Below are 57,671 nucleotides of genomic sequence, written 5' to 3' on the forward strand. Positions count from 1 at the left end.
GTCGTCCTCGTACTGGGTCGTACTTGGGCGATCCGGGCGTGCGTCCAGGCGGGATGCCCGGCGTCGCGGACCCGGCGGGACTTTGAAGACGCGCCCTGGCCGCGACACACGCACCGGACCCCCCAGACCACCGTGTTGTTCTTTGACGGCCTCTCTTGAGTGGTACTCAACAAGGGTGGTCGGTCCGTGCGGGGTGTGTCAGCTCCGCTCTGCTGGTCATCCCCAGTTTGCGGCTGATTTGCTTGGCCATGCTGGTTGCCTCCTGGGGGGTCAGGAGCAGGGCTTGGGCGACCTGGCGGTCGGTGTGGCCGGCGTGGATGAGCTCCAGCAGCCGGTGCTCGGTCAGGGAGAGTCTCGGAATTGGGGCCGGTGCCGGTTTCGGGTGTTCGCCGAGTGCGGTCAGTGCGCTGCGTGCCTGTCCGGCCAGCAGGGTGCTGCCGCAGGTGTCCGCGAGGTCGAGTGCCTGGCTGAGGATCTGGCGGGCCTGGTCGGTTTCACCGGTGTGGGTCAGGGCGGTCGCCAGGTCGTACTGGGCGCGGGCGAGTTCGAGGCGTGCGGGGGAGCGCTTGAGCAGGTCCACGGCGTCGCGCAGGAGCGCCTGTCCTTCCCGGCCGCCCTGGACGGCGCCGAGGCTTCGTGAGGCCACGCCGATCGCTCGTTCGGTGCCCCACCGGTGTGCCAGTTCCAGCTCTTCGGTGGCCAGTTGGAGTGCGTCGGTGCGCTGTCCGAGGGCCAGATGCAGCGCTGCTGCCCGGGACCGCCAGGGCGTCATGGCCAGGTTCGCCACCTGTGCGCGCTTCTCCTGCGCGCCGTATTCGAGCAGGACCGCGAGGGCGGCGGCAAGGTTGCCGCGCGCCTCGTGCAGGCGGGCGCGGGCCAGGTGCGCCAGGCCCTGCCAGGCCCAGCCCGCCTTGTCGTGGCCGGCGTCCGGCGCGAGCACGGCCGTCGCCGAGGGCAGGTCACTGCGCTCCAGCAGTGACTCGCCCAGTAGGGCAGTCATCGCCAGCTGAACCGACTCCATGCCCTCTACGCTCGTTGTGCCGGGGTGCCCGAAATCGGCGGTGAGGGGAAGCTGTTGACCTCGGCGGGTGTGGACAAGCAGGTGCCAGGTCATGGCGGCCGAGACCATCAGGAAGGAGCCGAACCGACCGCCCACGTCGGCAATCTGGCCGAATTGCGCGGCCGCGTCGTCGAGGCGGTCGGTGGCCACGAAGGCCAGCCCGGCCAGGCTCACGAGGATCTGCGAGGCGTCGATTCCCGCCAGCCCGCCCCGCAAGGCCCGGTCCAAGAGGTCGTTGGTGACCTGGGCGCTGGCGTACCCGGTGACGGCCGAGGCGGACAGGGCAGCCAGGACCGCGCACTCACCGGGGGTGTCGCCGGCCAGCTTGTACTCCCACAGCCGTTGGGCGTGCTGTCGGGCGGCGGGGAGGGTGGACAGCTGGTCGTAGCCGATCAGCACCATCTGCGCCTGCAGGAACCATGACACCTCGCGCGCAAGGCCGGTGCCGTCGTCCGTGTGCCGCAGGTCCTCCACCGCCCGGGCCAGGACGTCGACGGCGCTGTGGTGCTGATGCCCCAGGAACAGGGAGGTACCGAGCCGGTAGGCTGCCTCGGCCCGGGAGTAGGGGTCGGCCAGCGCGGCCGCGGCCTGGGCCAGGTGGTGCCTGGCCGCTGCGGCATCGACTTGCAGCTCGTCCTTGCCCAGCTCCAGCAGCAGCGGACCGCGCTCTTGGGCGCAGACGGGCTCGCGCAGGGCCCGGCGCAGGTAGGTCACGGTGGTTTCCGGGGCCCCTCGGTCGCGTGTTGTCCGCGCTGCCTGCCTCAAGGCGGCCACGCGCCAGGCTTCACCGGCCGGTTCGGTCAGCAGGAGGTGGGCTGCCACCAGATCGTCGGCGGCGCCGTCGCACCGGAGCAGTTCGGCTGCCCGAGCATGTTCTGCGGCCAGTTCCGCCGGTTCCAGGACGGCTTCGGCGACCGCCGCGCGGACCAGAGGGTGGTCGAACCGTGCCGCCTGACCGGGCGCCAGCACACCGGTGCGCTGCAGTCGGCGCCCGAGTTGGCGGGCCTGCGCCTCCCCCAGTCCCGCCAGCTGGGCCACGACGGGCCAGGCGGCCCCGTCTCCGAGCACTGCCAGGGCGCGGACCAGGCGCAGGACGGGCTCCGGCTGGCCGGTCAGGCGCTGGACGACGGTGCCGGCCAGGATCCGGCCGCGGAACTCCTCCACCAGGTGTGCCTGATCGTCGGAGGGCCTGACTTCGCTGTCCGCCAGGGTCCGCAGCAACTCGCGCAGGAGCAGCGGATTGCCCTGGGCCGCATCCGCACAGGCAGTGGTGAACCCGGGTTCGGCGGGCCCCAGGCTCGCCCGCACCAGATGGGCCACGCTGTCAGCCCCCAGTCCCGGCAGCTCGACCGGCAGGCAGTACGGCTGCCGGGCGATCTGCTCCAGCAGCGCTCCGGCCTGGGGCCCCGAGTCGGGCCGGCCCGCCAGCACCAGCAGCAGCGGCAGACCGTGCAGACGCCGCGCCAGGTACTCCAGCCACCGCAGCGAGGGGAGGTCCGCCCAGTGCGCGTCGTCGACCACCAAGGCGAGCGGCCCGTCATCAGTGACATGCACCATCAGCCAGTGCAGACTGTGCAGAAGCCCCAGCGACGCCTCGGGTAACAAACCCCCGGCCCCGCCGGCCCCCTGCGCGCCGAGAGCGTGCGACGCCAACTGCGCCGGCCCCGACAGCAGCCGCTCCCGCCCGGCATGACCGGCCCGGGCCAGCAAGGGCTCGACCAGCTGCCGCAGCACCGAGAAGGCAAAGTCCTGCTCCAGTTCCGCCCCGCTCGCGGACGCCACCCGCATCTCCCGCGGGTGCTGGACAGCCGCCCAAGCATGCAGCAGCGCGGTCTTCCCCATCCCCGCGCCCGCCCGGACCAGTACCACGGCGCCCCGGCCCGCCCGGGCCTCAGCGGCCGCACGCTCCAGCACCGCCAACTGGCCCTGGCGATCGAGCAGCCCGGAACCCCTCGCAATGTCATCGGTGCTCCGGCCCGCCCGCTTGCCCGAGCGGCCGGCCCCCAGCAGCGCGGCCGCGTCGGCGTCCGTGAGCCCCAGCGCCGACACCAGCCGCTGCACCGTGCGGTGCTGCGGGCGCTCCCGCCGCCCGCGCTCCAGATCCTGGATCGACCGGGCGGCCAGCCCGGCGGCCTCGGCGAGCTCCTCCTGCGTCAGCCCCGCGACCCGGCGCAACTCCAGCAACATCTCGCCGAACGTCGTCACCCGCCCACCCCCCACTTCCCAAGCCTCCAAGGCGTCCGGACGGAGGACCCCGCCAGGAACCCCCGCAATGCGCCGCACACCGAATCCTACTCACCGGTAATCGAATGGGAGCTTACCGGCCTGGCTCTTCACGAGTTGTGGTTCTGGCTCAACTCCTGGGCTCTGTCGCTGTTTGAGGGGTGCCTCCTTGTTGATCACGGTGACAGGAGGATGCGGCGTCGCAGGAGGTCGAAGTTGGCCCGGCCGTACGTCTGTCTCTTCAGCAGCTTGACCCTGGTCACGTTGCCCTCCACCGCTCCTGAGGTGAGGGTGGTGGTCAGGGCGGCGAGGACGGCTGCGCGGTCGCGTCGGATCCCGCCAGCCAGCGAGCGGAGTTCTTGTTGTCCGTCGAGGCGGACATCGGCGAGCCAGACGTCGAGGGCCAGATGCTCGCTGCGGCGCTCGCGCACCATGGTGGCCAGGCGCCGGGCGTACTCGGTGGTCGTGGCCAGCGCGGGGCTGCGCTCGCACAGCTCCTCAAGGCACTTGCGTTCGGTGTCGCCGAGCCGGTCGGGTCGGCGCATGATCCAGTCCGTGACGCGGCGCACGGTCGAGCGAGGAAGCGGGGCCAGGGTGTCCCTGCAGGTGGTCATGGCCAGGCGTCCCGAGAGCCAGGCTCCGGCCCGTCCTCCTAGGAACAGTGCGATATCGGTGAGTTGAGCGGTGAGGCCGGTCGTTCGGCGAGCGTGTCGGGACGTCAGATTCGATCTCCACCCCGACACCCGGGAAGAGCAGGTCAGCGACCCGAACTCCATCAGCCACGCCCGGGTGATGCCCGCCCACCTGTGGCTCAGCGCGAACCGGCCCCGCCGGTGTCAGGACCAGGCGATCTCGCCATGGCGGTCGATGAAGCGTCCGGTGCCGGCGACGGGCTCCTCGGTGGCGAGGGCGACGATCGCGTCCGTGCCCTCGGTGAGGGTCTGGGAGCCGCTGTGACCGTTTATGTCGGTCGCGGTGTAGCCGGGGTCGGCGGCGTTGACGCGAATGCCCCTGAGCCCCTTGGCGTACTGCGTGGTCAACATCGTCAGCGCCGCCTTCGAGGAGGCGTACAGCGGCGCGACGACGTGCGACTCGGACCGGCCGGGGTCGTGGGTGAAGGCGAGGGAGCCCATGCCGCTGCTGACGTTGATGATCACGGGGTCGTCCGAGCGGCGCAGCAGTGGCAGGAACGCGGTGGTGGTGCGGACGACGCCGATGACGTTGACGTCGAGGACGGCGCGGGCGTCGGCGGCGGTGAGGTCGCCGGGATCACCGAAGGGTCCCTGTACCCCCGCGTTGTTGATCAGGACGTCGATCCTGCCCTCGTGCTCGGCGACGTCCGCGGCGGCGGCGGCCACGGACGCGTCGTCGGTCACGTCGATGGGGACGAAGCGTGCGCCCAGCGCGGCGGCGGCCTCCTCACCCCGCTCACGGTCGCGGGCTCCCAGGAGAACGGTGTGACCGCACGCGATGAGGCGGCGAGCGGTCTCGCGGCCGATGCCCTTGTTGGCTCCGGTGATGAAAGTGATCGTCATGCCTTCGATGGTTGCCTGGACGAGGGAGCCGAACCAGAGACGCTTCGACGGTGGGAAGACCAGTACCACCCTCGCGCCCCCGCATGTGATCGGGGATGCAGGAGGATGAAGAGCATGACGACGACACCCCCTGGGGCCGGACTGGGCGCGGCGATCCGCACGTGGCGGAACCGGCTGCCCCCGTCGGCCGGCGGGCTGCCGGTCGTCCGCAAGCGCCGGGCTGTCGGGCTGCGGCGCGAGGAACTGGCCGACCTGGCCGGAGTGTCGGTCGACTACGTCGTGCGTCTGGAGCAGGGGCGGGCCACGACACCCTCGGCGTCGGTGGTGGCGTCCCTGGCGCGCGCCCTCCAGCTGTCCACCGCCGAGCGGGACCACCTCTACCGCCTGGCCCAGATCGTGCCGCCGACGGACGGCACGATCTGCGACCATCTCCCGCCCGGTATGCAACGAGTGCTCGTCCGCCTCGGAGACGTACCGGTTGCCGTGTTCGCGGCGGACTGGCAACTGGTCTGGTGGAACCACGGGTGGGCCGCCCTGCTGGGCGACCCCTTGGCCTCGCCGCCGCGGATCCGCAACTTCGCCCGCGACAGGTTCCCGGTGGGCGCCGATCACACCCCCCTCGTGCGGTGGCCGGTCACCGATACGGACCCCGACACCACCGACGCCGCCCTCGTCTCCGACCTGCGCCGCGCGACCGGCCGCTTCCCTCGGGACAGTCGCCTGGCCGCGCTGGTCCGCGACCTGAACGCAGGCAGCGAGAGGTTTGCCGAGTTGTGGGCGAAGGGAGAGGTGACCGCGAACCGCGAGGTCCGCAAGACGGTCGACCACCCGTCGGTGGGCCCGGTCACGGTGGACTGCGATGTCCTGACCGACGGCGACACCGAGCTCAAGATCGTCATCATGACCGCCGCGCCGGGCAGCGAGGACGAGACCAAACTCCAGCTCACCACCGTCGTCGGCCCACCGGCCGGCACGCGCAACTGATCCGCGCCGCGCGTCGGCCGACCGGCGGCTCACGGTCCCCTGTCCATCGCTTCGCGTCGTGGGGAACCTTTCAAGCGGCCAACTCCACGGCGGGGGGCGGCAGTGGGGCACGGCGCGACGAGACGCCCTTGGCCGATCGCCGGACCCGTCGAACACGGCCTGAACCTCGTCAGGTCGCCTTCCTCCTCCGTCTGCCGGGTGCACTGGGCGATGATCGACGTGATGTCCCGGAGGCTGACCCGCCGCCAGTCTCCGCCGCCCTGGCGTGACCCGCAGGTGGTGGGCACGTGAACCTGGAACCCCTGCTCGCCCGCTTGGCCACCCACGAAGAGCAGGTCATCGCCGATGCCGAGCGGCTGCGCGAGCAGATCGCCGAGCTCTCCGCCCGGCTGGGCGAGGTCGAGCAGGAACTGGAGCACCTGCGCATCACCCGCAAGACCATCCTCGCCCTACCCGACGAGGACACCCCGCAGCCTCCGGTCCCCGAGCCGCCCGCACGGCCCGAGCACGAGGTCCTGGCGAAGGAATCCGGCGAAGCTGCGGGTCGTCGGGTGACGTCATTTCTGGTGAACATCCGCAGCACCCAAGATCGCCAACTGCCGCCCGAACCACTGACCAATCGCTGCTGCTTCACGTGAACGAAGCCACCGGCCGGACGGCATCACCGCGCGGTTCTTCCGGCCGAACTTCCGGAAGTTCGTCGTGTGCTTCTTCGTGGCGCTCATACCGGGGCCGATGTTCTGCTGTACGTGCTCAAGCGCCCTGGATCACCCGCCGGGACCCAACCCCGCCGGGCTGTTCCATGCCCATGCCTATTGAGTGGCCACTGATGGACCGTCAGGGGCCGTGTCAGCACGCATTCGCTCCCAGGAACTAAGGAGAAGATCATGTACTCTGCCACCAAGACCGCGCTTCGCGCCCTGGCCGCCCTGGCCTTCACAGCCTCGGCCGTCGCTGTGGCGCCGACCGCGATGGCAGCGCCCGCGGACTCCAACGGAACCAACCAGATCCGCACCTTCGCGGGCAAGTGCCTGGACGTCTGGGACGCGGGCGTCAACGACGGGGCCGGCATCGATCAGTGGACCTGCACAGGCTTCCCTAACCAGCAGTTCACGATCGTGCCGGCCAACAACGGCCAGGTCCAGATCCACACCTTCGCGGGCAAGTGCCTGGACGTCTGGGGCGCCGGCGTCAACGACGGGGCCGGCATCGACCAGTACACCTGCACAGGCGCCCCCAACCAGCAGTTCACGAAGGTGCTGGTTGGCAACGGCCAATTCCAGATCCACACCTTCGCGGGTAAGTGCCTGGACGTCTGGGGCGCCGGCGTCAACGACGGGGCCGGCATCGACCAGTGGACCTGCACGGGCGCCGTCAACCAGCTGTTCACGATCGCCTGACGCCTGTCCCACGCTCCTCACGCGGCTCGCTCGCCCCATCTAGCGCCCCGGGTCGCTGCCCACCTGCTGGGCAGCGACCCGGGGCGCCTCGCGCGCTGGTTCGGGCGTTCGGCGGTATTCGTTGACGTCACCCCGAGGACTGGCCACCGCTGAGCGGGCGAGCCCACGGTACGCGTCCCGGGGCCGGTCGCTGCTGCAGCCCGGCCCCGGGACGCGGGATGTGCCGGCTACTCCCGAGTTCGGTGAGCCGTGCGGCGCGCTCGGTGGGGATGTCGGCGCGCCTGCTGCGGCTGTTGGCGATGAACAGCCCCGGGCTGACCTCCACCGTGGTTTCAGCGGCCAGCACCAGCAGTTCCTTGTGCTTGCGGGGCACGTGTGAGTTCTCGGTGTGACGGCGTGGGTGCTGAGTGCTTTGGCGTGCTGCCCCGTTGATTGAACGGGGAATCGGACGGCGTGCTGAGGCAGCTTCTGGACTGCTGACTGAAGGGGTCGTAGGAGACATGGCGGAGGCCGGCGGCGATGTTGCGGTGCCCGTGCCGGCGGAGCGTGTTGATCGCCAGGTTGCGCAGGGTTGCCATGTTCTCGGGGCCGTGGCCGGTGCGGATCTTCGAGGCGTCCTCGCCGAAGGTGGTATCGCGAACGAGGTGAAGCCGGTTCTCGATGGTCCACTGAGCCGTGTGCAGCGTGAACGTTGCAGGTCACGGGGCCTGGTGTGCGTCGATGTCGGCCTGCTCACGCTGGCCAGCGGCCGGTGTGTCCACGGTGAAGATCGTCTGACTGGCCGGTCGTGGGAGCTCTCGGGTTCTGCTGCGCTGGCCGCGGGAGGCCGCCTACGATCCGTCACCATGCGGACCGCTGCCGGGTGGCGGGGAGGGTGCGGGATGTCTGAACTGGAACGGATCACGGCTCGCCGGAGCGAGCTGGACGCCCTCGCCGAGGAGTTGGGCAAGCAGTTACGGGAAGTCCAGGCGGAGCGCGATGAGTTGGTGATCGCCGAACGGGTCTTGCGGCGGTTGGCCGAGCAGGATCGGGCCGAGGCGGAGGCGGCTGTAGCGGAAGCTCCGGTGAAGGCTCAGGTGGCGGGGCGTGCGGCGCTGCTGGTTCCGCACCGCGGCGAGTGCCCGGACGAGAGCGCGCTGCCTAGTGATTACCGGCGGATCTTGTCGATCGTGCGGGCCGCTGGCGGCGCGGTGCAGGTGAGGGCGGTGGGCGAGGAACTGGGCCTGGAGGTGGAGGTGCGCGGGAAACTGGAGCCGCTGCGCGCAAGGTTGACCAAGCTCGCGGAGCCCGGCTGGCTGCACAAACGCCCTGACGGGAAGTTCGCCGCACGCCTGTAGCTGTGCTGGTGGAGGACGCTCCGACGCGGTAGCCGAGCTTGAGCAGTTCGCCCTGGATGCGCTTGTACCCCCAAGCGGCGTTCTCCGTGGCCAGTCGTTCGATGAGCGCGGCGATCGTCTCGTCGACCGGTGGGCGGCCGGCCCGGCTCGGATAGGTCCACTTCTTCCTGACCAGCCGACGATGCCAGCGCAGGATGGTTCCGGGAGTGACCAGACGGTGTCGACGCAGATTCGTGGGCAGCAGTCGGACCAGTGCGGCAAGGACCGCACGGTCCGCCCAGTCCAGGCGCGGCTTCGGAGTCCTTCTGCGAAGCACCGCCACCTCGTGGCGTAGAACGAGCAGCTCGACGTCCTTCGACGCCGAGGAACGACTGAGCAGCATGAACCAGCTCAGCAGCCGGGTGAAGATCAGATAGACGAGGCGCAGCGACACGATCCTGCCCCGATCGCCACGCGGTTCGCATCGTCGCCGGTCACATAGGCAAGCCGAGTTCTGGAACCCCACAGCCCGGATACACCGGCCTCGGAACCACATCCGAGTCCCACGTACTGCCCACCCGGCCCGAACATTCACCCCTGGCGGCCTGGCCTTTCGGCAACTGATCGACTACATCGGAGCCACCGAACTGGGTTACGGGACGATCTCGGGAGCCACACGTACCTTCGCCGATGACGCCGAGTTCTCCGGGGTCCTCCTGTTCCTCCATTCGTTTCAGGATCAGGCCGCCGCGCAGAACGCGGTCGACGATGTCAGGGCTCGCATCCAGGCCTGTCGCGCGTACACCCGCGCTCCGGACCAGGCTGGCGGTGCCGAGGGCGAGACGGTCCGGGACCTCACGCCCGTGCCCGTTCCCTCCGATGCCGGGGGCGGTTCCGCGGCGGTCGAGTTCACGGCCACGACGGAGACGTCCCGGAGCCACCCGATGTACAGCAAGATCCTGATCACTCGACTGAGCTCAACCGTCATGATCGTCGATTCGGAACGGGCCGGCGTGAACTCCGACGAAACCACCGAGCAGGCCTTCTTCACGGCGATCACCGCGCAATCCGTCAAGCTACGTGCCACGACCGAAGACTGAGTTAGCGTCATCTCAACTGGATAATTGACGCACAGTCACATCCCTTCGGCGAACGAACAGACTGCTATGTACCGTGCACTGAAGGCCGTGCATATCATCACCGCTCCCTCCAGTCGCTGCACGAACGGAGCCCCTTGTCAGCCGACGGAGCGCCGCAGCCCCAACTGCCCTACCGATTGCCGCGCGTCAAGCGTGAACATCAGGCGTTGCGGCGGGCGGACGGGTCGGTGCAGGTCGGTGGGGACATCTACGGCATCGCCTCGCCGTTCGACGATCCGGACGGTTCGCTCTGGCGGATCATCCGGCTGGTCGACGGGACCCGGTCCGCAGACCGAGCAGCTGCGCCTCAACTCCGGGCGCCCGCCGAGGACGTGGCGGCACTGCTGGAGGCGCTCTACGAGGGCAGGTTCCTGAAGGACGCGGCCGCCCAGGAGTCCGCAGTGCTCAGTGCGGTCGCGAACAAGGGGATGGTCCTGCTTCCATGGGCTGACAGTAGCCCGGCCTTCCGTTTCGACGAACGGCCCGCTGGGGTCCAGCAGCCAGTGGTACCCCCCCGTCCCAGAGCCATCCCCATGTCCCGTCGATCCGGCACAACGATGTGAGGTGCAGTGCCGGGCCCGGGCCACCGGCCCCGACCTCCGCCAGAAACGTGCGGTACTCGTCAGGGAGCGTGACGCCGAACCGTGCTTCGACCTCCGCGATCTCGGCGGGTGTCAGGACAGGTTCGAATGTCGGGCATCGAGACGGCTCACGACCACGGGCTCGACGTCCGGCTTCCTCCACCGCGATGACGCGTTCCCGGACTCCGGACCAGTCCACCTGCGTGTTCACGGCTCTCCTGTCGACGGCGAGCACGGACATGAGTGCCTGTCGCCGACATTCGATTTGGGTGTGGCTCCTCTGGAGGGAAGAGGGGTGGAGTTGGGGGACTGCCGACTTGGGCACGAAGGCCTGGCTCACTGCCCTGTGGGCGCCAACCGGGCATTGGCGTAAGAGCCGCTGGTCAGATGCGTGACTTACGCAGAGATGGGGAGTAAGGTCCCATACTGCATTGAGGTCATTACCATCAGTTGATGCGCCACTGGTTCGGGAGGACATGATGCTTGCGGACACGGTCAGGACATGGGCGGCGGGCTGGGCGATATCCCGGCGCACACCCCCGCCGATCGAGCAACCCTGGGGGCTATACATCGAGGTGGCCGACAACCCCGCCGAAGTAGGGCGCCATGTCCTGCCCGTGACCGATGAGTCGTTGGTCCGCAGTGCGGCCGTCTCGGTGGCGGCGCCACGAACCTGGCTGAAAATGCCCGCGGAGCCCGAGGACGTCGAGCCCTGGCTGTCGCCGGGATGGGTGGTGGCCTGGGAAGAGACCGGCCACCTGATGGCCATCGACCTGACAGCCACCAAGCTGGCCACACCCGAGGGATACACCGCCACCGTTCAGGCTGTCGACGACGTCGTGTACGTCCGCGTACTGGATGCAGCGGGCGAGCCCGCGGCCCAGGGGCAGATGGCGGTAGTCGGCGAGACCGCGGTGGTGGACCGGGTGATCACGGCAGAGAGCCATCGCCGTAAGGGACTGGGCGGCTTCGTGATGCGCTCTCTCGCCAACCGGGCTGTGGAACGCGGTGCGGACACGGGCGTTCTCGGCGCGACGGACGCCGGACGCGCGCTGTACGAGACCCTGGGCTGGAAGAAGCACTCAACGATCGCGGAGTGCATCTACCGCTCCTGACGCCAGAGGTACGGGCCGAACGGGAAGCCTGGCGTACCGATCAACGCCACCGCCCGGGCCCCGTCGGATGTCAGAGCCCCGTGCGACCCGAACCGGCAGGCACCCGGCTTCCACCTTCCCCCCAGAGGAGCCGCACCCATCGTTGATCGTTCCTGGGCGCTTGTGGGGCGCGGCGGCGTCGCAGCACACGGTCATGTGCGTCTCGAACGCTCCCCTGAATACGGCGGTCGCGGGAACTCGTCCCGGCGCGGTCGCCAATGCTCCATGGACTGATCATCTCAACTGCCCGAGCCGGCCCGAATCCGAGTTCTATCGCCATCGACTCCCCCCTGACCACGGTGCCTGCGGGTCTGCTCCCGGCAAGCGCGTTCAAGTGCCGTCCGCATAGGCGAGGTGCTCGCCGCAGGCGCGGCAACGGAACAGGTAGGCCGTCGGGTTGCCGTCCGCGTGGAGCGCCTCCAGGAACGACTGGAGGAAGTGCTCCTTCCGGCGTGGGTCCGCGAATTCACTGCGGATCATCTCCAGGGCCTCGGGGTGTGCGCGCAACTCCTCGATGCCCACCGGGCCCAGGAACGCGGCGGCATCCGCGCAGTGGGCCAGCCAGCGGCCCTGCTGCCAGGAGCTGAAGGCGGGGGTGCGGCTGCACACCTCCTCGACGACATCGTCGGGCAGGCCGGTGAGTTCGCTGGCATCCGTGAACTCCGCATCGAATCGGCGGGCCGCCGACCCGTCGGCGATGCACCACGGGCAGACCCGCCCCGGCGCCTCCTGCGCGGTGTACATCGGTCCAACGTAGAGGAGGCCGCGGGGTTGTCCGCAGCAGCAGCACGGCTCGGCGCTTGGACGCAGCGATCCGGTGGCGAGCGGATCGGGGTGGTAGGGGAAGGTGGGCAGCGCGGTCACGGCTCGATCCTGCCTTGGCGCAGGACCAGTTCGGCGATCTCGGCGACGCGGGCTGCGGTGATGCCCTCACGCTGTTCGACAGCCAGCGGGTGGTCGGTGGGTTCCAGCTCGATGAAGGGGCGCCTGCCCAGGGGACGCGTGTGCACCTGCGTCTTCAGGATCATCGTGGAGACACCGTAGAGGGGCAGTTCGGTGGAGAGCCAGCCGAAGTACGCCGGCTCCTGGTCACGGTCCTCGTCCTGCCAGCGCTCGACGGCGCGGGCGAAGTTCGGGGCACTGAGGGAGGACCAGACACCCCAGGAGAAGATCTCGCCGGTGTCGCGCACGGGTATCTCGCTCAGTCCGTGGATGAAGAGCGCCTGCCCCTTGATGCTGCACAGGTCTGCGGTGAGCATGCTGTCCGTGTCCTCGGCGTACTGCGGGTGCCACAGATCCGGGGCCTTCGCACTATGGGAGAGTGCTGGCCCAGCATGCTCGCCGTGGCAACAGGAGCAGGTGAAGGTATGCGCAGTGCTGGACATGGTTCGGGAGCCTAGCGCCCCGGACGGGCAGCCCCGAGTTCGCCCAGGCCCGGCGTAGCAGCAGCTCAGCTCCGGTGACATGGCGCCGAGAATCCGGGTGTCCGGGGGTAGGCCGTGATCGTAGACTCGCCGGCATGGCTGGACCGGTAGTGGGAATCGAGTTGCCAGGAGCGGTCCCAGACGAGGACCTCGTACGTCTGCGTGCGCTACTGAGCGAGATCTGCGAACGGGTCGAAGAGGAGCGCCCTGGGCATTTTGATCTCCAGGTGCTCGCGGATCGGTTGGCCATCGCGAACGGTGACGCACCGGCAGGAGGCCGGCCGTTCCTGGTGGCTCTGGCCGGTATTGGAGATGAGGAGACGTTCACAGCCGAGCACGCGGACAACCCCGATCTCGAACCGCTGATCGGCTTCACTCCGACCCACGGCGTCAACGTCATCGCGATGTGCAACCGGGAAGTAGACCATGCCGTCACGGCACATCTGACCGCATCGATCATGGATATCGTCGGGGGTGTCGCCCACGTCGAGTTCCACCAGAGCAACCTGCCGGTCATGGCCACCCTGCCAGGCCTGATTGCCACCCTCCCCGAGGCCTTCGGCGCCACTACGTTCGGCACCGCGCAACTCCTTCGGACCTGGGCCGCACACCCCGACTTCCGCCTGGTCAAGTAACGCACACGAGAAGGGATCGACGGCCGCCCGGCAGCACCCGGGTGTCGGTGCCTGATGCCAGACTGCTGGCCATGCCACTCGCTGACCTCACCTTCCACCGCTGGCGCGCCCTCGACCACCACGCCGCCAACCGTCACGCGCACGAGGCCGCACGGAAGGTGGGTGGACGGGTGGTCGAGGTCCGCACCGTCACGCACCTCGGCGCCGCATTCCACAGCGCGGTGATCGACCAGGGCGGCCGGCAGTTCGCGCTCGTCCCCGGCGGAGACGTCACGGTGGGCTTCGATCTGGACCGGTGGCAGCCGACACCCGAGCAGCTGGAGAGCTACCAGACGGAAACACTGGCTGGCGGGTTCGGCTTCGCAACGGACCTGCGCGACCACCTGGCCGAGGTGCTCAGCCCATTGCGGACCGTCACCGTCCCCACGGTGCTTGTGGCGTTGGAGCCCGAGGCGTTCACCACCGCCTTCGCCAACATGCCGGCGCTACTCGCCGAGCGGGGCTTGCGACTGTCGAGCCCGGACGAGTGGGAGCACGCCTGCGCCGCCGGAGCGGGCACGCTGTTCCGCTGGGGCGACCAGTGCCCGCTGGACCGCTCCCCCTACGAAGCCCCCGACGGACCGCAGCGCCAGCGCAACGTCCTCGGACTACGGATCGCCTACGACACCTACCAGGCGGAGCTGACCAGCGACCCATCCGCCGTCCACGGCGGCGACGGTGGGGAGGCAGAATGCGGCGGCTACGGCACCCTCGTGACATGGCTGGCCCTGGCCACAGCAAACCGCAACCCGGCTATGTCCGAGTTCCTGCACGGCGATGACGGCGAATCCATGTACGAGGACTTCTCCGCCCGTCCCGTCCTCGACCTGAACTGACCCCCTGACCCGCCATCTTCCCGGCACCTTGAAGGGCCCTGATGCCCCGCCACACCCCGCCACGTCCCGTGGACATCGAGCAGCTCTTCCCCGAGTTGGTCCCGCTGCGCCGCACGACCACCCGGCTGCATCCGCGTCCGGGGGCTCCCGAGGTGGACGAGAGTTCGGTGGGCGGCCCGCTGCGATGGCCATCCAACGAACCATGGCCGCACTGCACCGATCGTCATTACGGCCCGGCGAACGGGCCCAGGTCACCGGGCGGCAGTGCGCTGGTGCCCGTCATCCAGATCTACCGCCACGACGCACCCAAGCTCTCGTTCCCCGACGGGACGGACCTGCTGCAAGTGCTGTGGTGCCCCTTCGAGCACGACGAGTGCGAACCCACGCCGCAGGTCTTCTGGCGCGCCGCTGCGAGCGTCGAGACGGTCATCGACCCGCCACCCGCACCGACCGACGCCGAGCCCCGGTACGTCCCCCAGCCGTGTGTGGTCCATCCGGAGCCGTTCACGGAGTACCCCCGCAACGACCTGCCTCTCGGCCTGCTCCACGCGCTACGAGACCGCTTCGACCAGTTGGAGGCGGAGTCCGGCGTGACCTACTGGGGCGACCTTTCCACCGCCGAGGGCACCAAACTCGGCGGCTACCCCTGCTGGACGCAGGAGCCCGACTGGCCCGACTGCCCAACATGCGACGACCCCATGGAACACCTGCTCACCGTCGCCAGCTGGGAGTACTCCGGCGAGGCATGGCGAACCTGGCTCCCCATGGAGGACCGGACACTCGTGGACGGGCAGGAAACCCGCGGCGACGCCGGCAAGGCGGCCCTGGACGCAGCGGGGCTCATGCTCGGCGACGCCGGCGGGGTCTACATCTTCGAGTGTCGCACCTGCCCCGACCGCCCCACTGACCATCGCTTCGACTGCTCCTGACTCACCATCATGCGATGTGCCATCGCTCGAAGGAGTGAATCGGAGTCGTCTCCCTACCACCACCGGCACGGCACTGACACACTGACATTGAAGTCACCCGGACTTCGATCGCGATCGACAGTCCCGCGATCACCATGGAGCACCCAGATCCAGCTCCCCCAACACCCCGGATCGCCGTCGGCTCACGGTCTGTGTCCGGCCTCGGACACGACCCATTGGCCAACATGGTTGGCCAGGGAATGCAGGTCAGGAGCGATCCTGACCTGCATTTTGCGTTATGCGTGATTGTAGTCGCAGCGCAGGCCGAGGGCGGCGTAAGTCTGCCGCTTGGTCTCGGGGTTGGCGTCGCGCAGGACGTCGACCATGCTGCCGGCCTGGTGCACGAGGTCGGCGATCTGTTGTTCGGTCAATGCCTGTGAGGCTCGGAAAGTGATCGCCGCTGCTCAAGCTGCGTATCGGTACTCGTTGAAGACCGCCCGCCAGCACCCACTGGACCCGCCGTGCCGGACGCCGGCCACCGGGGCCCGCTTGCTCACTGCTCCCCGCTCTCCCCACGTCTTTGAAGATCCAGCGAAGTGGAGGGACGGATGCGTGGCCACCGGAGTGCGGCCGGTCAGTGTCAAGCCGTCAGCGGGCGCTGCGGGCTGAGGTTCGCTGCCGTGCCGGCAGTCCGGCCGAGGCGCCTGCGTCAGGCGAGCCGGGTGGTGAGGTCGGCGAGCAGCTCGGTCTCGGACAGGGTCAGGTAGAAGTGTCCGCCCGGGAACCAGCGGTGCTCGAAGCCGCCGGGGACGGTCAGTTCGGACCAGGCGCGGACACCGTCCGGCGAGCAGTCGGGGTCGCTCTCCCCCGCGTACGCGGTGATGGGCGCGCACAGGGGTTTCGGCTGCCGTGGGCGGTACGTCTCGATGAGCCGGTAGTCGGCGCGCAGCGCCGGGAGGGTCAGCTCACGCAGCTCCGGGTCGTCGTAGGCCTCCGCCCCGGGCCCGCCCAGCTGCCGGACGTCCGCGATCAGTGACTCGTCGTCACGGGTATGCAGGTCGGTGGGCGCGGCGCGGTGCGGGGCGACGCGGCCGGAGACCAGCAGGCGGGTGGGCGTGCGGCCGCGGCCGTCGAGCCGCAGGGCGACCTCGTAGGCCACCGCCGAGCCCATGCTGTGGCCGAACAGCGCCACCGGCCGGTCGAGGTACGGTTCCAGGGCGGCGTGGATCTCGTCCGCGAGGGTCGGCAGGTCGGGTGCGAAGGGCTCCAGGAGCCGGTTCTGCCGTCCCGGGTAGCGGACTGCCAGGAGCTCGACGTCGGCGGGCAGCAGTGCGGGCCAGCTGTCGAAGGAGTTGGCGGCGCCGCCGGCGTGCGGGAAGCAGACCAGTCGGAGCCTCGGCTGCTGTGCGCGCCGGTGCACCCGGAACCAGGCGGCGGCCTCGCTCCGGGCTGCTGACGGCCGGGTGGCCGGGTGGCCCACGGCTACCACCGGCCGCGTGACGGTGCGGAGTTGAGCTTGGCGCTGAGCGCCGCGAGGAAGGTCGGGAGCTTGTCCACCATGGACTTGGGGACCGGGGTGGTCTGGACGGTGTCCCGCACCACGTCCTGGAAGACGAGCTTGTAGGTGCCGTTCTCCTCGACGAGTTCGGCGGCGTAGAGCAGTGTTTCCATCGAGGTTTCCATCGGGAGTCCTAGCTAGGCTTGGTTGTCGTTGAGCCAGGCGGTCCACGCCTTGGTGGCCTGCTGCTCGTCGGCGTCCTCGGCGAACAGGTGGTGGGCCAGCCAGAGCGGCCAGTTCCAGGTGCTGCCGTTGAAGAAGCGGTACAGCGCGTCGGGGCCCCGCAGGCCGACGAAGTCGGGGCTGAGCCAGTCCACGACCACCTCTTCCGGACCGCCGTCCGGGCCGGGGACGTGGAGTGTGAGCCGGTCGCCGACGGCCGCGTCGTCGGCGAGGCCGAGGCGGCGACGCAGGGCGGCGAAGTCGGCCGGGTCGGCGGAGGGTTCGGGGCGCTGGGCCTTGACGTAGACGGCGGGGCGGCCGCCGAAGTGCCGCAGGTACTCGGCGAGACCGTGCTGGTAGAAGTGGACGTGCTTCTCGGCCGCGTCCGCCTTGGTGTCCCAGATCTCGTCCCAGACGCCTTCGTGCACCCAGTGGATTCCCATCCGCAGGTGGCTCGTTCCGCTGTCCACCGGCTCGATCCGGTAGCTGAGCGTGTTGGAGAACTCGTCGCCCAGGGTCGCCCGGACGGCGAAGTGGCTCGGCGGCTCCCACACCACGACGGTGCTGTCGGACCGGGTGGCCTTTCCGCCGACGCGCGGCTCGACCTCCATGGGGTACAGCCAGCCGAGGTTACCGGCACCGGTGGCGACCGCGGCCCATACCTGTTCGGGTGTCGCGGGCAGGTCCTGTTCCTTGCGGACCTCGAACTCTCTGGTCATGGTCGGTTCTCCTTCGTCATCGTTCAGGTGTCAGTAGGTGAGCGGGAGGGCGGTCAGCCGCCGTTGCAGCGGGTTGGGCCGCCATTCGAGGGCCTCCCCGCCGGCTGCTTCGTCGGCCAGCCGCAGCTCCGGCAGTCGGCGGACCAGCGTGCTGACGGCCACCTCCACCTGGAGCTTGGCCAGTGGGCCGCCGAGGCAGAAGTGCGGACCGTTGCCGAAGCTGAGGTGCCGGTTGCCGGGGCGGGACAGGTCGAGCCGGTCGGGGTCCTCGAAGCGCTCGGGGTCGCGGTTGGTCGCGGCGAGGAACAGGTACACCAGCTCGCCCGCACGCAGGGTCCGCCCGCCGATCTCGACATCCTCCGCGACGACCCGGACGATCGCCTGGGTCGGCGTGTCGTAGCGGGCCAGTTCGTCCACGGCGCTACCGATCAACGCCGGGTCGTCGCGGAGCCGGGCCAACTGGTCGGGGTGGCGCAGCAGAGCGAGCATGCCGTTGCCGACCAGGTGGGTGGTGGTCTCGTCGCCCGCGGTGATCAGGACGAAGCAGGTGGACAGCAGTTCGGAGTCGGTGAGCCGGTCGTCCTGCGCCTGCGTCGCGACCAGGGCGCTGATCAGGTCGTCGCCCGGGTCGGCCCGGCGTTGGCTGACGAGTCGGGCGAGGTACTCCTCGTACTGCTCGATCGCCGCCTCGGACTTGTCGATGTCCTCGCTCATCCGGCCGAAGCGGCGGAACCAGGTCTTGACCTGCGGGCGGTCCTCGGGCGGGATGCCGAAGAGCTCGCAGACGACGGACAGCGGCAGCGGGGAGGCGACCGCCTCGATCAGGTCCATGGCCGGGCCCGCCGCGAGCGCCTCGTCGACGAGCCGGTCGACGATCCGCTGGATGCCCTCGCGCAGGGCTTCGACGCGCCGGGCGGTGAACGCGCGGTTGGCGAGCTTGCGCAGCCGGGCGTGGTCCGGCGGGTCGGTGTTGGTCATCACCCGGCCGAGCCGTTCGGTGAGCCGGCTGAATGCCTTCAGGTCACCGCCGAGCGCGCCGTAGGCGCGGGTCATCCGGTCACGGTCGTTGGACAGCCGCAGGTCGCCCAGGGCCGCCTCGACGTCGGTGTAGCGGGTGAGGTGCCAGATGCCCTCGGCGCTGCGGTGGACCGGGCTCTCGCGCCGCATGCGGGCGTAGAACGGGTACGGGTCCCGGCGGGCCTCGGGCGTACGCAGCGCCGCGGCGAGGTCGCCGGGCCGGGCGAGGCCCGCGCTGCCGCGGGCCTCGTCCAGGGTGTCGGTGGAGGTCACGTCGGCCGCGCTACCGCTGGGCTTCCATGGCGTCGGCGAGACTCTTGGGCCGCATGTCGGTCCAGGACTGCTCGACGTGCTCCAGGCAGGCGGCGTGGGTGTCGGGGCCGTGGGTGACGGTCCAGCCGGACGGGACGTCCGCGAACTGCGGCCACAGCGAGTGCTGGTTCTCCGGGTTGACGAGCACGAGGAAGGTGCCGTCCTGGTCGTCGAAGGGGTTGGTCATGGGAATCAGTCCTCCTGGTTGTGGGTTGGGGTGACACCAGTGGCCTCGGTGGCCTCGGCGAGCTTGGCGGCCAGGATCGGTCCGATCTGGGCCAGCGAGCCGGCTTGGGTCATCCGGTTGTGCCGGGTGGCGATCTCGTACGAGTCGATCCGGCCGGCGATGTAGGGGCGCCAGATCCCGGGCCCGGCGTTGTCCTCGGTCCGGTCGATCGTGGAGTTGAAGAGCAGCAGGTCTCCGTCGAACCTTCGGGGGACGAAGTCGACCGCCAGCTTCGCGTTGTTGATCATGATCTGGACGATGACCTCGATCTGCCGCTCCGTCAGGCCGGCCAGCGCGCTGCCCCGCCGGTTCAGGACCTCGGCGACCTCGCCGTAGGTCAGCGCCCGGTCGCCCAGCTCGTCCGGGTCGACGTCGAGCACACCGACCAGCACGTCCCGTTCGGTGGGCACCGGCACCTCCTCGAACTGCACGTCCTTCACCGGGTAGGCGTCGAGGATCGCCAGCAGTGCGGTGCGCTCACCGCGCGACTGGAGCTCGCAGGCGACCGCGTGGGCGATCAGCCCGCCGGCGGACCAGCCGAGCAGCAGGTACGGGCCCTCCGGCTGGATCTTGCGGATCTGGTCGACGTAGTCGGCCGCCATCTCCTCGTAGGACGCCGGCAGCGGTTCGGGCCGGCCGAGGCCGCGCGCCTGGATCGCGTAGAGCGGATGCTGGGGACCGACGTGGTTCAGCAGCCCGCTGTACGACCAGCTGATGCCGCCGCCGGGGTGGATGCAGAAGAGCGGTGTCCCGTTCCCGGTGGTGCGCAGCGGCAGCACCACGTCCAGCGCGTCGCCCGGGTCGTTCATGACCAGGCGTTCGGTGAGCCCGGCCACGGTCGGCGCTTCGAACAGCGTGCGCAGGCCCACCTCGATGCCGAGGGTCTCGCGGACCCGGGAGACCAGGCGGGCCGCCAGCAGCGAGTGCCCGCCCAGGTCGAAGAAGCTGTCGTCGATCCGCACCTGCTCCCGGCCGAGGGCCTCGGCGAACAGGTCGCACAGCAGCTGCTCCTGCGGCGTACGCGGGCCGCGTCCGCCGCCCGGCGCACCGTAGTCGGGGGCGGGCAGGGCGGCCCGGTCCAACTTGCCGTTGGCGGTCAGCGGCAGCACGTCCACGGTGACGAACGCCGACGGCACCATGTAGTCGGGCAGTTCGCGGCGCAGCCGGTCGGACAGCTCGCCCGCCTCGGGCACCCCCTCGGGGGCGGCCACCAGGTAGCCGACGAGCCGCTTGTCGCCCGGCTGGTCCTCGCGGGCCACCACGGCCGCCTGGGCGACGCCCGGGCAGCTCGCGAGCACGGCCTCGATCTCGCCGGGCTCGATCCTCAGGCCCCGCAGCTTGACCTGGTGGTCGGCCCGTCCGGCGAACTCGAGCCCACCGTCGGCCCGCCACCACGCCAGGTCGCCGGTGCGGTACATCCGGCTCCCGGCCGGCCCGTACGGGTCCGCGGTGAACCGCTCGGCCGTCAGACCCGGGCGGCCGAGGTAGCCGCGGGCCACGCCCACTCCCGCGAGGTACAGCTCGCCGACCATGCCCGTCGGCACCGGCCGCAGGTGCTCGTCGAGCACGTAGGCACGCATGTTGGCCATCGGAGCACCGATCGGCACGGTCGCGGCGTCCTCGCAGAGGGTGCGCACCGGGTGCCAGGTGGCCAGGGTCGTGGCCTCGGTCGGCCCGTAGCCGTTGACCACCTCGATGCCGGGGCAGGCCGCGCGCACCCGGGCGACGGCGGCCGGGGAGACCACGTCACCGCCGGTCCAGACCTCGCGAACCCCGGCGAGCAGGCTCGGCCGCTCCTCGGCGACCAGGCGGAACAGGCCGGCTGTCAGCCACAGCCCGGTCACCCGGTGCTCACTGACCGTCTGCTGCAGCAGGTCGAGGTCGAGCCGCTCGGGCGGTGCGACCACGACCCGGCCGCCGTTGAGCAGCGGCACCCACAGCTCGTACGTCGAGAGGTCGAAGGCGGTCGGGGAGTGCATCAGCACCCGCTCGTGTCCGCCGCCGCGCCATTCGGGGGTGAGCGCGAGGCCCACCACGTCGCGGTGGGTGACGGCCACGCCCTTCGGCCGCCCGGTGGATCCGGAGGTGTACATGATGTACGCCAGCTGCCGGGGGTCGCAGGGGACTTCGAGTTCGGACGGGTCGGGCTCGGCCCGGAGCAGCGCGGTCAGCACGTCCTCGGTGAGCACCAGCGCGGCCCCGGTCTCCCGCAGGATCAGGTCGATGCGGGACGACGGGAAGCGCGAGTCGAGCGGCACGTAGGCGCCGCCCGCCTTGATGATCGCCAGGATCGCCACGACCAGCTCCGCCGAGCGCTCCAGCATGACCGCGACCGGTGTCTCCGGTCGCACGCCCTGACGGATCAGCGCCCGAGCGAGGTGATCGGCCCGGATGTCGAGTTCCCGGTAGGTCAGCTCGGTGCCGCCGGCCACGACCGCCACGGCGTCCGGGGTGGCCCGGACCTGGCGGGCGAACAGTTCCGGTACCGCGGCCTCGGGCAGCTCGGCGGCGACGCCCGTGGACTCGGACAGCTGCCGGCGGCGTTCCTCGCCGGACATGACGTCGATCCGGCTGATCGGCCGGTCCGGGTCGGCGACCGCCGTGCGCAGCAGCCGCGCCCAGCGGTCGAACAGCAGCTCCACGGTGGGCGCGTCGAACAGGTCGGTGGCGTACTCCACCGCGCCGATCAGGCCGTCGAGGCCGCCGTCCGGGCGGAACTGCTCGGCCAGGCTGAAGGTCAGGTCGACCCGCGCGGTTCCGGTCGGCGCCTCCAGGTGGCCGGTCTCCAGCCCCGGCAGCGCGAACTCGCCCAGCGGCGCGTTCTGCAGGGCCAACATGATCTGGAACAGGGGGTGGTGGGCCAGCGACCGCACTGGGTTGACCACCTCGACCAGGTACTCGAACGGCACGTCCTGGTGGTCGTACGCGGTGAGCGCCTTCTGCCGCACCCGGCCGAGCAGTTCGGCGAAGCCCGGGTCGCCGCCGGTGTCGGTGCGCAGCACCAGGGTGTTGACGAAGAAGCCGACGAGCTCGTCCAGCGCCTGGTCGGTACGGCCGGCGATCGGGCTGCCGATCGCGATGTCCGTGCCGGCACCGAGCCGGGTGAGCAGCGCGGCGAGGCCGGCCTGGAGCACCATGAACAGGCTGGCGCCGCGCTCGGCGGCCAGGTCCCGCAGGGCCTGGTGCAGTTCGGCGTCCATCCTGACCACGACCCGGTCGCCCAGCTGGGAGGCCACCGGCGGGCGGGGCCGGTCGGCGGGCAACTGCACCTGCTGCGGCATACCGGTCAACTCATCTTTCCAGTATGCCAGTTGCCGCGCGAACAGGCTCTCCGGGTCGGCGGCGTCGCCGAGCAGATCGCGTTGCCAACGGGTGTAGTCGGCGTACTGCACCGGCAGCGGGGACCACTGCGGCTCATCGCCCCGGCAGCGCGCCGCGTAGGCCGCCGCGAGGTCGCCGGAGAGCGGGCCCATCGACCAGCCGTCGGCGGCGATGTGGTGCACCACGACCAGCAGCACGTGCCGGTCGTGGGCGAGCGCGTACAGCTCCGCCCGGACCGGCGGTTCTGCGGCGAGGTCGAAGCCGCGGCGGGCCGTGTCCGCCAGCCGTTCGGCCAGCCGGCTCTCGTCGAACTCGACCACCGGCAGCTCCGGGTATGCCTGCGAAGCGCTCAGCACGACCTGGTACGGCACGCCGTCCGTCTCCCGGAAGACCGTCCGAAGGCTCTCGTGCCGGGCGATCACGTCCGCCAGCGCGGCGTGCAGGGCCGACCGGTCGAGTCCGCCGGTCAGGCTCAGTGCGAGCGGCATGTTGTAGGTGGCGCTCGGCCCGTCCATCCGGTGCAGGAACCACAGGCGGCGCTGCGCGAAGGACAGCGGCAGCAGCTCGGGGCGCGGCTGGGCGGTCAGCGCGGGCCGCGCCGTTCCGGAGCCGTCGAGACGGGCCGCCAGCCCGGCCACGGTCGGGGTCTCGAACAGCGTCCGGACCTCCAGCTCCGCGCCGAGGGTCGCCCGGACCCGGGAGGCCAGGCGGGTCGCCAGCAGCGAGTGTCCGCCCAGGTCGAAGAAGCTGTCCTCGACACCGACCTGCGCCAGCCCGAGCACCTCGGCGAACAGCTCGGCGAGGAGCTGCTCCTGCGGGGTGCGCGGCGCCCGCCCGGCTCCGACCGAACCGAGGTCGGGAGCGGGCAGTGCGCGGCGGTCGAGCTTGCCGCTGGCCGTCAGCGGAAGCGTCTCCAGTGCCACGAACGCCGACGGGACCAGGTAGTCGGGCAGCCGCCCGCGCAGCCAGTCGCGGAGTTCGCCGATGAGGGCGGCGGTGTCGCGGCTGTCGGTCGGACGGTTGGTCAGCGACGAAAGGGTCCTGCCGGTGGCCCGGGCCGGCAGGTACGGCTCGACCGGGCAGCCGTGGTGCGCCCGCAGGTCGGCGAAGACGACGTCCACGGCGTCGGCCTGCGTCGGCGACCAGGTGACTCCCACCCGGAGGTCGAACTCCCGCCCGAGCTCGTGGAAGTCGTCCGGGTCGGGCAGGACGCCCTCCTCCGGGGCGTGCAGCTGTTCCAGCAGCTCGGCGAGCGAGCTGTCCCCGTTCTGCACCGCGCGGGCCAGGGCGGACTCCCGCGCCACCCGGAGGTTGGGCACCCCGGTGACCCGCAGCACGTCCGCGAGCGGCTGGCCGAGCAGCTCGCGCAGCCCGGCCAGGCCGGCGACCTGCCGCCCCCACTCCAGCTCGACCGGCCGGCTCGTGGCTGCCGGGGCGGCCGGCGACTTGTGCAGCGTCACGTCGTAGCGGTAGCGGCTCAGTTCGTTGTGGTGCCGGCCGCGCTTGACCTCCACGGCCACCGCACCGATGTTCGTTCCGTGCTCCCGCAGGGCGGTGAAGAAGTCCGGGTCGACGAGAAGTTCCTTCTCGACCCGGAGGGCCTGCTCCACGGCGCGGCGCACCGTCGCGAGGTCGGCGTCGGCAGCGGTCCGGTGCAGCTGGACGGCCGTGGCCAGCGGGCGCAGCAGCCGCAGGTTGCGGACGTCGCCGATGAAGAGCGCGCCGCCGGGGGCGAGCAGCCGCATCAGCTTCGCGATCACGTCCGCGAGGTACTCGGCGGACGGGAAGTACTGCACCACCGAGTTGATCACGATGGTGTCGAACGTCCCGGTGGGCAGTTCGTCGGTGTCGTGCGCCGGGCGGGTCTGCAGCACGACGCGCTCGGCCAGGTCCTCCTGTCGGGCCACCTGGGCGGCCAGCGCGTCGATCGCGGTCGCGGAGAAGTCCGTCGCCCAGTACGTCTCGCAGTGCGGCGCGATCTGCGAGAGCAGCAGACCGGTGCCGACGCCGACCTCCAGCACCCGGCGGGGGCGCAGGGCCAGGATGCGGGAGACGGTCGCGTCCCGCCACTGCCTCATCTGCTCGACCGGGATCGGGCTCGCGTCGTAACTGCTGTTCCAGCCCACGAAGTTCTGGCCGAAGACGGCTTCCTCGGGGGTGATGGGCAGGGCGTCGTAGATGCCCTGCCACTCGCTCACGTGGTCGGCTTCGTGGCCGCTGTCCCGGAGCGCCTCCAGACGCGGGACGACGTAGCCGATGAGCCGGTCGTCCTGGGCGAGGACGGCGGCCCGGGCGACGGCGGGGTGCTCGGCCAGGGCCGCCTCGACCTCGCCGGGCTCGACCCGGAAGCCGCGCACCTTCACCTGGTCGTCGGCGCGGCCGACGTACTCCAGCTGGCCGTCGGTGCGCCAGCGCACCACGTCGCCGGTGCGGTACATCCGCTCGCCGTCGTTGCCGAACGGACAGGCGACGAAACGCCCCGCCGTCAGACCGGGCCGGTTCAGGTACCCGCGCGCCAGCCCGGCGCCGGCCACGTACAGCTCCCCCGGCACGCCCGGCGGCACCGGCCGCAGCCGCTCGTCCAGCACGTACACGCGGGCGTTGGCGATCGGACGGCCGATCGGCGGCACACCCGTCGCCGGGGACAGCGGGTCGCTCATCGTCGCGCACACCGTCGTCTCCGTCGGACCGTACGCATTGACCATCCGCCGGCCGGGCGCCCAGCGGTCCACCAGTTCCGGCGGGCATGCCTCACCCGCCACCACCAGCGTGGACACGGACAGCGAGTCCTCCGGCAGGGCGGCCAGGACGGACGGCGGCACGGTCACGTGGGTGACCGCCAGGCCCGGATCGGTCAGCGCGGCCACCGGCTCGGCTGCGGGCAGCACCAGGGCCGCGCCGCGCAGCAGGGCGGTGAAGATCTCCGACACCGAGGCGTCGAAGCTGGGCGAGGCGAACTGGAGCACCCGGCTGCCGGGTTCGATCGCGAACCGCTCGATCTGGGCCGCCACCAGACTGGCCACGCCTCCGTGGCCGACCACGACGCCCTTGGGGCGGCCGGTCGAGCCCGAGGTGTAGATCACGTACGCCGGATGCCGGACATCCAGCGCGACCACCGGATCGGTCTCCGGCCAGTCGGAGACCTCGGACACCAGCGCCGGATCGTCGACCACCACCACCGGACGGGCGTCCTCCAGCATGAACGCGATCCGCGCCCGCGGGTACGCCGGATCCACCGGCAGATACGCCGCCCCGGCCTTCAACACACCCAGGACCGCCACCACCGACTCCACCGACCGCGGCAACGCCACCGCCACCAACTGCTCCGGCCCCACACCCCGAGCGATCAGGGAATGCGCGAACCGGTTAGCCCGAGCGTTCAACTCCCGATACGTCAACTCCAAACCGCCGCAGACCAACGCGACCGCATCCGGCACCGCCGCCACCCGCACCGCGAAGGCCTGCGGCACCGGGACGGCGCCCACCTCACGGGCTGTCGCGTTGCCCCGCTCCAGCAACTGGTGCCGCTCGTCCGTGTCGAGGAGGTCGATCCCTCCGATCGGCTGCTCCGGATCGGCGGTGACCGTCTCCAGCAGGAGCGTCCAGCGCCGGGCGAGGGCGGCGACCGTCGACCGGTCGAACAGGTCGGTGGCGTACTCCACCCCCCCGACGATCCCGGCCGGACCGCCGTCCGGACCGAACTGCTCGGCGAGGCTCAGACCGAGGTCGAACTTGGCGGTTCCGGTGGCCACCGCGTAGGTGGCGACGTCCAGGCCGGGCAGCGAGAACCGGCCCATCGGCGCGTTCTGCACGGCCAGGATGGTCTGGAACAGCGGGTGGTGCGACAGCGACCGGGACGGGTTCAACGCCTCCACCAGGTGCTCGAACGGCACGTCCTGGTGCGCGAACGCCTCCAGCGCCGTCTCCCGCACCCGACCCAACAACTCGACGAACGACGGATCACCACTCGTGTCCGTCCGCAGCACCAGCGTGTTGACGAAGAACCCGACCAACTCGTCCAGCGCCTCATCCGTACGCCCCGCGATCGGACTCCCGATCGGAACGTCCGTCCCCGCACCCAACCGCGTGAACAGCGCGGCGAGACCCGCCTGCAACACCATGAACAGACTGGTGCCGGTACGCCGCGCCAACTCTGTCAGCGCCGCGTGCAGTTCGGGGCTCAGCTGCAGGCCGACCTGGTCCCCGCGCCAGCCCGCGACGGCCAGCCGCGGCCGGTCGGTGGGCAGCGGGAGCAGCTCCGGCAGACCGGCCAACTGGTGCTTCCAGTAGTCGAGCTGTTCGGCGAACCGGCTTTCCGGGTCGGCTGCGTCACCGAGCAGGTCGCGCTGCCACAGCGTGTAGTCGGTGTACTGGACCGGCAGGAGCGACCAACCCGGCGAGCGGCCCTCGCACCGGGCCGCGTACGCCTCGGCCAGGTCGCGGGCCAGCGGCCCGGTGGACCAGCCGTCGCCGGCGATGTGGTGCATCACCAGCAGCAGCACGTGCTCGTCCGGCGCGACCGCGAACAGCTCCGCCCGCAGCGGGGGTTCCGCCGCCAGGTCGAAGGGCTGCCGGGCGAACTCGGTGAGCCGCTCCGTCAGCTCGGCCTCCGACACCTCGGTCAGCCGCGCCCTGGGCCGGGCCGCGCCGGGGTGCAGGACGAGCTGGCACGGTACGCCGTCGACCTCCGGGAAGACCGTCCGCAGGCTCTCGTGCCGGGCCACCACGTCGGCCAGTGCCTCGTCCAGTGCCGCCCGGTCGAGCGTCCCGGTCAGTCGGAGCGCCAGCGGAATGTGGTAGGTCGCGGTGGTGCCGTCCATCCGGTGCAGGAACCAGAGCCTGCGCTGGGCGAAGGAGAGCGGCACAGCCTCGGGCCGCTGATGCGCGGTCAGCGCCGGGCGGGCGCGGCCCGGCTCGCTCAGCGCTGCGGCCAGGCCCGCCACGGTGGGCGCCTGGAAGAGCGCGCGCAGCTCCAGTTCCACGCCGAGGACCGAGCGCACCCGCGCGGCCAGCCGGGTGGCGAGCAGGGAGTGCCCGCCCAGCTCGAAGAAGTCGTCGTCGACACCGACCTGCGCCAGCCCGAGCACCTCCGCGAACAGCCCGCACAGGATCTGCTCCTGCGGCGTGCGCGGCACGCGCCCGGCTCCGGCCGAGCCGAGGTCGGGAGCGGGCAGCGCCGCCCGGTCCAGCTTCCCGTTCGGCGTCAGCGGCAACGCGTCCAGCACCACGAAGACGGCCGGGACCAGGTAATCCGGCAGGCGGCCGCGCAGGTGCGCGGCCAGCTCGTCAGGGCGAACCGCCACGTCGGGACGCACGGCCACGTAGCCGATGAGCCGGTCGTCCTGGGCGAGGACGGCGGCCCGCGCGACGGCGGGGTGCTCGGCCAGGGCCGCCTCGACCTCGCCGGGCTCGACCCGGAAGCCGCGCACCTTCACCTGGTCGTCGGCCCGGCCGACGTACTCCAGCTGGCCGTCGGTGCGCCGGCGCACCACGTCGCCGGTGCGGTACATGCGCTCCCCGTCCGCGCCGAACGGGCAGGCGACGAACCGTCCCGCCGTCAGACCCGGCCGGTTCAGGTAGCCGCGCGCCAGACCCGGCCCCGCGACGTACAGCTCCCCCACCACCCCCGGCGGCACCGGCCGCAGCCGCTCGTCCAGCACGTACACCCGGAAGCCCGCGACAGGTCGGCCGATCGGCGGCACACCGGCCGACGGCGACAGCGGCTCGCTCATCGTCGCGCACACCGTCGTCTCCGTCGGACCGTACGCGTTGACCATCCGCCGCCCCGGCGCCCACCGGGCCACCAGTTCCGGCGAGCAGGCCTCACCCGCCACCACCAGCGTGGTGGCCGTGAGCTCGGCGCCGTCCAGCGCGGCCAGGGCCGAGGGCGGCAGCGTCACATGGGTGACGTCGAGCCGGCGGTCCGTCAGGGCCTCCAGCGGGGCCTCGGTCGGGGCCAGGACGAGGGCGGCACCGGTCAGCAGGGCGCTGCACAGGTCCCAGAAGGACGCGTCGAAACTGGGCGAGGCGAACTGGAGCACCCGGCTGCCGGGCACCACGCCGAGCCGCTCGACCTGCGCCGCCACCAGGCCCGACACGCCGGCGTGGCTCACCGACACGCCCTTGGGGCGGCCGGTCGAGCCCGAGGTGTAGATCACGTACGCCGGATGCCGGACATCCAGCGCGATCTCCGGATCGGTCTGCGGCCAGTCCCCTTCGGACACCAGCGCCGGATCGTCGACCACCACCACCGGCCGCGCGTCCTCCAGCATGAACGCGATCCGCGCCCGCGGGTACGCCGGATCCACCGGCAGGTACGCCGCCCCGGCCTTCAACACACCCAGGACCGCCACCACCGACTCCACCGACCGCGGCAACGCCACCGCCACCAACTGCTCCGGCCCCACACCCCGAGCGATCAGCGAATGCGCGAACCGGTTAGCCCGAGCGTTCAACTCCCGATACGTCAACTCCAAACCGCCGCACACCAACGCGACCGCATCCGGCACCGCCGCCACCCGCACCGCGAACAGCTCCGGCAGGCTCGCCGTGGCCTCCCCCTCCTCCACGGCGGGGAGCAGCTCACCGCTCTCCTCGGCGGACAGCAGGTCGATCCTGCCGATCCGCTGGTCCGGAGCGACCGCGACCGCGGCCAGCAGCCTGGTCCAGCGGGCGACCAACGTCTCGACCGTCGCGCGGTCGAACAGGTCGGTGCTGTACTCGACCGCGCCGCTGAGCCCGGCCGGCGCGCCGTCGGGCCCGTACTCCTCCGCGAGGCCGAAGGTCAGGTCGAGCCGCGAAGTCCCGGTGGGCACTGCCACCCCGGAGACCCGGAGGCCGGGGAGGTCGAAGTCGCCGCCCGGCGCGTTCTGCACGACCAGCCCGGTCTGGAACAGCGGGTGGTACGACAGCGACCGGGACGGGTTCAACACCTCCACCAGGTGCTCGAACGGCACGTCCTGGTGCGCGAACGCCTCCAGCGCCGTCTCCCGCACCCGACCCAACAACTCGACGAACGACGGATCACCACTCGTGTCCGTCCGCAGCACCAGCGTGTTGACGAAGAACCCGACCAACTCGTCCAGCGCCTCATCCGTACGCCCCGCGATCGGACTCCCGATCGGAACGTCCGTCCCCGCACCCAACCGCGTGAACAGCGCGGCGAGACCCGCCTGCAGCACCATGAACAGCGTCGCACCCGATCGCCGCGCCAACTCCGCCAGAGCAGCGTGCAGTTCGGCGTCGATCCGGATGTCCAGCAGGTCGCCGCCGTACGACATGGCGGCCGGACGCGGCCGGTCGACAGGCAGCTGCAGTTGCTCGGGCAGCCCCGCCAGCGCCTCGCTCCAGTAGCCGACCTGGCGGGCGAACACGCTGTCGGCGTCGTGCTCGTCGCCGAGGATCTCGTGCTGCCACAGGGTGTAGTCGCCGTACGTCACCGGCAGCGCCGGCCATGCGGGTGTCCCGCCGCCCTGCCGGGTGGCGTAGGCGGTGGCGAGGTCGTGGGCCAGCGGGCCCATGGACCAGCCGTCACCGGCGATGTGGTGCATCACCAGCAGCAGCACGTGCTCGTCCGGCGCGACCGCGAACAGCTCGGCCCGCAGCGGCACCTGCGAGGTCAGGTCGAAGCCGCGCACCGCCGCCTCGCGCAGCAGGGCCGGCACCTCAGCCTCGCCGGCCGCACGCACCGTCAGCGGGACGGCGACCTCGGCGGCGTCCAACACTCGCTGGTGCGGGATTCCGGCCGTCTGCGGGAAGACCGTACGCAGGGTCTCGTGCCGGGCCACCACGTCCGCGAGCGCGGCGCTCAAGGCGGCCCGGTCGAGGTCGCCGGACAGCCGCAGCGCCAGCGGCATGTGGTAGGTGGCGCTCGGTGCGCCGAACTGCTGGAGGAACCAGAGTCGGCGCTGGGCGAACGACAGCGGCATCGGCTCGCGACGGGGCCGCGGCACCAGGGCCTGCCGCGCGGTGCCCGCGCCGTGCAGCCCGGCCGCGAGCCCGGCGGGCGTCGGCGTCCGGAACAGGCCGCGCAACTCCAGCTCGACGCCGAGAGTCGCCCGGACCCGCGACATCAGGCGGGTGGCGAGCAGGGAGTGCCCGCCGAGGTCGAAGAAGTCGTCGTCGACCCCGACCCGCGGCAGGCCCAGGACCTCGGCGAACAGCTCGCACAGGATCTGCTCCTGTGGGGTGCGCGGCGCCCGCCCGGCTCCGGCCGAGCCGGGGTCGGGAGCGGGCAGCGCCGCCCGGTCCAGCTTCCCGTTCGGCGTCAGCGGCAGCGCGTCCAGCAGCACGAACGCCGACGGCACCAGGTAGTCCGGCACCCGCTCGCGCAGGTACGCCGCCAGTGCCTCCCCGGTGGCCGGTTGCTGCGTCGAGGCCACCGCGTACGCGACGATCCGGGTCTCGCCCGGCTTGTCCTCGCGGGCGAGCACCGCGACCTGGGCGACGCCCGGGTGCGCGGTCAGCTCCGCCTCGATCTCGCCCGGCTCGACCCGGAAACCACGCACCTTCACCTGGTGGTCCACCCGGCCGGCGAACTCCAGCTCGCCGTCGGCGCGCCAGCGGACCAGGTCCCCGGTGCGGTACATCAGCGAGCCTGCCGGACCGTACGGGTCGGCCACGAACCGCCCAGCCGTCAGCCCAGGCCGGTTCAGATAGCCGCGGGCCAGCCCCGCCCCGGCCAGGTACAGCTCGCCCGTCACCCCCGGGGCGACCGGCCGAAGGGCCGAATCCAGCACGTACGCGCGGCAGTTGGCGATCGGTCGGCCGATCGGCACCGGCAGCGGGCAGTCGGCGGGGTCGGCCGGCAGCAGGTAGGCGGTGATCACATGGGTCTCGGCGGGCCCGTAGTGGTTGTGCAGCGTCCGGCCCGGGCGACGGGCCTGGAACCGGCGCACCGCGCCGCCGAGGCGCATCGCCTCGCCAGCCTGTGCGACCAACCGCAGACTCGGCAGCTCCAGCCCGGCCTCCTCGGCGGCCTCGGCCAGCGCCTCGACCACCAGGTTGGGCGCGAACAGCTCGGCGACCTGGTGCCGGTCGAGCCAGTGCGCGAACAGCTCGGCGCTGCGGCGCTGCTCCTCGGTCGGCACGACCAGGGTCTTGCCGTACAGCAGCGCGGAGAGCAGCTCCTGCACCGAGACGTCGAAGCTGATCGCGGTGAACTGCGCGGTGCGCGTGCCGGGTTCGCCGCCGACAGCGTTGTGGTGCCACGCCAGCAGGTTCAGCAGGCCGGCGGCGGGCATCACCACGGCCTTGGGCCGGCCGGTGGAGCCGGAGGTGTAGATGACGTAGGCCGGGTGCCGCGGGTCCACGGAGACGGCCGGATCGTGCTCCGGCTGCTCCCCGTCCGGTGTGACGGCCGCGAGGTCGTCGAGGACGACGGCCGGCCGCGCGTCCTGAAGCATGTACGCGATGCGGGCGGCCGGGTAGTCCGGGTCGATCGGCAGGTACGCAGCCCCCGTCTTGAGCACCGCGAGGACGGCGACCACCAGCTCGGCCGAGCGCGGCAGCCGCAGGGCGACGACCTGCTCCGGCCCCACCCCCCGGGCGATCAGCGCGTGCGCCAGGCGGTTGGCCCGGCGGTTCAGCTCGCGGTACGTCAGCACGGTGTCCTCGAACACCACCGCCGGGGCCTGCGGGGTCGCCCGGACCTGTGCCTCGAACAAGGCCGGCAGGGCGTCGGCGGGAACCGGTCGGGCGGTGTCGTTGCGTGCCACCAGCAGCTCGTGCCGCTCCTCGGCGGTGAGGACGTCGATCCGGCTCAGCGGCCGGTCCGGCTCGGCGACCACCGCCGCCAGCAGGCGCAGCCACCGGGCGACCAGCGCCTCCACCGTGGTGTGGTCGAACAGGTCGGTGCTGTACTCGACCCGCCCGACGATGCCCTCGGCCGGCCCGCCGGCAGAGCCGCGCTCCAGCAGGTGGAAGCCGAGGTCGAACATCGCCGTGGGCGTCCGGACCAGAAGGATCTCGGCGCCCAGACCGCTCAGCTCGAACTCGGTGCGGGGCACGTTCTGCAGCGCGAGCAGCACCTGGAACAGCGGCTGGCGGGCGAGCGACCGGGACGGGTTGAGGGCCTCGACGACGTGCTCGAACGGCAGGTCCTGGTGCGCGTACGCGGCCAGCGCGCCCTCCCGGACCCGGGCCAGCAGCTCGGCGAACGACGGGTCGCCCGAGGTGTCGGTCCGCAGCACCAGGGTGTTGACGAAGAACCCGACCAGGTCGTCCAGCGCCTGGTCCGTCCGGCCGGCGATCAGGCTGCCGACCGGGATGTCGTCGCCGGCGCCGAGCTTGTCCAGCACCGCCGCCAGCGCGGCCTGCAGCACCATGTAGACGCTGGCCCCGTGCTTCCGGCCCAGGCGCACCAGTGCGCCGTGCAGTTCCGCGTCCAGGTCGATCGCCAGGTGCCCACCACGGTAGGAGGCCGTCGCCGGGCGGGGCCGGTCGGCGGGCAGCCGGATCTGCTCGGGCAGGCCGGCCAGCCGCTCCGTCCAGTAGGCCGACTCCCGGGCGAACAGGCTCGTGGGATCGTTGCGGTCCCCGAGCAGCCGCTCGTGCCACAGGGTGTAGTCGGCGTACTGTACCGGCAGCGGCGCCCACCGCGGTTCCTCGTGCCGGCGACGCGCCGCGTACGCGGTGGCCAGGTCGGCGGCCAGCGGGCCCAGCGACCAGCCGTCACCGGCGATGTGGTGCACCACCAGCAGCAGCACGTGCTCGTCGGCGGAGAGCTCGAACAGCTCGGCGCGCAGCGGCGGTTCGGCCGCGAGGTCGAAGCCGCGCACGGCAGCGCGGGCCAGCAGCTCCGTCAGGCTCGTCTCGTCGGCCGGGGTGACCGGCAGTTCCGGCCGCACCGTCCCGGCGGCCAGCACCTGCTGGTACGGGACGCCGTCCACCACGCGGAAGACCGTGCGCAGGGTCTCGTGGCGGTCGGCGACGTCGCCGAGGGCCGCCTCCAGGGCCACCCGGTCCAGCGGGCCGGAGAGCCGCCACGCCAGCGGCATGTGATAGCTCGACCCGGTGTTCTCCAGCTGGTGCAGGAACCACAGCCGCCGTTGGGCGGACGACAGCGGGACCCGGTCGGGCCGCGCCGCCCGCTCCATGGCGGGCCTGGCCCGCCCTGCGCCGCCCAGCCCGGCGGCCAGCCCGGCCACCGTCGGGGTCCGGAACAGGGCGTGCAGGGTCAGCTCCACGCCCAGGGTCGCGCGGACCCGGGCCAGCAGGCGGGTGGCGAGCAGGGAGTGCCCGCCCAGGTCGAAGAAGTCGTCGTCGAGGCCGACCTCCGGCAGGCCCAGCACTTCGGCGAACAGCCCGGCGAGGACCTGCTCCTGGGGGGTGTGCGGAGCCCCCCCGGTCCGCAACCCGGTGACGTCCGGCTCGGGCAGGGCCCGGCGGTCCAGCTTGCCGTGGGCGGTCAGCGGCAGGCCGTCCAGGGAGACGAACGCGGCGGGCACCATGTAGTCGGGAAGCCGCTCGCGCAGGTGGGCGCGCAGCTCGTCCGGCTGGAGCTCCGCCCCGATGGCGGGCACCAGGTAGGCAACCAGGCGGGTGTCCTCTGCACGATCCTTCCGGGCGATCACGGCGACCTGGCCGATCCGCGGGTGCTCGGCCAATGCCGTCTCGATCTCGCCGAGTTCGATCCGGAAGCCGCGCACCTTCACCTGGTCGTCGGTGCGGCCTACGTACTCCAGCTCGCCGTCGGCGCGCCGGCGGACCAGGTCGCCCGTGCGGTACATGCGTTGGCCCGCCGGGCCGAACGGGCAGGCCACGAACCGCCCGGCGGTGAGCCCGGGCCGGTTCAGGTACCCCCGCGCCACGCCCGGGCCCGCGACGTACAGCTCCCCGGCCATCCCCGGCGGTACCAGGCACAACCGCTCATCCAGCACGTACGCCCGGAAACCGGCGATCGGACGGCCGATCGGCGGCACACCCGCCCCTGGCGACAGCGGTGCGCTCATCGTCGAGGCCACCGTTGTCTCCGTCGGACCGTACGAGTTGATCATCTTCCGCCCCGGCGCCCACCGCGCCACCAGATCCGGCGTGCACGCCTCACCCCCCACCGTCAGCGTGGAGACGGTCACGTCCTCCGGCCGCAGCGCCGCCAGCACGGACGGCGGCACGAGCACATGGGTGAGCGCGAGACTTGCGTCGGTCAGCGCGGCCACCGGCTCAGTCGCGGGCGCCAGCACCAGGGCCGCGCCGCTCAGCAGGGCCGCGAAGATCTCCCATACCGAGGCGTCGAAGCTCGCTGACGCGAATTGGAGCACCCGGCTGCCGGCGTCGATGCCGAGCCGCTCGACCTTCGCGGCCACCACACCCGGCACGCCGAGGTGGCTCACCATCACGCCCTTGGGCCGACCGGTCGAACCCGAGGTGTAGATCACATACGCCACGTTGTCGGGCTCGACGTGGATCCCGGGGTCGGTGTCCGCCAGCCCGTCCGACTCGGCTCCGGCGTCGAGCAGCAGCCGGTCGAGCCCCGCCGCGCCCGGCAGGGTCGCGTCGAGGCCGACGGTGGTGACCAGCAGGGCCGGCCGGGCGTCGTCGAGCAGGTACGCGATCCGGGCCGCCGGGTATTTCGGGTCGATCGGCAGGTACGCGGCCCCGGCCTTGTGCACCGCGAGGATGGCGACCACCAGCTCCGCCGAGCGCGGCAGGGCCAGCGCCACCAGCTGCTCCGGACCCACCCCCCGGGAGATCAGGGCATGCGCGAGCCGGTTGGCCCGGGCGTCCAGCTGACCGTATGTCAGCGTGAGATCCGCGCTCACCACGGCCACCGCCTCGGGCCGTTCCTCGACCACGGCCCGGAACAGGGCGGGCAGGCTCGCGGCGGGCGACGGGTGTGCCAGGTCACCGGCGGCCGACAGCAGCTCGCGGCGCTCCTCGGCGGACAGCAGGTCGAACCGGCCGAGCCGCTGCTGCGGGTCGGCGACGGCCGCGGTCAGCAGCCGCACCCAGCGCGCGGCCATCGTTTCGACGGTGGCCGGGTCGTACAGGTCGCTCGCGAACTGGACGAACGCGTCGATCCCGGCCGGGGAGCCGTCCTCCGCGTGCCGCTCGGCGAGCGAGAAGAGCAGGTCGAACTTGGACGTGGTCGTGGTCAGTTCCACCTCGGCGGCCCGCAGGCCGGGCGGGGCGAACTCGGCGCGGACGTTGTTCTGCAGCACCAGCATGACCTGGAACAGCGGGTGGTGGGAGAGCGACCGGGACGGGTTGAGCGCCTCGACCAGGTACTCGAACGGCAGGTCCTGGTTGGCGTACCCGGCCAGCGCAGTGTCCCGGACCCGGGCGAGCAGCTCGGCGAAGGTCGGGTCGCCCGAGGTGTCCGTCCGGAGCACGAGGGTGTTGACGAAGTAGCCGACCAGCTCGTCCAGCGCCTGGTCCGTCCGGCCGGCCGTCAGACTGCCGACCGGGACGTCGTCGCCCGCGCCGAGCCGGTGCAGCAGCGCCGCCAGCCCGGCCTGGAGTACCATGAACAGGCTGGTACCGGTGGTGCGTGCGAGCTCGCGCAGGCCGCGGTGCAGCTCCGCGTCCAGCTCGGCCCGGACGAAACCGCCCCGATGCGAGGCGACCGCCGGCCGGGGCCGGTCGGCGGGCAGCTGCAGCTGCTCCGGCAGGTCGGCCAACTGCCTTGTCCAATAGGCCGATTGATGGGCGAACGGGCTGCCGCTGTCGGTGGCCTCGCCGAGCAGCTCGTGCTGCCACAGGGTGTAGTCGGCGTACTGGACGGCCAGCGGCGCGCGCCGCGGCTCCTCGCCCCGGCAGCGGGCCGCGTAGGCCTCTGCGAGGTCGGCGGCCAGCGGGCCGAGCGACCAGCCGTCGCCCGCGATGTGGTGGAGCACCAGCAGCAGCACGTGCTCGTCCGGCGCCAGCTCGAACAGCTCCGCGTGCAGCGGCAGTTCGGTTTCGAGGTCGAACGGGTGGGTCAGCGCCACAGTCAGCGCGCCGGACAGCCCGGCCTCCGTCGTCCGGCGCACGGCGAGACCCGGGCGGGCCGCCACGACGTCCAGCACCCGCTGGTACGGCACGCCGTCCACCACCGGGAAGACCGTCCGCAGGGCCTCGTGCCGGGCCACCAGGTCCGTCACGGCCGCCTGCAGCGCCTCCCGGTCGAGCCGGCCGGACAGCCGCCAGGCCAGGGGGATGTGGTAGTTCCCGCTGTCGCCCTCCAGCTGGTGCAGGAACCACAGCCGCCGCTGCGCGAACGACAGCGGGAGCTGCTCGGGCCGCGGGAACGGCGCCAGCGCCGCCTGCGCGGGACCGGCGGCCACCAGGGCGGCGGCCAGGCCGGCCGGGGTCGGCGCCTCGAACAGGGTGCGCAGCTCCATCTCGACACCGAGCGTCGCGCGGATCCGGGCGGCCAGCCGGGTGGCCAGCAGCGAGTGCCCGCCCAGCTCGAAGAAGCCGTCCTCGACACCCACCGGCGCCACCCCGAGGACCTCGGCGAACAGCTCGCAGAGGACCTGCTCCTGCGGGGTGCGCGGCGCGCGGCCGGTGCCCGCGGGGGCGAGGTCGGGAGCGGGCAGGGCCCGGTGGTCCAGCTTGCCGTTGGCGGTCAGCGGCAGCGCGTTCAGCACCACGAACGCCGACGGCACCATGTGCTCCGGCAGCCGCCCGGCCAGGTGCGCGCGCAGGTCGGCCGGGCGCGGTGCGGTGCCGGTGGCGGGCACCAGGTAGGCGACCAGCCGGGTGTCGTCCACCCGGTCCTGCCGGGCCAGCACGGCGACCTGGGCGACGCCGGGGTGCGCGGCGAGTGCCGCCTCGATCTCGCCGAGCTCGATCCGGAAGCCGCGCACCTTCACCTGCTGGTCGGCCCGGCCGACGTAGCGCAGGCTGCCGTCCGCCGCCCGGCGCACCACGTCGCCGCTGCGGTACATCCGGGAGCCGGCCGGCCCGAACAGGTCGGCCACGAACCGCCCGGACGTCAGACCGGGCCGGTTCAGGTAGCCGCGCGCCAGGCCCGGGCCCGCGACGTACAGCTCGCCCGCGACGCCCGGGGCGACCGGGCGCAGGCCGTCGTCGAGGACGTACGTCCGCAGGTCCGGGATCGCGGTGCCGATCTGGCCGGCCGGGATGCCGGACCGGTCGAGTGCCGCGTGGGTGACGTGCACCGTGGTCTCGGTGATGCCGTACATGTTGACCAGCCGCGGCCCGTCGTCCGGGTGCCGCTCGTACCAGCTCGCGAGCCGGGCGGGCTCCAGCGCCTCGCCGCCGAAGACCACCGTGCGCAGGGCGAGTTCACGGCCGGTCTCAGGCGCCTCGACGTCCGCCTGGATCAGCTGGTAGAAGGCGGACGGCGTCTGGTTGAGCACGGTCACCCGCTCGCGGGCGAGCAGTTCCAGGAACCGGCCGGGCGAGCGGCTGGTCTCGTGGTCCACGACCACCAGCCGGCCGCCGTGCAGCAGCGCGCCCCACAGCTCCCACACCGAGAAGTCGAAGGCGTAGGAGTGGAAGAGCGTCCAGACGTCCTCGGCGGAGAAGCCGAACAGTTCCCGGGTGGTGTCGAACAGCCGCACCACGTTCCGGTGCGGGACCACGACGCCCTTGGGGTCGCCGGTGGAGCCGGAGGTGTGGATGACGTAGGCCGGGTGCCCGGGGTCGACCGGGACCGCCGGGTCCGTGTCCAGCAGCCCGTCCAGTCCCTCGGCGTCCAGCAGCAGCCGGTCCACCACCTCCGCGCCCGGCAGGTCGCCGATCCGGCTGGTCGTCACGAGCAGCGCGGGCCGGGCGTCCTGGAGCAGGTAGGCGATCCGTGCCGTGGGGTACTCCGGGTCCACCGGCACGTACGCGGCGCCGGCTTTGAGCACCGCGAGGATCGCGACCACCAGCTCGGCCGAGCGCGGCAGGGCCACCGCCACCAGCTGCTCCGGCCCCACTCCCCGCTCGATCAGGACGTGCGCGATCCGGTTGGCCCGGGCGTTCAACTCCTGGTACGTCAGCGACACTTCGCCGCTCACCACGGCGGTCGCGGCCGGGTTCGCCCGTACCTGCCGCTCGAAGAGCGCGGTGATACCGCTCACCGACAGCTCGCCGTCGCGGCCTTCGCCGGCCGGCAGCAGCGCGCGGAGCTCGTCGGCGGACAGGACGTCCACCCGGCCGATCCGCCGGCCGGGGTCGGCGACCACGGCCCGCAGCAGCCGGAGCCACCGCTCGACGATCCCCGCCACGGTGGCCGCGTCGAACAGGTCGGTGCTGTACTCCACCAGGACCGACAGCCCGTCCGCACCGGGCTGTTCGGTCACCATGAAGGTCAGGTCGCACTTGGCCGTCCCGGTGTGGACCAGGTCGGTCGCCACCCGCAGCCCCGGCAGCTCGAACGCGCCCAGCGGCGCGTTCTGCAGGGCGAGCATGGTCTGGAACAGCGGGTGGTGCGACAGCGACCGGGCCGGGTTCAGCGCCTCCACCAGGTGCTCGAACGGCACGTCCTGATGCGCGTACGCGGCCAGCGCGTCGGCACGCACCCGGCCCAGCAGCTCGGTGAACGACGGGTCGCCCGACAGGTCGGTGCGCAGCACCAGGGTGTTGACGAAGAAGCCGACCAGGTCGTCCACGGCCTCGTCGGTGCGCCCGGCGATCGGCGTGCCGATCGGGACGTCGGTGCCCGCGCCGAGCTTGCCCAGCAGGGCGGCCAGTCCGGCCTGGAGCACCATGAAGAGGCTGGCCCCGCCGTCCCGGGCGAGCGCTCGCAGGCCCTGGTGCAGCTCGGCATCGATCCGCACCGGCAGGTGGGCGCCCCGGTAGGACATCGCCGCCGGCCGGGGCCGGTCGAACGGCAGTTCCAGCTGCTCGGGCAGGCCCGCCAGCTGCTCGCTCCAGTAGGCCAGTTGACCGCTCAGCAGGCTGTCCGGGTCCGAGGCGTCGCCGAGCAGTTCCCGCTGCCACAGGGCGTAGTCGGCGTACTGGACCGGCAGCGGCGACCACTGCGGCTTCGCTCCGTCGGATCGGGCCGCGTAGGCGGTCGTCAGATCCTGCGAGAGCGGCCCCATCGACCAGCCGTCACCGGCGATGTGGTGCACCACGAGCAGCAGTACGTGCTCCTGCGGTCCCAGCTGGAACAGTTCGGCGTGCAGCGGCGGTTCCTCGGCGAGCTCGAAGCCGTACCGGGCCGCCTGCGCCAGCAGGGGAGGCAGCCCGCGCTCGCCGACCTCGGTCACCCGCAGCCGCGGCCGGGCCTCGTCGGGGTCCAGCACCCGCTGGCACGGCACGCCGTCGACCGTCGGGAAGGTGGTGCGCAGGCTCTCGTGCCGCTCGACCACGTCCGCCAGGGCGGCCTCCAGGGCCCGCTGGTCCAGGTTTCCGGACAGCCGCAGCGCCAGCGGGATGTTGTACGTGGCGCTCGGGCCCTCCAAGCTGTGCAGGAACCACAGTCGGCGTTGCGCGAAGGACAGCGGGACCGTCTCCGGCCGCTCGCGCCGGTCGAGCGCGGGCCGCGCCCGGCCCGCGACGTCCACCGCCGCCGCCAGTTCCGCCACCGTCGGAGCGTCGAACAGGTCGCCCAGCCGCAGCTCCACGCCGAGGGTCGTCCGCGCCCGGGCGACCAGCCGGGTGGCCAGCAGCGAGTGCCCGCCGAGGTCGAAGAAGCTGTCGTCCAGCCCGGGCTCGGACACCCCGAGGACCTCGGCGAACAACCCGACGAGCAGGTGCTCGGTCGCGGTGCGCGGAGCGCGGCCTGGCGTGGCGGGCTGCGACTCGGGCGCGGGGAGGGCCCGGCGGTCGAGCTTGCCGTTCGGGGTCAGCGGCAGTGCGTCCAGGACCACGAACGCCGACGGCACCATGTACTCCGGCAACCGCTCCCGCAGCCGGGCCCGCAGGGCGTCCGGCTGGACGACCTGACCCGCCACAGGAACGGCGTAGGCGACCAGGCGGGGTTCCGCCTCGGCACGCACCGTCACGGCGGCCCGGGCGACCTGGGGGTGTTCGGCGAGGACGGCCTCGATCTCGCCGAGCTCGACCCGGAAGCCGCGGATCTTGACCTGGTCGTCACTGCGGCCGAGGAACTCCAGGTTCCCGTCCGGGTTCCACCGCACCAGGTCCCCGGTGCGGTACATCCGCGATCCGGACGGCCCGAACGGGTCCGCCACGAACCGCCCGGCGGTCAGGCCCGGCCGGTCGAGGTAGCCACGGGCCAGCCCCGCGCCCGCGATGTACAGCTCACCCGCCGCGCCGGTCGGCAGCGGCCGCAGGGCGCCGTCGAGCACGTGCAGCCGGGCGCCCGTGACAGGTCGGCCGATGACCGGGCGCGGGCTCGAACCCACCAGCGCGGCCACCGAGTTGACGGTGCACTCGGACGGCCCGTAGAGATTGAGGCAGGCGACGTCCTCGGCCGCCCGCAGCTGCTCCCACAGCCGTTCCGGGACGGCCTCGCCACCCGCCGCAACCAGCGCCGGGCGCCACCGCGGGTCGCTCAACAGACCGTGGGCGACCAGGACTTGGAGGTAGGACGGGGTGGCTTCGACGAAGTCCAGTGCGTTCCGCGCGGCGTAGTCGACGAAGGCGTCCGGGTCGGTCCAGGTCGCGTGGTCCAGGACGTGCAGCTCGTGGCCCCCGAAGAGGGCGAGCAGCTGGTTCCAGGAGGCGTCGAAGGACACCGAGGTGGTCAGCGCGACCCGCAGCCGCCGCCCCTCCTTCAGCAGCGGCGCGAACTGCACCTGCCGGAGGTCGGTGAGCAGGTTGAGCAGCCCGCCGTGGGTCGCCAGCGCGCCCTTGGGCCGTCCGGTGGAGCCGGAGGTGTAGATGACGTACGCCGGGTGGCCCGGGTCGACGGCCACCATCGGGTCGGCCGCCGGGCGGTCGGCGACCAGCGCGGCCGTCTCCGGGTCGTCGAGCACCAGCCGGCCGACCAGACCGGCCCCGGGCAGCCGCTGCGCGCTGCGGGAGTCGGTCACGAGCAGGGTCGGTCGGGCGTCGTCGAGCAGGTGGACGATCCGGGCGGCCGGGTACTCCGGATCGACCGGGACGTACGCCGCGCCGGTCTTCAGCACCGCGAGGACGGCCACCACCAGCTCGGCCGAGCGCGACAGGGCCACCGCCACCAGCCGCTCCGGGCCCGCGCCCCGGTTGATCATGGCCTGCGCCAGCCGGTTGGCCCGGGCGTCCAGCTCCGCGTACGTCAGCGAGACGTCGCCGCAGACCAGCGCGGTGAGGTCCGGGGTCGCCCGGACGTGCTCCCGGAACAGCTCCGGCAGGCTCGCGGCCGGGGCCTGGGCCGCCCGCCCGGTGCCGACCTCCGCCGACTCGCGGTGCTCCTCGGCGGTGAGCAGTTCGATCCGGCCCAGCGGCATGTCCTGGTCGCAGTCCGCGATGGTGTCCAGCAGCGCGAGCAACCGCCGCTGGTGGGCGGCGAGGTGGTCGGGGCCGTACGCCTCCGGCGAGCCGTGCAGGCGCAGCAGCGGCGGATTGCCGTCCCGGTAGTCGAACACCCAGACGGCGAGGTCGGTGGTCGAGCCCGACACGAAGTGGTGCACGGAGGCGGGGTGCCCGGCGAAGCTCGGCCGGGAGTTGAAGGCCATGATGTTGACGATCAGCGGGAACGCCGTCCCGATGCCGCCGGGCGCGCCGAGGTCGCGCAGCAGGTCCTCGCTGCGGTAGCGCTCGTGCGCGACGGCCGTCTCGACCTCCCGCACCGTCTGGGCGACGAGCTCGCGCCAGGGCATGTCCGGCCGCACCGTCAGCCGCAGCGGCACCACGTTGGACATCGTGCCGGGCACGGCCGTCAGGTCGCGGTCGGCGCCCCGGCGGGCGGTGACGGGCATGGCGAGCACCACGTCCTGGGTGCCGGTCAGCCGGTGGGCGTAGAGCGCCGTCGCCGCGATCAGCAGCCGGGACCACCGGACGCCGGCCCGGTCGGCTGCCGCCCGCAGGGCGTCCGGACGCCGCAGCTCCCGTTCCTCGGCCAGCCGGAGGGCCAGGTTGGGGTCGGTCGGGGAGGCGTCGGTGAGCCGGGTGGGGGCGGGCCGGTCCGCGAAGCGCTCCGTCCAGTAGGCGCGGTCGGCGGCGAAGTCGGTGGACGCGCGGTAGGCGGCGTCGCTGTCGACCAGGTCCCTCAGCGCGCCGAACGGGCACGGCGGCACGGCGCCGCCCTCAGCCAGCGCCGAGTACACCTCGCCGACCCGCTGCCGGACCAGCGAGCTGCTCAGCGCGTCCAGCACCACGTGGTGGTAGTTCAGGTACCAGAGGTACTCGGTCGGCGACAGCCGGATCAGCGCGTGCCCGAACAGCGGGTCACGGGCGAGGTCGAGCGGGCGCAGCAGGTCCCGTTCCATCCACTCCAGGGCCGCCGCACGGGGGTCGGGTTCCCCGCCGAGGTCGAGGTGCGCCGGCGCCCAGTCCCAAGTCTCCCGCAGGACCTGGCGCGGGCCCTCGCCGTCGTCGACGAAGCTCACGTGCAGGGCGTCGACCTCGTCGACCACCCGGCGCAGCGCGGTCTCGAACAGCTCCCGGTCCACCGGTCCGTGGATCTCCAGGCACTCGCCGACGCGGTAGCCCGGGATCGGGGCCTTGGACCGCTGCTCGGCGAGCCAGATCTCGCGCTGGGCAGCTGTCAGGGGAAGGGCCTCGCCATCGCGACGGGACAAGGGGGTACCTCCAGAAGTGTGGGCAGGCGTGGTCGCAGGATGCGCCGGAGCACACCGGATCGCGGTGACGTCACGCAGTGGGTGGTCAGGTGGCGCGGCCGGTGCGGTCAGGCGGCGAGATCGCCGGCCTGGAGCTGCCAGAGGGATGCGTAGAGTCCGTGCAGGTCGAGGAGTTCGTCGTGGGTGCCCTGTTCGGCCACCACGCCGCCCCTGTCCATGACGTAGATCCGGTCCGCGTGGCGGACCGTGGAGAGCCGGTGGGCGATGACGACCATGGTCCGCTCGGCCGCGAAGCTCCGCAGGGCGCGCTGGATGGCTGCCTCGGTCTCGTTGTCCACGGCGGAGGTGGCCTCGTCGAGGATCACGACCGGTGAGTCCTTGAGGATCGCCCGGGCCAGGGCGATCCGCTGGCGCTGGCCGCCCGAGAGCGCGGCACCGCGTTCGCCGATCAGGGTGTCGTAGCCGTCGGGCAGCGTCGCGACGAAGGCGTGCGCCTCAGCCATCATGGCCGCCTCGACCACGGCCTCGTCCGAGGCCCCGAAGCTTCCGTAGCGGATGTTGTCGGCGATGCTGCCGTCGAAGAGGAACGGCTCCTGCGCGACGAACCCGATCGCCTGGCGCAGGTCCCGGCGCGGCAGGTCGCGCACGTCCCGCCCGTCGAGCAGCACACTGCCGCACTCCGCGTCCTGGAAGCGCATCAGCAGCTTGGCGACCGTCGTCTTGCCGGAGCCGGTGGCACCGACCAGGGCGGTGACCTGCCCGGCGGGGATGGTCAGCGAGAGGTCCTCCAGCACCGGCGGCCGGCCGGGGTAGGCGAAGGTCACGTCGTCGAGGACGATCTCGCCCCGTACCTTCCCGGTGTCGAGCGGTCCGCCGGTGCCTTCGGCCTCGACGGGCAGGGCGTGCAGCCGGTGGACCCGGTCGTAGGCGGCGAGCGTGCGCTGGTACTGGTCGACGATGCCGCCGAGCCGGTTCATCCGCAGCAGCACCATCTGGGGCAGGCCGATCAACGGGCTGAACACCTCGAACGGCAGGCTGCCGTTGAGCACCGACCGGCCGCCGATCAGCAGGGTGCCGGCCATCGAGCTGGTCGTGCAGACCCGGACGGTCTCGGCGTGGCGGATCGTGCTCCGGTCGGTCCGCTCGTTGCTCTCCTGGGCCTGCGCACTCAACTGGTCGATGCGCTCGGCTTCGTAGTCCTCGGTGCAGAAGCTCTTGACGGTGGCGCCGGCCTCCAGCGTGTTCACCAGCTGACTGTGCAGCCTGGCCCGGCGCTCACCGGAGACGGCGTAGTCGGCGGTGACCTTCTCCTGGTAGCGGAGCGACAGCCAGGCGATGACCGGGATGGGCAGGAAGGCGATCCAGGCAATCTGCGGTGCCAGCAGCAGGAACACCGGCACCAGGATGGCCAGGCTGGTGCCCATCTGGAGCACGTCGTTGGCCGAGGTGGTGAAGAAGGCGCCCAGCTGGCGGACGTCGTCGTTGAGCACGCCGGCGATCCGGGTGGTCCGTTCGCCTTCCAGGTGCTGCAGTTCGAGGTGCTGCACGTGGTCGTACGTCCGGGTCCGCCAGTCGTGCTCGATGTCCTGGCCGAGCTGACGCCACTGGAGGTTCGAGGAGTAGGACAGGCCCGCGACGGCGGCACAGGCGATGGCCACCAGCCCTGCCAGGCCCCAGAGTTGGGCGGACGCGGTGGTCAGACCGATGCGGACCAACGGCGCGGCCTCGCCCTTGATGAGGACCAGCGCGGTCCAGCCGAGGAAGGTGGCGAGCACCATCTCCGAGACCTGGCAGGCGACCGAGAGCGAGGAGGCCCGGAAGAGTCGGCGCCGGTGCGGTCCGACGACTTCCAGCAAGGGGTGGCGTTCGGTTCCGATCCCGGCCGGCTCGTCGGCCGTGTCGGCCGTTCTGAGCCATGCCTGCCGGACGACGGCCACGGTCGCGGCTGCGACCCCGCCGAGTGCCACCAGCTGCCTGCTCAGCGCCGACCCTCGGATCAGCGCGATCCCGGCGGCCACCCCGCCGCCGACGGCGAGGACCGGGCGCGCGACGAGGCCGCGGTCCGGACGCGAAGCAGGTTCGGCGGCGGGTCGGGCCGGCGCCGGGCGTCCTGTCCTGGTCGGCCCCTGCGTGACCACGGCGACCGCTCTGCGGACGATCCGGCCGACATCCGCGGCACGCACCCGCGCGTCGTGCCGCACGAGGACCCCACCGGTGACCGGACTTGCCTGCGCCTCGGTGATCCCGGGGACGCGCCGCAGGGTGGCAGCGAGGACTTCGGCCGTCCGGGGCCGTCCGAGAACCGGCTTGACGTCCCAGCGCTGACGGCCCGGAATGACCGAGCGTGGGCGCACATCCGAATCCACGAAACGATTCCCGGCTGCGGCACTCAGCAGAGATGGCATGTGTACGATCACCTGTTTGCGGGGGTCGCTGGAAATCCGTCATCGGGCATGGCGGAACACTGCGACGGAGTGGAATATCTGGCGGGAGAACGATTCAGCTGACAGGCGGCCGACCGCCGCTTGGACGCATCTTTCGAGATCGGTCGAAACATGCACCCAGGCGGTGGGTCGGACCGCAGGACAGAACGCTAGTGCGTCTTGCCGACGCCTGCGGTCGCGCGGATCTTCGGGGTCCTCGCCTCGCCCTCGGCCCGGTCGGCGGTCCCCTCCTTCTCGCCGTTCGGGGTGGAACTCTCGGCGACCGGGTGACCGTCGCCGGCGACGATCTGCGCGGCCACCACGTCGGCAGCCACCTCGGCCGCGAGGTCGTGGATGTTCTCTCCGGCCTCTTGGGCCGCCTTCTTCACCTCCATGGCGATGCCGACGGACGTCTTGACGACGCCGCGCACCAGCGGCTTGAGGAGACGCTTGGCCAGTGGCGCGACGATGAGGCCGATCAGGAAGGGCGGGACTACGGGCGGCATGATGCTCCAACCTCTCTACGCAGACGCATGACAGGGGACCCCGGTACTGCGAACTCCGGAGCGCGCACAACGTGCGGACGGAAGCACCCATTTCCGGAATTCGCAATTCGGCCATCGGCCCGAATTCCTCATCGATGGGGTCCACCGCCCGCTCTTCCGCCACCGTAGTCGAGCCATGTGCATCGAGGCCAAACAGTTCCGGCGATTTTCACTCATGCGAGTGCTCTTGAACGGTCTCGGTGACACGGAGTGCCGCATGCCTACTTATCACGTGGGCATCTCGTCCGACTTTTATGATTTATTGGGATTGCCGAATTCTCGTACCACCCGCTCGCGCAGGTCGGGGAACGGCAGCCCGCCTCCTCCCAGCACCGCCTCGTGGAAGTCCCGTACGTCGAAGCCGACGCCCAGGCGGGCCTCGGCGTCGGCCCGCAGCCGGGTGAACTCCAGGTAGCCCGCCCGGTAGGAGAGCGCCTGCCCGGGCAGGTCGGTCGCATAGCGCAGCAGGTCCGAGGCGATCTGGCCGTCCGCCTCGGTGGAGTTGGCGCGCATGAAGTCCCGGGCCTGCTCCAGGTTCATCGTCCCTAGGTTGAGCCCGGTGTCGACGACGAGGCGCTGTGCGGTGAACCGCTCCTGCGCGAGACGCCCGTAGGCGTCCCAAGGATCGTCGTAGAGGCCCATCTCCCAGCCGAGGCCGGCCGCGTACTCGGCCCAGCCCTCGTTGAACGCGCCGAACTCGGCCACCTCGCGGCGCAGTTGCGGCAGCGCGCGGTTCTCCGCCTGCCGCGCGAGGTGGAAGTGGTGCCCCGGCGCGAGCTCGTGGTGGATCAGGGACGCCGAGCCCAGGAGCGAGCGCCGATCCAGGTCCGAGCCGTTGTAGCGGTAGCGTCCGACCGGGACGTCCGGAGTCGGCTGCTCGTAGTACCCGAAGGTCATCCCCGCCTCCAGTGCCGGATCCAGCCGCGCCAGTCCGTACGGCGCGGCCGGGAGGACCGCGAACCAGCGCGGCAGCAGCGGGGCGAGCCGGTCGAGGTAGCCGCGGTAGCGGGCCTCGACCTCCTCGGGGGTCCGGGCGTACAGACGGGGCTCGGTGCGCAGCCGCTCGTGGAACGCGCCCTCGGGGCCCGGAAATCCGAGGGCCGTGCGGACCTCCCGCATCCGCTCGGCGAGTTCCCGGCACTGCTCGCGGCCGAGCTCGTGGAGCCGCTCGGGCGGCGTGTCGCCCCCACTGTGAATCCGGACGAACTCCCGGTACGCCTCCTCCCCGCCCGCGTACTGTGCCCAGCCGACGGCCCCCGGCGCTTCGCGCAGGTAGTCCGGGTCGTCGAGGACGGCGAGCAGGACGTCGAAGGCAGGGGTCAACTCCGCCTCCACCAGCCGATGCACCCCGTCGCGGAGCCGTCCGCGGTCGGCGCGGCCCAGTCCGCCGAGCCGGTCGTCGTCCACCTCCACCCGGCGCGCCACGGACGCCCGCAGGCCGACGACGGTGGCGCGCGCCCCGGCCAGGGCCGGGGCTGGCACCCGGAAACCGCGTACAGCCTGCTCCGCCGCCTTGTCGGCGATCGAACCGACCACCCGGGCCAGCTCGTGCAGCAGCGACAAGTACCGCTCGATATCCGGTCGTTCGGCGAAGCGGAACGGGCACAGGACCGCGTCGACGTACTGCGACAGCGGGAACAGCCGGTACGGCGTGGCCGCGGGCGTCAGCCAGTAGCAGCGGTGGGACCGCAGCTCCTGCTCGGCCAACCCCGTGAGGAACGCGGCGGTGTCGGCATCGGTACCGGACAGCTCCGCACCGTCGAGCGCCCGTACCCGGGCCAGCACCTCCTCGGCGAACCGCGCCCGTTCCTCGGCCTCGGCGGCCGACGCTCCGGGGAGCGTCTCGACCGGGAGCCCTTGGCGGACTCTCAGCAGTGGATCGCGCTCCAGCAGGAACTCCCAGTAGCGGTCCGCCAGATGGCTCGTCGCCCCGCCCGGCTCGTTCGTCCTCGCGCTCATGTGGCCAGTGTGCCGGTGACGGGCCGGCCGCCCCGCCCGGTCCACGAAACAGCAGCCACCGTATCCCTCGAACGGATGCGGCGACGGGCTTCGCCCCCGACCCGTACAGAAGGCCACCGCATCAACCGGAGCGCCGGGATGTCACCGTGCGCACGGACGTTCTGGTGAGCCTACTCGTCCCCAGCCGGCGCGCCAGGAGGGTCGGGTGTGCGTGTGCCGCAGCCGGTTCCCGGGTTTGCGGCGCCCTCATCACCTGGACCGCCCGACGTAGCGTGCTCGGTGACCCCTGACGCCTCCGGCCGCGTCCGCACCGCCCCGGAGGTCCTGATCCCGCCCGAGCGGAGCACCGTCGCATGACCGTCACCCAGGACAAGCCCCTGCACCACCAAACCGGCGCGGGGTTGCCCGCCCCGTTCGCCGTCGCGGGGACCGGCGTGCACCTGCCCCCGGCCGTCGTCACCAACGAGCAGCTGACTCGCTCCCTCGACACCAGCGACGCATGGATCACCAGCCGCACCGGCATCCGTGAACGGCGCCGCCTGGCCCCCGATCTGGCCACCTCCGACATGTGCGTCGACGCCGCACACCAGGCCCTGGAGGCGGCGGGCACCGCCCCCACCCAGTTGGACGCGGTGATCGTCGCCACCTACACCGGGGACCAGCCCCTGCCCTCCACCGCGCTGATCGTCAAGGATGCCCTGGGCGCCCACCGGGCCCTGTCCCTGGACGTCACCCAGGCGGCCTGCGCCTCCGGTGTCCAGGCCGTGCTGATCGCCGCCCACCTGCTCCAGAACCCTTCCATCACCACCATCCTGGTCCTCGCCGCCGACTGCGCCTCCAGGATCACCGACCCCACGGACCGCACCACCGGCGTCTTCTTCGGCGACGCCGCAGCCGCCGTCGTGCTCACCCGCTCCGAGACCGCCGGCGCGGGCCTGCTCTCCTACGACCTGGGCTCCCAGCTCTCCTACGACGTCCAGGTCCCGGCCGGCGGCTCCCGGCTGCCCACCAGCGCAGCCACCCTGGCCACCGGCGCCCACTACCTGCGCATGGACGGCCGCTCCGTCTGGAACACCGCCACCACCCGCCTGCCCGAGAGCATCACCAGCGCCGCCCGGCAGGCCCGCGTGCCGCTCGACGAGATCCGGCACTTCTTCCTGCACCAGGCCAACCTGAACCTCCTCACCGAAACCGTGAAGACCATGGGCGTCCCTCAGGACCGCGTCCCCGTCACCGTCGACCGGCTCGGCAACACCGGATCCGCCGGCCTGTTCACCGCGCTCCACTCCACCGTCACCGCGGGCGGCCTGCGACCGGGCGACACCTACGTCCTGTCCGGGATCGGAGCGGGCTTCCAGTGGGGCACTCTCTGCCTCCGGCACGCCTGACCACGATCACCCCGTCACAATCGAACACTCTTATCACACAAGCGAGTTGACTCGCCATTGGCAGAACTCGGTGGCACCATGACGCCCATGCTCCGTCGCACCCGGCCGACCGCCCGTGCGCTCGCCGCCACCGTCACGGCCGCCGCGGTGGCCGGCTGCGGGGGCACCGCGCGGTCCTCGACGAGCACTCCGCCCGTCGAGCACGGGACCGTCCGGATCGCCGCGGCCAGTGAGACGCCGAGCTTCGACCCGTACTCGACCTTCGGCGCTGCCCAGGCCCGCTACGCCTACGACTCGCTGGTCGACCTCGCCCCCGACGGCACCGTGGTCTCCGGTCTGGCCTCCTCCTGGCAGGCCACCACCACCACGGCCACCTTCACTCTCCGCCCCGGCATCACCTGCTCCGACGGCACCCCCCTCACCGCCTCGGCGGTGGCCCGGGCGCTGACGTACGCGGGCGACCCGGCCAACCAGCTCGCCGGCGCCCAGACCGTCCTGCCCGACGTCCCCTACACCGCGACCGCCGACGACCGGACCCGCACCGTGTCCGCCGCCACCGCCACCCCCTTCCCCTTCCTCACCCGCACCCTCGGCCTGCTGCCGATCGTCTGCCCCGCCGGCCTCGACCGACCCCGGTCACTCGACCGCGCCACCCACGGCACCGGCCCGTACGTCCTGAGCCGCTACTCCCCCGGCGGGCCGTACGAGTTCACCGTCCGCGAGGGCTACACCTGGGGCCCGGCCGACGCGACCACCGCGGAGCCCGGCCTGCCGGCCCGCCTCGTCATCTCGGTGGTGCCCCAGGCGTCCACCACCGCGAACCTGCTGCTCACCGGGGGCGTCGACATCGGATACGTGAACGGGCCGGACCGCGCCCGGCTCACCGGCCACGGCCTGTCCACCACCGACGTGGCGACCGTCGTCGGGCTGACCTTCTTCAACCAGCGCCCCGGCCGGCCGCTGGCCGACCCGGCACTGCGCCGGGCCCTGGTGTCCGCGCTCGACCGGCAGGGCCTCGCCAACGTCGCCGTCGGCGGCACCGGTCGGCCCGCCACCGACTTCGGCGCCGAGGGCGCCGTCTGCCACGCCGACCTCGCGGCCGCGAACCTGCCGGCGCAGGACGCCGCCGAGGCCCTGCGCGCCGCCGGCTGGACCCGCGACCCGGGCGGCCGGTTGACCAAGGACGGCCGACCGCTGCGGCTGCGCCTGATCACCAGCCCCGATCTCGGACCGACCCTGCCGCCCGCCGCCGAGCTGATGGCCCGGACCTGGACGGCGCTCGGCGCCGACGTCAAGCTGGTCACCGAGGGCCTGCCCGCGCTCGTCAACGCCATGTACCAGACCGGCGACTTCGACGTGGTGGTCGGCACCTCGCCGGGCTTCGCCCTGCCGGTCGGCTTCATCCCGTTCTTCTCCGGCCCCACCCCCGCCCAGGGCCTCAACTTCGCGGGCGTCGCCGACCCCGAGTACGACGCCCTGGTCGCCGAGGCCCTCCGGGAGCCGGACACCGAGGGCTGCGGCACCTGGAACCGGGCCGCCGCCGCCCTCTTCCGCTCGGCCGACGCCCTGCCGATCGCGGACGGCCGGAGCACCGTGTACGGCCGGAGCACCACCTTCGCCACCACCTTCGGCGGCCGGCTCGTCCCCACCAGCATCCGCCTCCACCAGTGACCGGGGGCCCACCGTGTCCTTGCCCCATCTGCTGCGCAATCCCTGGACGGCGTTCCTCGCCCGCCGCACGGCCCGGCTGCTCCTCTCCCTCGGGGTCGTGCTCACCGCGTCGTTCGCGATGATCCGCCTCGTCCCCGGCGACCCGGTCCGCGCCGCGCTCGGCGTCGACGCCGCCCCCGCCCTGGTGGCCGCGCGCCGACACCAACTCGGGCTCGACGCGCCGTTCCTGTCCCAGTACCGGGACTACCTGAGCGGCCTCGCGCACGGCGATCTCGGCACCTCGCTGGTCACCGGGACCCCGGTCGCCGAGCTGGTCCGCACCCGGCTGCCGGCCACCCTGGAGATCGCCGGCCTGGCCTTCCTCGTCACCCTCGCCGTCGCCCTGCCCTGCGGACTGCTCGCCGCCGTCCGCACCCGCGACGGCCGCCACCCGCGCAGCGAACTGGCGTTCACGGTACTGACCGCCGGGCTGGCCGGAGTGCCGGACTTCGTCCTGGCCGCCGGGCTCACCGCGTTCCTGGCCGTCGGCCTCCAACTGTTCCCGGTGGCCGGCTCGGCAGGAGCCGAGTCCTTCGTCCTGCCGGTCCTCGCGCTCTGCCTCGCGCCCACGGCCGTCCTGGTGCGCATCGTCCGGGTGGAGGCGCTGAAGGTGCTGTCCGAGGACTACCTGCGCACTGCCCGGAGCAAACGGCTGTCCCCCGCCCGCCGCTACCTGCTGCACGCGGCGCCGAACATGGCGACCGCCGCGCTCACGGTCGCCGGAAGCCTGCTGCCCGCCTTGATCGCCGGCACGGTGCTGGTCGAGAAGGTGTTCGCCTGGCCCGGCATCGGCTCGGCACTGGCGCAGTCGGTGGTCACCCAGGACTACCCGGTGGTCCAGGCGATGGTGCTGATCCTGGGCACGACCGTCCTGCTCGCCGGCCTCCTGGTCGACATGCTGCTGGCTCTGCTGGACCCGCGCTCGGCGATCAGGGAGAGCTGAGGATCCGATGTCCCTTCCCCTCAGGTGCCCGCGCTCGCCGATGGCCTGGGTCACGGCGGCCATGCTGGCGTCCCTGGTCGTGCTCGCGCTGGCCGGCCCGCTCCTCTGGGGCGCGGCGGCCGACCGGCCCGACCCCGCCGCGGTGCTGCAAGGCCCGTCCGCAGCACACCCGTTCGGCACCGACAACCTCGGACGGGACGTGCTCGACCGCGTCCTGACGGCCACCCGGCCCTCCCTGTTGCTCGCGCTGGCTGCGGTCCTGCTCGGCGCGACCGGGGGCATCCTCCTCGGCGCGTCCACCGCCGTGGTCGGCCGCCGCGCCCGCCGGCTGCTCGCCGGGCTGATCAACCTCCTGCTCGCCTTCCCCGCACTGCTGGTCGCGATGTTCCTCGCGGTCGTGTTCGGCGCGGGCGCCGACGGGGCGATGCTCGCCCTCGCCGTCGCGGGGGTACCCGGTTTCGCCCGGCTCGCCCAGACGCTCGCCGCAGCCGTCGCGGGCACCGACCACCTGGCCTCGGCCCGGGTCCTCGGCCTGCGCCGGCACCGGCTGCTGTGGCGGCACGTCCTGCCCAACATCGCCGAACCCCTGCTGCTGAGCACCACCACGGCCGCGGGCACCGCGCTCGTCGCGCTCGCCGGGCTGAGCTTCCTCGGCCTGGGCGTCCAACCGCCCGGCTACGACTGGGGGCAGTTGCTCAACCAGGGACTCGACCGCATCTACGCCGAGCCGCTGCCCGCCCTCGCCCCCGGCCTGGCCGTCCTCTACGCGGCGGTGGCGTTCCAGCTGCTCGGCGAGGTGCTGGCCGGCGGCGTCGCCCGGCGCAGCCCGGCACCCCGTACGCCTGCTGCGCCGATCGCCACGAGCGGGCCCGCCACGGAGGGTCTCGTACTCCAGGTCGAGGACCTCACCGTCGAACTCCCCACCCCGGACGGCGTGGTCCGACCGGTGCGCGGCGTGAGCTTGTCCCTGCGGCCCGGTGAGATCGTCGGACTCGTCGGCGAATCCGGCTCCGGCAAATCGCTCACCGTGCTCGCCATCGCCGACCTGCTTCCGGACCGGGCCCGGATCTCCCGGCGAACCCTGCGCCTGCTCGGCGCCGACCTCGCCGCCATGACGCCGAAGGAGCACGAACGCCACCTCGCGACCGGCCTGGCGATGATCTTCCAGAACCCGGCCTCGGCGCTCAACCCGTCGCTGCGCATCGCCACCCAGCTCACCGAGACCGTCCGCACCCATCGCGGCACGAGCCGCGCCCAGGCGTTGACGGATGCCTCCGACGCCCTGCGCCGGGTCGCCCTCCCTCCAGCGGTGCTGCGGGCACGCCCTCACCAGCTCTCCGGCGGCCAGCGCCAGCGGGTGATGATCGCCGCCGGGCTGATGGTGCGGCCCAGCCTGATCATCGCCGACGAGCCGACCACCGCACTCGACGTCACCGTGCAGCGGCAGATCACCAGGCTGCTGTCCGAGATCCGGCGGGACACCTGCGCCGCCGTCCTGTTCATCAGCCACGACGTCGCGCTGGTGGGCGAGTTCTGCGACCGCGTTGCGGTGATGTACGCGGGGACCATCGTCGAGACCCTGCCCGCCGACCGGCTCTCGACCGGCACCCGGCACCCCTACACCCGGGCCCTGGTCGCCTCGGTGCCGAACCTCTCCGCTGACCGCGACCGGCCGCTGCCGACCGTGGAGGGCGCACTGCCCGAGCCACTCGCGCCCACCCCGGGCTGCCCGTTCGAGTCCCGCTGCCCGCGCCGCCGGGAGCACTGCGCCGAGCAGGCCCCGCCGCTGGAGGACCTCGACGCGGTCCACCGGGTGGCTTGCTGGAACCCGGTGGCGGCGGAGGTGGTCGCGTCATGACCGCCCTTCAGCTCACCGACCTCACCGTCCGCCACCACGGCCCGCGCGGCCCCGTCGCCGCCGTGGACGGCGTCTCGCTGGAGATCCCGCCCGGCACCACGCTCGGGCTCGTGGGCGAGTCCGGCTCCGGGAAGTCGAGCCTGGCCCGCGCGATCGTCGGCCTCACCCCCGTGCACGGGGGTCGGGTCCTGCTCGACGGCCGGGAGGTCCGGGCCCGCACCGTCGGCGACCGGCGCCGGCTCGGCCGCCTGGTCCAGATCGTCCTCCAGGACCCGGACACCGCGCTGGATCCCCGGATGACCGTCCACCAGACGCTCGGCGAAGCGGCGACCGTTTTCCACCGGCTCGACCGGCGGGCCCGTGCCGAGCGGGTCACCGCCCTGCTCGAACTCGTCGGCCTGAACCATCGGTTCGCGGACCGCCTGCCTCGGCACCTGTCCGGCGGCCAGCGCCAGCGGGTCGCCGTCGCCCGTGCCCTGGCCGTCGAGCCCGGACTGCTGATCGCCGACGAGATCACCTCGGCGCTCGACGTCTCGGTGCAGGCCGCCGTCCTCAACACGATCCGCGACCTCCAGCGGCGGCTCGGCCTGTCCATGCTCTTCATCGGCCACAACCTGCCGGCGGTCTGCTACGTCTCCGACGCGGTGGCGGTCATGCGGCACGGTCGGATCGTCGAGACCGCCCCCACCGAGGCCCTGCTGCGCGACCCACGGCACCCCTACACCCGAACGCTGCTCGCCTCCGTGCCCAGCCTGCGTACCTCCCTGCCCGATGAGGGGCCGTCATGAGCACCAACCGACCGGACGCGGTCGTCGTCGGAGCCGGGGTGATCGGCGCCGCCATCGCCCTCGAACTCGCCCGCACCGGGCGGCAGGTGGTCGTCGTGGACAAGGCAGGCGCCGCCGGCCACGGCTCCACCAGCGCCTCCAGTGCGATCATCCGGTTCAACTACTCCACCTTCGACGGCGTGGCCACGGCCTGGGAGGCCCAACACCTCTGGACGTCCTGGCCCGACCACCTGCGGCTCACCGGCCGCCGCCCGCTCGCGGCCTTCCACCGCACCGGCGCGGTGCTGCTCGACTCCCCCGCCGTCACACCGTCCGGGGTCACCGCCCTGTTCGACCGCGCCGGCGTCCAGTACGAACGGTGGGACGCCCCTACGCTGTGCCGGCGCCTCCCCGGGATCGACACCGGGCGGTACTGGCCGCCGAAGCCGGTGGACGACGACGCCTTCTTCGACGCACCGACCGGCGAGCTCGGCGCCCTCTTCACCCCGGACGCCGGGTTCGTCGACGACCCGCAGCTCGCCGCCCAGAACCTCGCCGACGCGGCGGGTGAGCTGGGCGCGAGCTTCCTGTTCCACCACACCGTGGTGGCCGTCGACCGGCACGCGGACCGGGTGGCGGGCATCCGGCTGGCCGACGGAACGCGAATCGCCACCCCGGTGGTGGTCAACGCCGCCGGCCCGTGGTCGGGGGGCCTCAACCGGCTGTCCGGCGTCGGCGACGATTTCACGATCGGCGTGCGCCCGCTGCGCGAGGAGGTCCACCAGATCGTCGCACCGAGCGGCCACACCGCCGGTCCCGGTCTCGGCCCCGTCGTCGCCGACCTCGACCTCGGCACCTATCTGCGAGCGGCCTCCAGCGGCCACCTCCTGGTCGGCGGCACCGAGCCACCCTGCGACCTGCCGGAGTGGATCGACGACCCGGACGAAGCCGACCCCCGCCCCACCGCCCACCGCTTCCGGACCCAGGTCACCCGGGCAGCCCGCCGCTTCCCGGAGATCGGCATCCCGAACCGGCCCGTCGGCGTCGCGGGCGTGTACGACGTCGCCGACGACTGGACCCCGATCTACGACCGCACCGCCCTCGGCGGCTACTACGTCGCCATGGGCACGAGCGGCAACCAGTTCAAGAACGCCCCGCTGGTGGGCCGCTTCCTCGCCACCCTGGTCGACCTGGTCGAGGCCGGCCACGACCACGACGGCGACCCGGTCCGCTACCGCTGCGAGCACACCGGCAACGTCGTGGACCTGGGCGCCTTCTCCCGCCGGCGCCCGGCCCGGCCCGGCTCCGCCCGCACGGTCATGGGCTGAACGTGCGCAGCTCCCGCACCAGGTCCGCGACCACCCCGACCACGAACCCGGGCGCCTCGGTCGGGAAGTCGTGGCCGGTGCCCGCCGGCGTGTACACCACCCGGGACGCGGTCGACGCCGCGAGGTAGCGGGTCCGGGCCCCGAGGTAGAAGCGGCCGATCCGCTCGGCCTCGGCCGCGTCCCGGGCGGCGGCCAGCACCGTCTCGCCACCCGTGAGGTCACGGGGTATGACCAGCACCAGTGGCAGGTCGCCGAGGTCCCCGTCATAGACCACGGTCTCCCAGCCCACTCCCGCCAGGCCGGCAGGCGAGAGCTCCGTGAAGATCGACGCGGCCGCGCAGTACTGGCCGGTCCGGCTGCCACGGCCACGGCTCCGGTGAATGCCGAACAGGTGCCGCAGCGCCGTCAGCAGGAGCGCCCCGCGCATGCCCGCGACCATCGGGTTGGGCGGCGCGAACGCGATGACCTCCAGGGGCGTCGGATCCAGCAGCACGACTCCCGCCACCAGGTCGGGCCGCCGTCTGGCTGCGTTCGCGACCAGCAGCCCGCCGAGGGAGTGGCCTACGAGCACATAAGGGGGCCGTTCCCCCGCCCCCTCCAGCGCCGCCAGCAGCTCCTGCGCCTCGGCCGCCGTCGTCCTGGGGAAAGGCCCGACATCGCTCCAAGCCGTGCCGAACCGGTCGACCAGCACCGAGCGGGTCGAGGCCGCCAGCATCGCGTGCAGCTGCCCGAACTCCTCTCCGGGCGCGTGTCCACCCGGCATCCAGACCACCGTCAGCCCGCCCCCGGCGTCCCCCTCGGCGAGGACGTGGATCCGGTGGCCGCCCACGTCGACCAGCCGTCCCGGCGGCCGCTCAGCCTCCGCGCGACGGGTCACCAGCACCAGGTGCCGAACAGCCCCGGCCAGCAGCACCACACCGACAGTCACCAGCAGACCACCGAGCACCACCACCCAGTCCGAGCCGAACCCGACGAGACCGCCGCCCACCCCTGCCACCGCCAGTGCGACCGGCACTCCCGCCCAGTCACGGCTCAGCAGCGCGAGCAGGAAGTTCGCCACCCGTCCGTCCCGGCGCATCGGCCCTCCAGCGCAGCACTCGAAACCTACCGCCACCCATGCCTTCCACTCATCTGTACCTCCGAACGCGGGCTCGCGCGCCACGACTCCGCGAGACGCAGCGCATCAGCAGAGCCATCGGCCCTCCAGAAGGCCGCGCCGCGAACATTCAAGGGCCGTCGAGATCCAGCACCGCAGAAGCGCACTCCAGGATGGACGGTGGCACAAGTCCCCCCTCCTGGTGACCGTCCCCGAGCGTGAGCACGTCCGACTCCGGCACACTCACGCAGGTCGGCTACGGCCCACCACCAGCAGGGTTCGCGGCAGCCTGAGCCGGGCGAGTCGTCCCGGGCACGGAAGGGATCGCACCCATCTGGACCGCTGAGAGATCGCAGCCCGCGCTTCCGCAGACCGTCGTGCCGTAATGCGCTCCTTGGCCGTCGGCGTGCGCGACGCCCGTGTGGTTGGCAACTGTCAGGAGTACGCCCACCGTGACCGTCGCGGCGCGAGTCAGCAACATCCACCCCGCCGGCTTCGACACGATCATGCCCAAGACCATCGCCACCGCGGCGGTCGA

34 protein-coding genes and 1 pseudogene (1 of these 35 running past the window's edge) are annotated in these 57,671 nt (G+C 72.3%); 17 read left to right on the forward strand and 18 right to left on the reverse strand.

Annotation, left to right across the window (positions count from 1 at the left end):
* Positions 1-166: 166 nt before the first annotated feature.
* From ABH937_RS34000 to ABH937_RS34010, 3 genes are all read right to left on the reverse strand, one after another.
* Positions 167-3,265, reverse strand: coding sequence for an AAA family ATPase (locus ABH937_RS34000; protein ID WP_370220467.1), 3,099 nt, complete (start codon positions 3,263-3,265; stop codon positions 167-169).
* Between the two features lie 194 nt (positions 3,266-3,459).
* Positions 3,460-3,897 (reverse strand): transposase, encoded by a 438-nt coding sequence (locus tag ABH937_RS34005; protein WP_280691843.1) that lies wholly within the window; start codon positions 3,895-3,897, stop codon positions 3,460-3,462.
* A 222-nt stretch (positions 3,898-4,119) separates the two neighbouring features.
* Complete coding sequence (locus tag ABH937_RS34010; RefSeq protein ID WP_370220468.1) at positions 4,120-4,818, reverse strand: SDR family NAD(P)-dependent oxidoreductase; 699 nt, start codon at positions 4,816-4,818, stop codon at positions 4,120-4,122.
* A gap of 105 nt (positions 4,819-4,923) precedes the next feature.
* Here ABH937_RS34010 and ABH937_RS34015 point away from each other — a divergent pair, with 105 nt between their 5' ends.
* The 3 genes from ABH937_RS34015 (at position 4,924) to ABH937_RS34025 (ending at position 7,202) form a co-directional block, all read left to right on the forward strand.
* Entirely contained in the window at positions 4,924-5,802 is an 879-nt protein-coding gene (locus tag ABH937_RS34015; protein WP_370220469.1) for a helix-turn-helix transcriptional regulator, read from the forward strand.
* A gap of 287 nt (positions 5,803-6,089) precedes the next feature.
* Positions 6,090-6,440 (forward strand): hypothetical protein, encoded by a 351-nt coding sequence (locus tag ABH937_RS34020; protein WP_370220470.1) that lies wholly within the window; start codon positions 6,090-6,092, stop codon positions 6,438-6,440.
* 249 nt (positions 6,441-6,689) lie between these two features.
* On the forward strand, positions 6,690-7,202 hold the full coding sequence (locus ABH937_RS34025) for an RICIN domain-containing protein (protein WP_370220471.1): 513 nt from the start codon (positions 6,690-6,692) through the stop codon (positions 7,200-7,202).
* Between the two features lie 127 nt (positions 7,203-7,329).
* Here the strand turns inward: ABH937_RS34025 and ABH937_RS34030 are convergent, their stop codons facing one another.
* Entirely contained in the window at positions 7,330-7,575 is a 246-nt protein-coding gene (locus ABH937_RS34030) for a hypothetical protein (RefSeq protein WP_370220472.1), read from the reverse strand.
* Positions 7,576-7,702: 127 nt separating this feature from the next.
* Between ABH937_RS34030 and ABH937_RS34035 the strand changes: the two genes are divergently transcribed.
* From ABH937_RS34035 to ABH937_RS34045, 3 genes are all read left to right on the forward strand, one after another.
* Positions 7,703-8,539 (forward strand): hypothetical protein, encoded by an 837-nt coding sequence (locus ABH937_RS34035; RefSeq protein WP_370220473.1) that lies wholly within the window; start codon positions 7,703-7,705, stop codon positions 8,537-8,539.
* A gap of 923 nt (positions 8,540-9,462) precedes the next feature.
* Positions 9,463-9,618 (forward strand): hypothetical protein, encoded by a 156-nt coding sequence (locus tag ABH937_RS34040; protein ID WP_370220474.1) that lies wholly within the window; start codon positions 9,463-9,465, stop codon positions 9,616-9,618.
* Positions 9,619-9,752: 134 nt separating this feature from the next.
* A complete protein-coding gene (locus tag ABH937_RS34045) occupies positions 9,753-10,220 on the forward strand; it encodes a hypothetical protein (protein ID WP_370220495.1) in 468 nt (155 codons plus the stop codon).
* A gap of 13 nt (positions 10,221-10,233) precedes the next feature.
* On the opposite strand, the pseudogene ABH937_RS34050 reads toward ABH937_RS34045, so the two are convergent.
* Positions 10,234-10,809, reverse strand: a pseudogene (locus tag ABH937_RS34050) (SMI1/KNR4 family protein); the annotation flags it as partial.
* 4 nt (positions 10,810-10,813) lie between these two features.
* Here ABH937_RS34050 and ABH937_RS34055 point away from each other — a divergent pair.
* Positions 10,814-11,353 carry a GNAT family N-acetyltransferase gene (locus ABH937_RS34055; protein WP_370220475.1) on the forward strand — a complete coding sequence of 180 codons (540 nt, stop codon included), beginning with the start codon at positions 10,814-10,816 and terminating at the stop codon, positions 11,351-11,353.
* Between the two features lie 369 nt (positions 11,354-11,722).
* Here the strand turns inward: ABH937_RS34055 and ABH937_RS34060 are convergent, their stop codons facing one another.
* Positions 11,723-12,256: a CbrC family protein gene (locus ABH937_RS34060; protein WP_370220476.1), complete on the reverse strand. Its 534-nt coding sequence runs from the start codon at positions 12,254-12,256 to the stop codon at positions 11,723-11,725.
* Entirely contained in the window at positions 12,253-12,858 is a 606-nt protein-coding gene (locus ABH937_RS34065) for a DUF2199 domain-containing protein (protein ID WP_370220477.1), read from the reverse strand. Before ABH937_RS34065 ends, ABH937_RS34060 begins: the two co-directional genes overlap by 4 nt.
* 53 nt (positions 12,859-12,911) lie before the next feature.
* Here ABH937_RS34065 and ABH937_RS34070 point away from each other — a divergent pair, with 53 nt between their 5' ends.
* The 3 genes from ABH937_RS34070 (at position 12,912) to ABH937_RS34080 (ending at position 15,255) form a co-directional block, all read left to right on the forward strand.
* The gene (locus ABH937_RS34070) at positions 12,912-13,451 is read left to right on the forward strand and encodes a DUF6368 family protein (protein ID WP_280691832.1); all 540 of its coding nucleotides are present in this window, start codon (positions 12,912-12,914) and stop codon (positions 13,449-13,451) included.
* 71 nt (positions 13,452-13,522) lie between these two features.
* Complete coding sequence (locus ABH937_RS34075; protein WP_370220478.1) at positions 13,523-14,326, forward strand: hypothetical protein; 804 nt, start codon at positions 13,523-13,525, stop codon at positions 14,324-14,326.
* 41 nt (positions 14,327-14,367) lie between these two features.
* Entirely contained in the window at positions 14,368-15,255 is an 888-nt protein-coding gene (locus tag ABH937_RS34080; protein ID WP_370220479.1) for a DUF1963 domain-containing protein, read from the forward strand.
* Positions 15,256-15,530: 275 nt separating this feature from the next.
* On the opposite strand, the gene ABH937_RS34085 is transcribed toward ABH937_RS34080, so the two are convergent.
* The 10 genes from ABH937_RS34085 to ABH937_RS34130 form a co-directional block, all read right to left on the reverse strand.
* Positions 15,531-15,665 (reverse strand): hypothetical protein, encoded by a 135-nt coding sequence (locus ABH937_RS34085; protein ID WP_370220480.1) that lies wholly within the window; start codon positions 15,663-15,665, stop codon positions 15,531-15,533.
* Between the two features lie 278 nt (positions 15,666-15,943).
* Positions 15,944-16,723 (reverse strand): thioesterase II family protein, encoded by a 780-nt coding sequence (locus ABH937_RS34090; RefSeq protein WP_370220481.1) that lies wholly within the window; start codon positions 16,721-16,723, stop codon positions 15,944-15,946.
* Positions 16,717-16,917: a hypothetical protein gene (locus ABH937_RS34095; RefSeq protein WP_280691827.1), complete on the reverse strand. Its 201-nt coding sequence runs from the start codon at positions 16,915-16,917 to the stop codon at positions 16,717-16,719. Before ABH937_RS34095 ends, ABH937_RS34090 begins: the two co-directional genes overlap by 7 nt.
* A 12-nt stretch (positions 16,918-16,929) precedes the next feature.
* A complete protein-coding gene (locus tag ABH937_RS34100) occupies positions 16,930-17,673 on the reverse strand; it encodes an SRPBCC domain-containing protein (RefSeq protein ID WP_370220482.1) in 744 nt (247 codons plus the stop codon).
* Positions 17,674-17,703: 30 nt separating this feature from the next.
* Positions 17,704-18,963: a cytochrome P450 gene (locus ABH937_RS34105; RefSeq protein WP_370220483.1), complete on the reverse strand. Its 1,260-nt coding sequence runs from the start codon at positions 18,961-18,963 to the stop codon at positions 17,704-17,706.
* Positions 18,964-18,973: 10 nt separating this feature from the next.
* A complete protein-coding gene (locus ABH937_RS34110) occupies positions 18,974-19,189 on the reverse strand; it encodes an MbtH family protein (RefSeq protein WP_280691824.1) in 216 nt (71 codons plus the stop codon).
* Positions 19,190-19,194: 5 nt separating this feature from the next.
* A complete protein-coding gene (locus ABH937_RS34115; protein ID WP_370220484.1) occupies positions 19,195-43,116 on the reverse strand; it encodes a non-ribosomal peptide synthase/polyketide synthase in 23,922 nt (7,973 codons plus the stop codon).
* A gap of 107 nt (positions 43,117-43,223) precedes the next feature.
* The gene (locus tag ABH937_RS34120; protein WP_370220485.1) at positions 43,224-45,482 is read right to left on the reverse strand and encodes an ATP-binding cassette domain-containing protein; all 2,259 of its coding nucleotides are present in this window, start codon (positions 45,480-45,482) and stop codon (positions 43,224-43,226) included.
* A 227-nt stretch (positions 45,483-45,709) separates the two neighbouring features.
* Complete coding sequence (locus tag ABH937_RS34125; RefSeq protein WP_280691821.1) at positions 45,710-46,045, reverse strand: DUF5132 domain-containing protein; 336 nt, start codon at positions 46,043-46,045, stop codon at positions 45,710-45,712.
* A 291-nt stretch (positions 46,046-46,336) separates the two neighbouring features.
* Positions 46,337-48,043, reverse strand: coding sequence for a DUF885 domain-containing protein (locus tag ABH937_RS34130; RefSeq protein WP_280691820.1), 1,707 nt, complete (start codon positions 48,041-48,043; stop codon positions 46,337-46,339).
* 353 nt (positions 48,044-48,396) lie between these two features.
* On the opposite strand from ABH937_RS34130, the gene ABH937_RS34135 reads away from it, so the two are divergent.
* From ABH937_RS34135 to ABH937_RS34160, 6 genes are all read left to right on the forward strand, one after another.
* Positions 48,397-49,431, forward strand: a complete 1,035-nt coding sequence (locus ABH937_RS34135; RefSeq protein WP_280691819.1) for a ketoacyl-ACP synthase III — start codon at positions 48,397-48,399, stop codon at positions 49,429-49,431.
* An 87-nt stretch (positions 49,432-49,518) separates the two neighbouring features.
* The gene (locus tag ABH937_RS34140) at positions 49,519-51,102 is read left to right on the forward strand and encodes an ABC transporter substrate-binding protein (RefSeq protein ID WP_370220486.1); all 1,584 of its coding nucleotides are present in this window, start codon (positions 49,519-49,521) and stop codon (positions 51,100-51,102) included.
* Between the two features lie 13 nt (positions 51,103-51,115).
* Positions 51,116-52,084, forward strand: coding sequence for an ABC transporter permease (locus ABH937_RS34145; protein WP_370220487.1), 969 nt, complete (start codon positions 51,116-51,118; stop codon positions 52,082-52,084).
* A gap of 7 nt (positions 52,085-52,091) precedes the next feature.
* Positions 52,092-53,942 carry a dipeptide/oligopeptide/nickel ABC transporter permease/ATP-binding protein gene (locus ABH937_RS34150; RefSeq protein WP_370220488.1) on the forward strand — a complete coding sequence of 617 codons (1,851 nt, stop codon included), beginning with the start codon at positions 52,092-52,094 and terminating at the stop codon, positions 53,940-53,942.
* Positions 53,939-54,730 (forward strand): ABC transporter ATP-binding protein, encoded by a 792-nt coding sequence (locus ABH937_RS34155; protein ID WP_280691815.1) that lies wholly within the window; start codon positions 53,939-53,941, stop codon positions 54,728-54,730. Before ABH937_RS34150 ends, ABH937_RS34155 begins: the two co-directional genes overlap by 4 nt.
* Positions 54,727-56,037, forward strand: coding sequence for an NAD(P)/FAD-dependent oxidoreductase (locus ABH937_RS34160; RefSeq protein WP_370220489.1), 1,311 nt, complete (start codon positions 54,727-54,729; stop codon positions 56,035-56,037). Before ABH937_RS34155 ends, ABH937_RS34160 begins: the two co-directional genes overlap by 4 nt.
* On the opposite strand, the gene ABH937_RS34165 is transcribed toward ABH937_RS34160, so the two are convergent.
* The gene (locus ABH937_RS34165) at positions 56,027-57,115 is read right to left on the reverse strand and encodes an alpha/beta fold hydrolase (RefSeq protein WP_370220490.1); all 1,089 of its coding nucleotides are present in this window, start codon (positions 57,113-57,115) and stop codon (positions 56,027-56,029) included. The genes ABH937_RS34160 and ABH937_RS34165 overlap by 11 nt on opposite strands.
* A gap of 470 nt (positions 57,116-57,585) precedes the next feature.
* Here ABH937_RS34165 and ABH937_RS34170 point away from each other — a divergent pair, with 470 nt between their 5' ends.
* On the forward strand, positions 57,586-57,671 hold the start of the coding sequence (locus ABH937_RS34170; RefSeq protein ID WP_370220491.1) for an ATP-binding protein. Its footprint extends 100 nt past the window's final position; only the first 86 of its 186 coding nucleotides appear in the window; its start codon is at positions 57,586-57,588; the stop codon falls past the right edge of the window.

It is taken from the genome of Kitasatospora sp. GAS1066B (assembly GCF_041262605.1).
Lineage (GTDB): Bacteria > Actinomycetota > Actinomycetes > Streptomycetales > Streptomycetaceae > Kitasatospora.

Bases quoted from the DNA above. Each gene is read 5' to 3' on its own strand.
- ABH937_RS34005 (WP_280691843.1), bottom strand. From the start codon at position 3,897: ATGACCACCTGCAGGGACACCCTGGCCCCGCTTCCTCGCTCGACCGTG.
- ABH937_RS34010 (WP_370220468.1), bottom strand. From the start codon at position 4,818: ATGACGATCACTTTCATCACCGGAGCCAACAAGGGCATCGGCCGCGAG.
- ABH937_RS34015 (WP_370220469.1), top strand. From the start codon at position 4,924: ATGAAGAGCATGACGACGACACCCCCTGGGGCCGGACTGGGCGCGGCG.
- ABH937_RS34025 (WP_370220471.1), top strand. From the start codon at position 6,690: ATGTACTCTGCCACCAAGACCGCGCTTCGCGCCCTGGCCGCCCTGGCC.
- ABH937_RS34035 (WP_370220473.1), top strand. From the start codon at position 7,703: ATGGCGGAGGCCGGCGGCGATGTTGCGGTGCCCGTGCCGGCGGAGCGT.
- ABH937_RS34040 (WP_370220474.1), top strand. From the start codon at position 9,463: ATGTACAGCAAGATCCTGATCACTCGACTGAGCTCAACCGTCATGATC.
- ABH937_RS34065 (WP_370220477.1), bottom strand. From the start codon at position 12,858: ATGTCACCGGAGCTGAGCTGCTGCTACGCCGGGCCTGGGCGAACTCGG.
- ABH937_RS34070 (WP_280691832.1), top strand. From the start codon at position 12,912: ATGGCTGGACCGGTAGTGGGAATCGAGTTGCCAGGAGCGGTCCCAGAC.
- ABH937_RS34075 (WP_370220478.1), top strand. From the start codon at position 13,523: ATGCCACTCGCTGACCTCACCTTCCACCGCTGGCGCGCCCTCGACCAC.
- ABH937_RS34080 (WP_370220479.1), top strand. From the start codon at position 14,368: ATGCCCCGCCACACCCCGCCACGTCCCGTGGACATCGAGCAGCTCTTC.
- ABH937_RS34095 (WP_280691827.1), bottom strand. From the start codon at position 16,917: ATGGAAACCTCGATGGAAACACTGCTCTACGCCGCCGAACTCGTCGAG.
- ABH937_RS34100 (WP_370220482.1), bottom strand. From the start codon at position 17,673: ATGACCAGAGAGTTCGAGGTCCGCAAGGAACAGGACCTGCCCGCGACA.
- ABH937_RS34110 (WP_280691824.1), bottom strand. From the start codon at position 19,189: ATGACCAACCCCTTCGACGACCAGGACGGCACCTTCCTCGTGCTCGTC.
- ABH937_RS34125 (WP_280691821.1), bottom strand. From the start codon at position 46,045: ATGCCGCCCGTAGTCCCGCCCTTCCTGATCGGCCTCATCGTCGCGCCA.
- ABH937_RS34130 (WP_280691820.1), bottom strand. From the start codon at position 48,043: ATGAGCGCGAGGACGAACGAGCCGGGCGGGGCGACGAGCCATCTGGCG.
- ABH937_RS34135 (WP_280691819.1), top strand. From the start codon at position 48,397: ATGACCGTCACCCAGGACAAGCCCCTGCACCACCAAACCGGCGCGGGG.
- ABH937_RS34140 (WP_370220486.1), top strand. From the start codon at position 49,519: ATGCTCCGTCGCACCCGGCCGACCGCCCGTGCGCTCGCCGCCACCGTC.
- ABH937_RS34150 (WP_370220488.1), top strand. From the start codon at position 52,092: ATGTCCCTTCCCCTCAGGTGCCCGCGCTCGCCGATGGCCTGGGTCACG.
- ABH937_RS34155 (WP_280691815.1), top strand. From the start codon at position 53,939: ATGACCGCCCTTCAGCTCACCGACCTCACCGTCCGCCACCACGGCCCG.
- ABH937_RS34160 (WP_370220489.1), top strand. From the start codon at position 54,727: ATGAGCACCAACCGACCGGACGCGGTCGTCGTCGGAGCCGGGGTGATC.
- ABH937_RS34165 (WP_370220490.1), bottom strand. From the start codon at position 57,115: ATGCGCCGGGACGGACGGGTGGCGAACTTCCTGCTCGCGCTGCTGAGC.